General features: G+C 57.6%; 54 protein-coding genes, 1 pseudogene and 1 riboswitch (2 of these 56 running past the window's edge). Of the genes and pseudogenes, 14 read left to right on the forward strand and 41 right to left on the reverse strand.

The genetic code is table 11. The features are described 5' to 3' along the window. The 11 genes and pseudogenes from FIV08_RS19335 to FIV08_RS19375 form a co-directional block, all read right to left on the reverse strand. A protein-coding gene (locus FIV08_RS19335; protein ID WP_152439510.1) for a hypothetical protein crosses the window boundary here: on the reverse strand, positions 1–236 show its 5' portion. 70 nt of this gene lie to the left of the window's left edge; only the first 236 of its 306 coding nucleotides appear in the window; its start codon is at positions 234–236; its stop codon lies off the left edge, out of view. 85 nt (positions 237–321) lie between these two features. Beyond that, positions 322–840, reverse strand: coding sequence for an ankyrin repeat domain-containing protein (locus FIV08_RS19340; protein ID WP_152439511.1), 519 nt, complete (start codon positions 838–840; stop codon positions 322–324). Positions 841–950: 110 nt separating this feature from the next. Then, positions 951–1439, reverse strand: coding sequence for a hypothetical protein (locus FIV08_RS19345; protein WP_152439512.1), 489 nt, complete (start codon positions 1437–1439; stop codon positions 951–953). A 330-nt stretch (positions 1440–1769) separates the two neighbouring features. After that, positions 1770–2129, reverse strand: a pseudogene (locus tag FIV08_RS20020) (DUF6988 family protein); the annotation flags it as partial. Then, positions 2128–2322: a DUF6988 family protein gene (locus FIV08_RS20025; protein ID WP_416376926.1), complete on the reverse strand. Its 195-nt coding sequence runs from the start codon at positions 2320–2322 to the stop codon at positions 2128–2130. The pseudogene FIV08_RS20020 and the gene FIV08_RS20025, both read right to left, overlap by 2 nt. A 479-nt stretch (positions 2323–2801) precedes the next feature. Continuing rightward, on the reverse strand, positions 2802–3101 hold the full coding sequence (locus FIV08_RS19355) for a helix-turn-helix domain-containing protein (protein WP_062373489.1): 300 nt from the start codon (positions 3099–3101) through the stop codon (positions 2802–2804). Beyond that, positions 3094–3408, reverse strand: a complete 315-nt coding sequence (locus FIV08_RS19360; protein ID WP_054641851.1) for a hypothetical protein — start codon at positions 3406–3408, stop codon at positions 3094–3096. Before FIV08_RS19360 ends, FIV08_RS19355 begins: the two co-directional genes overlap by 8 nt. Before the next feature lie 549 nt (positions 3409–3957). Next, entirely contained in the window at positions 3958–4314 is a 357-nt protein-coding gene (locus FIV08_RS20030; protein WP_152480533.1) for a Rap1a/Tai family immunity protein, read from the reverse strand. 91 nt (positions 4315–4405) lie between these two features. Continuing rightward, positions 4406–4747 (reverse strand): hypothetical protein, encoded by a 342-nt coding sequence (locus FIV08_RS19365; protein WP_152438177.1) that lies wholly within the window; start codon positions 4745–4747, stop codon positions 4406–4408. A 293-nt stretch (positions 4748–5040) separates the two neighbouring features. Further along, complete coding sequence (locus FIV08_RS19370) at positions 5041–5844, reverse strand: CLCA_X family protein (protein ID WP_152439513.1); 804 nt, start codon at positions 5842–5844, stop codon at positions 5041–5043. Between the two features lie 44 nt (positions 5845–5888). Next, positions 5889–6893, reverse strand: coding sequence for a 2-hydroxyacid dehydrogenase (locus FIV08_RS19375; protein WP_152439514.1), 1005 nt, complete (start codon positions 6891–6893; stop codon positions 5889–5891). A 149-nt stretch (positions 6894–7042) separates the two neighbouring features. Between FIV08_RS19375 and FIV08_RS19380 the strand changes: the two genes are divergently transcribed. Beyond that, positions 7043–7636, forward strand: a complete 594-nt coding sequence (locus tag FIV08_RS19380; RefSeq protein WP_152439515.1) for a LysE family translocator — start codon at positions 7043–7045, stop codon at positions 7634–7636. Here the strand turns inward: FIV08_RS19380 and FIV08_RS19385 are convergent. From FIV08_RS19385 to FIV08_RS19395, 3 genes are all read right to left on the reverse strand, one after another. Further along, a complete protein-coding gene (locus tag FIV08_RS19385) occupies positions 7598–8455 on the reverse strand; it encodes a helix-turn-helix transcriptional regulator (protein WP_152439516.1) in 858 nt (285 codons plus the stop codon). The genes FIV08_RS19380 and FIV08_RS19385 overlap by 39 nt on opposite strands. Before the next feature lie 60 nt (positions 8456–8515). Next, positions 8516–9574 (reverse strand): ribonucleotide-diphosphate reductase subunit beta, encoded by a 1059-nt coding sequence (locus tag FIV08_RS19390; protein WP_152439517.1) that lies wholly within the window; start codon positions 9572–9574, stop codon positions 8516–8518. A 206-nt stretch (positions 9575–9780) separates the two neighbouring features. Beyond that, positions 9781–12537: a ribonucleoside-diphosphate reductase subunit alpha gene (locus FIV08_RS19395; RefSeq protein WP_152439518.1), complete on the reverse strand. Its 2757-nt coding sequence runs from the start codon at positions 12535–12537 to the stop codon at positions 9781–9783. Positions 12538–12726: 189 nt separating this feature from the next. Further along, positions 12727–12925: riboswitch (cobalamin riboswitch) on the reverse strand. Between the two features lie 179 nt (positions 12926–13104). Here FIV08_RS19395 and FIV08_RS19400 point away from each other — a divergent pair. Beyond that, positions 13105–13767, forward strand: coding sequence for a DUF3047 domain-containing protein (locus FIV08_RS19400; protein ID WP_416376927.1), 663 nt, complete (start codon positions 13105–13107; stop codon positions 13765–13767). A 60-nt stretch (positions 13768–13827) separates the two neighbouring features. On the opposite strand, the gene FIV08_RS19405 is transcribed toward FIV08_RS19400, so the two are convergent. The 9 genes from FIV08_RS19405 to urtA form a co-directional block, all read right to left on the reverse strand. Then, positions 13828–14181: an FmdB family zinc ribbon protein gene (locus FIV08_RS19405; RefSeq protein WP_061333208.1), complete on the reverse strand. Its 354-nt coding sequence runs from the start codon at positions 14179–14181 to the stop codon at positions 13828–13830. 5 nt (positions 14182–14186) lie between these two features. Beyond that, on the reverse strand, positions 14187–15419 hold the full coding sequence (fmdA, locus tag FIV08_RS19410) for a formamidase (protein WP_152439520.1): 1233 nt from the start codon (positions 15417–15419) through the stop codon (positions 14187–14189). Positions 15420–15520: 101 nt separating this feature from the next. Then, the gene (locus tag FIV08_RS19415; RefSeq protein WP_152439521.1) at positions 15521–16564 is read right to left on the reverse strand and encodes an AAA family ATPase; all 1044 of its coding nucleotides are present in this window, start codon (positions 16562–16564) and stop codon (positions 15521–15523) included. Positions 16565–16579: 15 nt separating this feature from the next. Continuing rightward, on the reverse strand, positions 16580–17626 hold the full coding sequence (locus FIV08_RS19420) for an aliphatic amidase (RefSeq protein ID WP_152439522.1): 1047 nt from the start codon (positions 17624–17626) through the stop codon (positions 16580–16582). 173 nt (positions 17627–17799) lie between these two features. Further along, complete coding sequence (gene urtE, locus FIV08_RS19425; protein WP_152439523.1) at positions 17800–18489, reverse strand: urea ABC transporter ATP-binding subunit UrtE; 690 nt, start codon at positions 18487–18489, stop codon at positions 17800–17802. Between the two features lie 2 nt (positions 18490–18491). Beyond that, on the reverse strand, positions 18492–19250 hold the full coding sequence (urtD, locus tag FIV08_RS19430; protein WP_068351485.1) for an urea ABC transporter ATP-binding protein UrtD: 759 nt from the start codon (positions 19248–19250) through the stop codon (positions 18492–18494). Then, complete coding sequence (urtC, locus tag FIV08_RS19435; protein WP_152439524.1) at positions 19250–20461, reverse strand: urea ABC transporter permease subunit UrtC; 1212 nt, start codon at positions 20459–20461, stop codon at positions 19250–19252. The genes urtD and urtC overlap by 1 nt, the downstream gene beginning before the upstream one ends. Positions 20462–20470: 9 nt before the next feature. Beyond that, positions 20471–21397 carry an urea ABC transporter permease subunit UrtB gene (urtB, locus tag FIV08_RS19440; RefSeq protein WP_058090885.1) on the reverse strand — a complete coding sequence of 309 codons (927 nt, stop codon included), beginning with the start codon at positions 21395–21397 and terminating at the stop codon, positions 20471–20473. A gap of 80 nt (positions 21398–21477) precedes the next feature. Next, positions 21478–22746 carry an urea ABC transporter substrate-binding protein gene (urtA, locus tag FIV08_RS19445; RefSeq protein ID WP_152439525.1) on the reverse strand — a complete coding sequence of 423 codons (1269 nt, stop codon included), beginning with the start codon at positions 22744–22746 and terminating at the stop codon, positions 21478–21480. A gap of 310 nt (positions 22747–23056) precedes the next feature. Here urtA and FIV08_RS19450 point away from each other — a divergent pair, with 310 nt between their 5' ends. Together FIV08_RS19450 and FIV08_RS19455 are read left to right on the forward strand one after the other, a co-directional pair. Beyond that, a complete protein-coding gene (locus FIV08_RS19450; RefSeq protein WP_152439526.1) occupies positions 23057–26440 on the forward strand; it encodes an ATP-binding protein in 3384 nt (1127 codons plus the stop codon). Continuing rightward, on the forward strand, positions 26427–27332 hold the full coding sequence (locus FIV08_RS19455) for a response regulator (protein WP_106694614.1): 906 nt from the start codon (positions 26427–26429) through the stop codon (positions 27330–27332). The genes FIV08_RS19450 and FIV08_RS19455 overlap by 14 nt, the downstream gene beginning before the upstream one ends. A gap of 17 nt (positions 27333–27349) precedes the next feature. On the opposite strand, the gene FIV08_RS19460 is transcribed toward FIV08_RS19455, so the two are convergent. Both FIV08_RS19460 and nhaB read right to left on the reverse strand, forming a co-directional pair. Next, entirely contained in the window at positions 27350–28186 is an 837-nt protein-coding gene (locus FIV08_RS19460; RefSeq protein ID WP_058090889.1) for a substrate-binding periplasmic protein, read from the reverse strand. Between the two features lie 83 nt (positions 28187–28269). After that, positions 28270–29775 carry a sodium/proton antiporter NhaB gene (gene nhaB / locus FIV08_RS19465; RefSeq protein WP_138437423.1) on the reverse strand — a complete coding sequence of 502 codons (1506 nt, stop codon included), beginning with the start codon at positions 29773–29775 and terminating at the stop codon, positions 28270–28272. Positions 29776–30230: 455 nt separating this feature from the next. On the opposite strand from nhaB, the gene FIV08_RS19470 reads away from it, so the two are divergent. The 8 genes from FIV08_RS19470 (at position 30231) to FIV08_RS19505 (ending at position 39542) form a co-directional block, all read left to right on the forward strand. After that, entirely contained in the window at positions 30231–31043 is an 813-nt protein-coding gene (locus FIV08_RS19470; protein ID WP_152439527.1) for an ABC transporter ATP-binding protein, read from the forward strand. A gap of 29 nt (positions 31044–31072) precedes the next feature. Further along, positions 31073–32335: an ABC transporter substrate-binding protein gene (locus tag FIV08_RS19475; RefSeq protein ID WP_216646161.1), complete on the forward strand. Its 1263-nt coding sequence runs from the start codon at positions 31073–31075 to the stop codon at positions 32333–32335. Further along, positions 32332–33162: an ABC transporter permease gene (locus tag FIV08_RS19480; RefSeq protein WP_152439528.1), complete on the forward strand. Its 831-nt coding sequence runs from the start codon at positions 32332–32334 to the stop codon at positions 33160–33162. Before FIV08_RS19475 ends, FIV08_RS19480 begins: the two co-directional genes overlap by 4 nt. Before the next feature lie 140 nt (positions 33163–33302). Further along, positions 33303–34976 carry a sigma-54 interaction domain-containing protein gene (locus tag FIV08_RS19485; protein WP_152439529.1) on the forward strand — a complete coding sequence of 558 codons (1674 nt, stop codon included), beginning with the start codon at positions 33303–33305 and terminating at the stop codon, positions 34974–34976. Positions 34977–35173: 197 nt separating this feature from the next. Beyond that, positions 35174–35728, forward strand: coding sequence for an OsmC family protein (locus tag FIV08_RS19490; protein WP_058090894.1), 555 nt, complete (start codon positions 35174–35176; stop codon positions 35726–35728). Between the two features lie 28 nt (positions 35729–35756). Next, positions 35757–36896 carry an acyl-CoA dehydrogenase family protein gene (locus tag FIV08_RS19495; protein ID WP_058090895.1) on the forward strand — a complete coding sequence of 380 codons (1140 nt, stop codon included), beginning with the start codon at positions 35757–35759 and terminating at the stop codon, positions 36894–36896. Then, complete coding sequence (locus FIV08_RS19500; protein ID WP_152439530.1) at positions 36893–38248, forward strand: FAD-dependent oxidoreductase; 1356 nt, start codon at positions 36893–36895, stop codon at positions 38246–38248. Before FIV08_RS19495 ends, FIV08_RS19500 begins: the two co-directional genes overlap by 4 nt. Before the next feature lie 82 nt (positions 38249–38330). Beyond that, positions 38331–39542, forward strand: coding sequence for an alginate export family protein (locus tag FIV08_RS19505; protein ID WP_058090897.1), 1212 nt, complete (start codon positions 38331–38333; stop codon positions 39540–39542). Positions 39543–39639: 97 nt separating this feature from the next. Here FIV08_RS19505 and glmS read toward each other — a convergent pair whose 3' ends face one another. From glmS to FIV08_RS19585, 16 genes are all read right to left on the reverse strand, one after another. Further along, on the reverse strand, positions 39640–41472 hold the full coding sequence (gene glmS, locus FIV08_RS19510) for a glutamine--fructose-6-phosphate transaminase (isomerizing) (RefSeq protein ID WP_152439531.1): 1833 nt from the start codon (positions 41470–41472) through the stop codon (positions 39640–39642). A 29-nt stretch (positions 41473–41501) separates the two neighbouring features. Beyond that, entirely contained in the window at positions 41502–42866 is a 1365-nt protein-coding gene (gene glmU / locus FIV08_RS19515; RefSeq protein ID WP_152439532.1) for a bifunctional UDP-N-acetylglucosamine diphosphorylase/glucosamine-1-phosphate N-acetyltransferase GlmU, read from the reverse strand. A gap of 150 nt (positions 42867–43016) precedes the next feature. Continuing rightward, entirely contained in the window at positions 43017–43439 is a 423-nt protein-coding gene (locus FIV08_RS19520; protein WP_152439533.1) for a F0F1 ATP synthase subunit epsilon, read from the reverse strand. Positions 43440–43477: 38 nt separating this feature from the next. Then, complete coding sequence (atpD, locus tag FIV08_RS19525; RefSeq protein ID WP_058090901.1) at positions 43478–44872, reverse strand: F0F1 ATP synthase subunit beta; 1395 nt, start codon at positions 44870–44872, stop codon at positions 43478–43480. Between the two features lie 54 nt (positions 44873–44926). After that, positions 44927–45787: a F0F1 ATP synthase subunit gamma gene (atpG, locus tag FIV08_RS19530; protein WP_152439534.1), complete on the reverse strand. Its 861-nt coding sequence runs from the start codon at positions 45785–45787 to the stop codon at positions 44927–44929. A 70-nt stretch (positions 45788–45857) separates the two neighbouring features. Continuing rightward, positions 45858–47402, reverse strand: a complete 1545-nt coding sequence (atpA, locus tag FIV08_RS19535; protein ID WP_058090903.1) for a F0F1 ATP synthase subunit alpha — start codon at positions 47400–47402, stop codon at positions 45858–45860. A gap of 28 nt (positions 47403–47430) precedes the next feature. Next, positions 47431–47967 (reverse strand): F0F1 ATP synthase subunit delta, encoded by a 537-nt coding sequence (locus FIV08_RS19540; protein WP_152439535.1) that lies wholly within the window; start codon positions 47965–47967, stop codon positions 47431–47433. Between the two features lie 12 nt (positions 47968–47979). After that, positions 47980–48450 (reverse strand): F0F1 ATP synthase subunit B, encoded by a 471-nt coding sequence (locus tag FIV08_RS19545; protein ID WP_152439536.1) that lies wholly within the window; start codon positions 48448–48450, stop codon positions 47980–47982. A gap of 96 nt (positions 48451–48546) precedes the next feature. Beyond that, positions 48547–48774 (reverse strand): F0F1 ATP synthase subunit C, encoded by a 228-nt coding sequence (atpE, locus tag FIV08_RS19550; RefSeq protein ID WP_058090906.1) that lies wholly within the window; start codon positions 48772–48774, stop codon positions 48547–48549. An 85-nt stretch (positions 48775–48859) separates the two neighbouring features. Then, the gene (gene atpB, locus FIV08_RS19555; protein ID WP_061333190.1) at positions 48860–49729 is read right to left on the reverse strand and encodes a F0F1 ATP synthase subunit A; all 870 of its coding nucleotides are present in this window, start codon (positions 49727–49729) and stop codon (positions 48860–48862) included. Between the two features lie 18 nt (positions 49730–49747). Then, entirely contained in the window at positions 49748–50155 is a 408-nt protein-coding gene (locus tag FIV08_RS19560; protein WP_082780615.1) for an ATP synthase subunit I, read from the reverse strand. 203 nt (positions 50156–50358) lie between these two features. Beyond that, complete coding sequence (locus FIV08_RS19565) at positions 50359–51234, reverse strand: ParB/RepB/Spo0J family partition protein (RefSeq protein ID WP_058090954.1); 876 nt, start codon at positions 51232–51234, stop codon at positions 50359–50361. A gap of 60 nt (positions 51235–51294) precedes the next feature. Beyond that, a complete protein-coding gene (locus tag FIV08_RS19570; RefSeq protein ID WP_058090909.1) occupies positions 51295–52089 on the reverse strand; it encodes a ParA family protein in 795 nt (264 codons plus the stop codon). Between the two features lie 31 nt (positions 52090–52120). Next, a complete protein-coding gene (rsmG, locus tag FIV08_RS19575) occupies positions 52121–52756 on the reverse strand; it encodes a 16S rRNA (guanine(527)-N(7))-methyltransferase RsmG (protein ID WP_152439537.1) in 636 nt (211 codons plus the stop codon). 1 nt (position 52757) lies between these two features. Next, positions 52758–54644 (reverse strand): tRNA uridine-5-carboxymethylaminomethyl(34) synthesis enzyme MnmG, encoded by a 1887-nt coding sequence (mnmG, locus tag FIV08_RS19580; RefSeq protein ID WP_152439538.1) that lies wholly within the window; start codon positions 54642–54644, stop codon positions 52758–52760. Positions 54645–54995: 351 nt separating this feature from the next. Then, entirely contained in the window at positions 54996–56291 is a 1296-nt protein-coding gene (locus FIV08_RS19585; protein ID WP_152439539.1) for an MFS transporter, read from the reverse strand. Positions 56292–56513: 222 nt separating this feature from the next. Here FIV08_RS19585 and FIV08_RS19870 point away from each other — a divergent pair, with 222 nt between their 5' ends. Together FIV08_RS19870 and FIV08_RS19875 are read left to right on the forward strand one after the other, a co-directional pair. After that, a complete protein-coding gene (locus FIV08_RS19870; RefSeq protein WP_228715457.1) occupies positions 56514–57230 on the forward strand; it encodes an EAL domain-containing protein in 717 nt (238 codons plus the stop codon). Positions 57231–57305: 75 nt separating this feature from the next. Beyond that, positions 57306–57671, forward strand: the 5' portion of a protein-coding gene (locus tag FIV08_RS19875; RefSeq protein ID WP_228715458.1) for a hypothetical protein. 108 nt of this gene lie beyond the right edge of the window; 366 of the gene's 474 nt are visible here — the first part of the coding sequence; it begins with the start codon at positions 57306–57308; its stop codon lies beyond the right edge, outside the window.

Genomic DNA, 57671 nt, shown 5'->3' on the forward strand with positions numbered 1-57671 from the left:
CCCGCGTTTATCAGGAGCGCTGGAACCATTGATGCCACGTGATTGGCCTGCTTCTGATAGCGTGCATGCTCTTTGAAAATTGCCTGAATTTCTAGAGGGTCAAATTCCTCTGTGCTGGTAAGGTACTCGCAAATTTCCGCTGCACACTTCCTGTTGAGAGGATCACTGTTTCGGGAGCCATTGATCACGCCATAAAGGACTACCAAAAGAACTATCCCACCGATTACGAACCACATGGCTCCCTCCTTTTTGTATTTTTAACGCTTTGCTCACCGGAAAATTAGGAGCGCAGCGAGTAATTTTTCCGCGTGCAGCAACTTGTTAGGCCTGATCATTATTTCTCTGATCTGCCATCAATTTTAGGTTTTTTCTTATTAGAGCCATCGCATCTTTTGGGCTCTTGCCTGCATTATTCATATGATCTGGATCCGCACCATGATGGATCAAAAGTGAAGGAACCGAGTCATCACCTCTAGATTTTATTGTTGCTGTCCATAGCGGCCCATTACCATGTGCGTCCGTAAGGTTCGGGTTCGCGCCTGATCTTAGCAACACCTCCAAGACCTTAACATGGCCATTTTGAGATGCCGCATGGAGCGCACAAAATCCATTTCTGTCTTGTACATCAAGTTGCGCACCTTGATGGATCAACCACTGAAGGATTTCCAGGTTTCCTGAAAACGATGCGTAAATTAGAGGGGTTCTTCCTTCTCCATCGAGAATATCTACAGACACATCGGTGAGAAGCGAAATAGCCTCTTTATTTTTCATAGCTTCTATGGCGAATGATATGTCATCTGCTAGCGGATCATGTTTTCTGGGTCTTCCACCTTTAGCCATACCTCGATCCTCATTCTGCCTAACGCCAACGTTTAGCGGCGCCCATGTAGCGCAGCGAAATGGGCGTCCGGTGTAGGGCCGGCAGGCCCGGAACGTACTACAACGACTTGTTAACCATACTTGATGGCTAGCAAAATTGCCGACACTGCTGCCGCAGCTAAAAACGGGGCCATGAGTATGAGCAAAGAGACTCGATACTCCTTTAGTGACTGATAAGTCCAATAGGCAGCAACAAAAAAGGAAGCCACCCCTACCCCGTGGGCCCACTTACCCGAAAACTCAGCGAGTCCCGTGCGCCCAGGTAGCGTCACATTGTCGAAATAGAATGCCACCGTACCGGCAACCAGGAACACGAAACTGAACAAACCATTAATGAATGACCAGCGCCGACGATAATAGCTAGCATCCCTGATGACTGGATCAAACTTCCACAATGCACGGCTCTCCAGATTGCCAGTGTGGTTAACGCAAAGCGCAGAGGCGCCCTTGTAATGGAGGCGCAGCCGCAATGAAAAGGGCGTCCTGCGGCCTTCGGCCGCGTACTGACGCGACTGGTTAGCTGGGGGTAATTGCGATGCCTGTTCCCTGGCTAACAACATGACGGCCTACTGCGCTGCCCTGGCACCGGCAACCGCCGATGCACCTTGATGAAATCACCGCTGTTGATGCGGTGAACAAACCTGAACTTCAGACTAGCAGATCACAACCGAGTTAGCGGCGGATTGCCCCACACGGCGAACACCGGTGTTGCTGAAAATGACGGTGATCGATTTGGCTGCGATTATGACGCCGGTTTGAAACCAATGGGCACACAGCCAACAAAAAACTACGCCAAACCAAACAGATAACGCTGCCAGCATGCGCGCCTTTGTAGTGGAGGCAAAGCCGCAACGGAAAAGGCGTCGACGTGCCTGGCCTGGTTATAAGTTCTAGAGTGCACCCGCGAATTCTCGATCTGCAGCGATGGCCAAGAATTTCCTTTGCGCACCAGTGCAACCAGATATTTTGGCTAGTTCACCGCAGGCAAGGAACGCGTAATTATCGGAGAACATCAAAGTTTCTTTTAGGAATTCATCATCGTAGTTTTGCCGAATCTCATCCTGATTAACTCTCCGCTTGAGCTGTGCAGCGCCAGTGTGAGTAAGGCTATTCAGTGAGCGCCAATACAGTTTCTTCGGTTGGGACAAGTCGCTGCCTTTTGCTTCGTCAATCTCCGATACCAACTGCCAGAATGGCTTCTCAAATTTATCCTTACGTAGGCGAGTGAAATCTACTTCCTCAGCACACTCAGAAAACCAAACACCCTTTACGTACGTACGCCTCGAAGAGCGACCGCACTATGCTGCATGCCGAGCTGTATAACTGATGGTCGATTAGAACTGCCACACTCCTTTGATGTTCAATCGCTACATTGTGAAAAAGGGTTGGAAAAAAAGAGCTATCGTCGCCCGGAATAACTATCCCGCGAAGACATTCGTTCATTTTTTCTGATAGTTCATACGATCTGCGTAAAGTGGTTTTCACAGACTCCCTCACGACTTATAACGCTGAGCGCAGAGGCGCCCTGTCAAGGGCGTCCTGCGGCCTTTGGCCGCGTACTGACGCGACTGGTTAGCTGGGGGTAATTGCGATGCCTGTTCCCTGGCTAACAACATGACGGCCTACTGCGCTGCCCTGGCACCGGCAGCCGCCGATGCACTTTGATGAATCCACCACAGTCGATGCGGTGAGCGAACCTGAACTTCAGACTAGCAGATCACAACCGAGTTATTGGCGGATTGCCCCACGCGGCGAACACCGGAGTTGCCAAAAATGCCGATGATCGAGTTGCTGCGATTATGACGCCGCTTTGAAACCAATGGGCACACAGCCAACAAAAAACTACGCCAAACCAAACAGATAACGCCCGGCTTTGCGGCGTGCCGGAGCGCAGCGTAGGCGCGTCCGACAACAGCCGCTTGTTAACCCCGTAGCTCGAGGCCTTCTCGAATGACCTCGGGATGACGGGAAGCAATCTCAATGAGCGCTTTTGCTGGACCAGAGGGTTCACGTCGACCTTGCTCCCACTCCTGCAGGGTTCGCGCGGAAATATGCAGTACCTCAGCAAACTCGACCTGAGTCAGTCCGGTTTTGCCTCGAGCCTCTGCCACCTCGTTAGGCTCAACACGACTGACTCGTGCAGTTTTGCCCGCTTTCATTTCTTTAACAGACTGAAGCAACTTGTTGCCAAGCTCCTCAGCACTTAGTGTCTCGTCACTCATTTTCCAATACCTCACGAATCGACTTCAGGATATGAGCGGGTATATTGCCCCTGACGGCTTTCTTGTAGATCACCAATAACCAGATCTCACCATTTGCCAACTTGGTGAAGTAAATGACTCGCACCCCACCGCGCTTCCCTGAACCCGCTACCGACCAACGAACCTTTCTACATCCGCCGCTACCCGGAATGGGGTCACCAATTTCCGGACTTGCCGCAAGCCAGGCAAAGAAAGCGCTTCGTTCTTCCTCAGTCCAGATTTTTCTGGCATCTGCTTCAAATGTAGGGGTTTCGATGATGGTAAACATGACAGTCAATATACGTCATTGACGGAGTTTTGCAAGATGCTGGTCACAAGGGTTAACGCTGAGGTAACCGGCGCCGGAGCGCAGCGGAGGGAACCAAAAGCGGTACGCTTTTGGCGTCCGGTTGACCGCCTGGTTAATGGCCGTTCACCACCGTAGTTGAGCCTGGCGCCCAAGGCCGCATGCCCCCTCCCGGACAGCTTGCACCAACTCGACGGATGGCGAAAAGAACCAGAACGCAAAAGCCGCCGGCCCGATTACCGTTTGAGACGGACGGCCCCACAACTGGGGCACGCCATGAATACCAAATCCGCTGACCATTGTGGCAACCAAACCAGACAGCGAATTTTCCGGCCTTGGCAATCACCAGAGTGAACGAGCGTTGCAGCCAAACCCGGTGCCAAGGCCTTTGCACCGCACCCGCCAAAAACTTACAAATGCCGGGCCATTAACGCTTTTGTTTAGCGGCGACTACGAAGCGCAGCGTAGTAGGCGTCCGGTGTAGGGCCGCTCAGGCCCGGAACGAACTACAACTATTTGTTAAAACGCTGCTCAGCATGGGAAACGACGAGACAATACTGCGCCAACCACAGAAATTGCATAAAGCTCTCGGGCATCCTCAGCTTCAAGGAGGAAGTCATGCACCAGCCCGACCAAATCGGCGCGGGTTATGCCTGCAGGGATACACAGAGAGTCAGAAAATGCATCGTGAGCTGCTTGTATGAACCCATGACAGAAACCTATTGAATCGTTGTCGGGCTTTGAGCACATATCAACGAAGCCCTGTCCCGTCATGACTGCTGGATTACGACCTTCCTTGCCCGAGTCGGCTTGAGCGGGCGAAACGGAAAGGAGTGCACAAAATGCTAGTACTGTAATGCTTCTCCAAAAGGCAAATCTCGTCAACATGGCACCTATCCGATTCTAGTTTTAACGCCCGCCATAAACGGCGCGAGGAACGAGCGTCCGGCGACCGAAGGGAGCGAATTTAATGGCCTGGTTATATGTTGGCATGTTGCAGCTCCAGAATACCGAAAGCCGCTAGCGCCGAGATACCCACGCTGCAACCCAGGCCAAGGATGATAATTTGAATCTGCCATCTCTTGAACGTTGACACCTGATAAACAGATGGCACCAGACATGCAGCTGACAGAGAAACTACCAATGTCAAAAAAATAAAAGGATACTGAATTTTCGTGCCATCGCCATAAACCTGCATTACAAGGGAGACCGCAATGGCCGATAGCGCGATCAATGACAATTCCACACAATGCCAGACGCGCTTCCATTTCCTGCCTTCAGGTTCTCTGTACCACTGGATCTTTTCAGGCAACGTCTTCATGGCTCACTCTGCACATATAACAGTTAATTCAACGACAAATGCCATCTATGCAAAACGCATATATTCCGCATTGCCAACCACGTCATTCAGGAAAATTTCTTTTCTTATTAACAAGCTAGCAGATTCTGGAATTATTGCGCCGGGAAATAAACGTCAAATGTCGGTTTTTATGCAACACCCCAGTTCGCTTATCCACACTCCACCAGACTCAACTGTTCCATATTTCTCAACGAGTTAGAAGCTTTTCAGACCGCAGGTTCCAGAGTTATGCGACAGGTGTTGTCTATCTCCAATTATTCACATGTATCTTTGCTCCTCAAATCCTTCCCCTCAACCCTTCGCAAGGCCCGGCCCAGAGATTGAAAGTACGCAAGAAACGCCCGATTGATGCTCTCCCGCTGTGGCCCCTGTGGATAAAGCCCCATCTGGGCCTCTTCGCTTTCTTTCGTGCCTTTCACCAGGAAGGCATTTTTTACGGCGGCGTCCTGAACAAAGGCTTCGAAGGCTCGGGCGCAAAGTTCTTCGGGCCGGCTGTAGTAATGCACACCGGCGGCTTTGTCGGCCTTGGCGGATTGCCGGAACAGGTCGCTGGGCTGCTCACCGGTGTTGTCCAGCAGGATGGTGCGGTAGCAGGCTTGCAGGCGTTCATTGAGGGGGTGTGCGATGGCATCTTCTCGGGTTAGCCAGAGTGTGGAGCCAAATTCACCTTTGGCGGTGCTGGGGAACAGCTTGTCGGCAATATAGTGGTCAAACGCGTGGAACCACTCATGGGCAATGCTGCCGGGGCCGGCATTTTTGGCCAGGGCGAAGCTGCGGGTGGCGGGGGTGTAATGGGCGGATACGCCGGGCCGGCCGCCGATGCCGTATTGCAGGGCCAGGCTGCCGCGCAGGGAGATCAGGCTTTCGGTGCCGCCGAGGATGGTCATCAAATCGCACAGGGCGTCGTAGAACAAGGCGGCGCTGCGCTGCTTTTCCGGTTCGGTTACCCAGCGGCCAATCTCCACGGTTCGGAACTGGAAGCGGCGGCGTACATCAAGGAAGGTAACAGGTGCCCCGGCACGATGGTCGGGGCCCGTTCGATAAAACTGTCTGGGCATGGTCGGATTGTACGAGTACGCGGCCGGCTTGTCTCAGTGCGCCATTAACCGGCGGGGGCGGTTACCCGGTTTGCGCACTGCCCCGTGCTTGCCAGTTCGGTGAGGTTACCCAACGTTGTGTGGGCGATGCTCTCCAGGGCGTTGCGAGTGAAGAAGGCCTGGTGGCCGGTGATCACTACGTTGGGGAAGGTCAGCAAGCGCGCAAACACGTCGTCTTTCAGCACGATGTTGGACAGGTCTTCGAAAAACAGGTCACCTTCTTCCTCGTACACATCGAGGCCCAGGTAGCCAATCTGTCCGGATTTAAGGCCCTCGATGATAGCGGCGGTATCGACCATGGCGCCCCGGCTGGTGTTGATCAGCATCACGCCCGGCTTCATCTTGGCCACCGTATCCGCGTTGATCAGGTGGTGGGTGTCGGGTGTTAACGGGCAATGCAGGCTGACAATATCGGCCTGGCTGAACAGGTCGTCCAGCGCCACATACTCACCACCCAGTTGTTGGGCTTCCGGGTTGGCATGAAGGTCGTAACAGAGCACCCGGCAGCCAAAGCCACGCATGATGCGCACTACCTCCAGGCCTATCTGGCCGGTACCCACCACGCCCACGGTGCGCCCTCGCAGGTCGAAGCCCAGCAAACCATCCAGCGCAAAATTGCCATCGCGAATACGGTGGTAAGCCCGGTGAATCTGCCGGTTGAGCGTCAAGATCAGGGCAACGGTGTGTTCGGCCACGGCATAGGGTGAGTAAGCCGGCACTCGCACCACGTTGATCCCCAGGCGCTCGGCGGCTTTCAGGTCTACGTTGTTGAAACCGGCACAGCGCAGTGCAACCGCACGGGTGCCGCCTTCGGCCAGCAGCTCCAGTACGGCGCCGTCCACCTGGTCGTTCACGAACACACACACCGCATCAAAGCCTTTGGCGAGCGCCGCGGTGGTTGCATTCAACCGGGGCTCAAGAAACACCAGTTCATGCTCGTGGCTGTCCCGGCTGGCTTGCCCAAGGAATTGCTCGTCGTAGGGTTTGGTGCTGAAAACAGCCACTTTCATGGGCTTGGCCTCTTCCGGTCTGGGTGGGTGTGGGGTACTTCAAACATAGATCAAACCCCGGACTGCAAGCCACCGCAATTTTGTTCAATACCCGTTGTAAAGCACCGTGCACAGTGGGTGCCTCCCGTCTTTCTCAGAGTACTCACGTTATGAGTCTGTCCATTATTTTGCCCATGTCGGCCTTCGCCCTGGTGGCGTCTGTTTCGCCGGGGCCGGTCAATCTTGTCTGTCTGAGCAGTGGCACGCGCTATCCGGTGTCTCAGGGCCTGGTGTTTGTGACCGGGGCCACCCTGGGCTTTATTGCGCTGTTTATCGCGATTGGCCTTGGCCTGCATTCGTTGTTGGAGCATGCCCCCCGGTTTGAACGCTGGTTGAGCTGGGCCGGCGTGGCCTTTCTGCTGTATCTGAGCTACCAACTGGCTACCGCAGATGGCCGCCTCAGCGAGGACGAGGCTCGCCCTGCCCCCGGCTTTGTGACCGGCGCCCTGATGCAGTGGTTAAATCCAAAGGCCTGGCTTGCATCGGTGGCGGGCATCAGTGCCTTCACCGACGGAGGAGAAACCACCCTGCTCTGGCTGTTTGCGGGGCTGTATCTGCCCATTTGCTGGCTGTCGCTGGCCAGTTGGGTGTATGTCGGGGTCGGGCTTCGCCGGCTGGTGCAGCAGCCGCGAATCCTGCGCGCGTTCAACCGGGCTCTGGCGTTGTTACTTGTCGGAAGCTGCGTGTTCCTGCTGCTGGACTGACGGCTGGCGATACTGGTTGGGGGTGGCCGCTACCACTCGCTTGAAGGTTCTCTGGAAATGCGCCTGGTCGGCAAAGCCGGCATTGAGGGCCGCCTCGGCAATGCTGACGCCGCGTTTCAGTTCCGTCTGGCCGTGTTGAATGCGCCGATTGATCAGGTAGGCGTGGGGCGTCAATCCATAGGTCTGCCGAAACACCCGTACCAGATGCCCCGGGCTGTAGCCACTGAGCCGGCAGAGATCATCCAGCGACACCTCTTCTGTGCAGTGGTTGTCCAGATGGTCGGCAACCGTGGCCAGCGTGCCCGAGGGGCGCTGAATGCCCCGAGCCGGTTGTTTCGCCAGGCTCTGCATCAGGTCCAGCAGGTACTCGGCTACCCGGCTTTGCTTTTCTAGAAGGTCTCGCTTGGGGTCCAGCACGCACTCTGCCATGGCGCAGTAGTCTTGGTACTGTCCGGAGTCGGTGATCACTGCCGTCTCCAGGTCCCGCCAGTCATGGGTTGGCAGCAGGCCAGCTTCAAATCTCAGCCGGGTCAGCCAGTCGGTATCCACGTACAGCATCAGGTACGCCCAGGGCTGGTTATCAATGGGGTTGCAGGCGTGGGGCCATTCCGGGTTCATCAACACCAGTGTGCCGGCGGTTACATGGTATTGGTCGCTGCGGTACAGAAACGTACTTTCACCGCCGGTAATGGCCCCGATCGACCAGTGCCGGTGGGTGTGCAAGGCATAACAAACCTCGCGCCCATCCGCGACTTTGCGCAATTCCACATGGGGCATGCGGGCATCGCGCCAGAAGATGGGCGTGCGGGGATTGGTCATGGTGGTTGCCTCAAAGCAAATCGGCCAGGCTAGTGCGTATGGCACTAGCCTAGCAGAAACTCACCACTCCAACTGCGCCCCGGTCTGGTATTCAATCACCCGGGTTTCAAAGAAGTTCTTCTCCTTGCGCATGGTGGCTTGCTCGTCCAACCAGGGCGAGACGTTCTTGGCCCCCGGGAAAGGTTCTTCCAGGCCGACGGTTCTGGCGCGGCGGTTGGCCACGAAGCGGAATTGTTCGGTGTGGTATTCCGCCGAGTAGCCGAGGATGGGGTCACGCAGGATGTAGTTGGCGTAGGCCATTTCAGCGGCTTCGGATTCGTCCCACATGTCGCGCACGGCTTTGGGGTCGAAGGTGATGTTTTCTTCTTCCAGGATCTGGTTGACCACTTTCAGGCCGAAGGAGAAGTGCATGGCTTCGTCCCGCAGGATGTACTGCAGTTGCTCGCCAGTGCCACGCATCAGGCCCCGGCGTTGCAGGGCGAAAATGGGGCTGAAGCCGTTGTAGAACCAGCAGCCTTCAAACACGGCCGCGAAGAACAGGTAAGACATGATGAATTCCTGCAGGTCGTCCGGGTTGCGCAGGTTCATGTCGGAGCGCATGGCGGCGTCCAGCCGTCGGTTGGCTACCTGGATCTTGCCGTTGATTTCCGGCACCACGCGGTAGCGGTTGTAGATTTCGCTCTGGTCCAGGTTGAGGGTTTCGATGCAGTGCTGGTAGGTCCAGGTGTGCAGGGCTTCTTCGTACACCTGGCGGGCCTGGTAGATTTGCAGTTCCGGCGCGCTCATTTTCTCCATCACGGCCAGGCCGATGTTGCGCATGGCGAGGATGTCGGAGGTGGTGAGGTAGGCCAGTACGTTTTCGTACACGTGCTTTTCCGCCGGGCTCAGGCGGTGGTGGTAGTCGTGGACGTCCTGGGCCATGTTGACGTCCAGCGGGGTCCAGTGGTTTTTGTTGGCGTTCATGAAGTATTCCCAGGCCCAGGGGTACTTGAACGGTGCCAACTGGTTGATGTCGGTTTCGCCGTTGATGACGCGCTTGTCGTCTACATTCACCGGCGCCGGGCCGGCGCTGGCAGCCGGCTTGTTTTCGGATTTTGGTTCGTCGTCCCAATCTAGCATGTCTTTTACCTCGGAGTTCTTGGTCGCTTAGCCTGCTTTGCTTGGTGGTGGAACCGGTCTGGTCTGGCTTCCCAAAAACCGCCCGTGAACCCATCCCTGGGGGGCTTGGCTGTAGCCATCCATGGCTACAGACATTTTTGGGAAGCCAGACCAGCCCGGTTCTTCAGGCTGTGGAGTAATCGCTGCTTATTCGGCAAAGCCTATAGTTACTGACAGGCTTCGCAGTCTGGCTCGTCGATGCTGCACACTTGCGGCTGGGGTGCAGCCACCGGGGCACTCTTTTCGGCGCCGGTGGCACCCAACGAGCGCAGGTAGTAGGTGGTTTTCAAACCGCGTTCCCAGGCCAACTGGTACAGAGCATCCAGTTTCTTGCCGCTGGGTTCAGCCATGTACAGGTTCAGGCTCTGGGCCTGGTCCAACCATTTCTGGCGTCTTGCCGCGGCCTCTACCAGCCATCTTGGGTCGATTTCGAAGGCGGTGGCGTAGCGGGCTTTCAGTACCGGTGGGATGCGGTCGATCTGCTGGACGCTGCCGTCGAAGTATTTGAGGTCGTTGACCATCACGTTGTCCCACAGGCCTTCGGCTTTAAGGTCGCGCACCAGGGAGGGATTGACCACGGTGAATTCGCCAGAGAGGTTCGATTTCACGAACAGGTTCTGGTACGCCGGTTCGATGGACTGAGACACACCGACGATGTTGGAGATGGTGGCGGTGGGGGCGATGGCCATGACGTTGCTGTTGCGCATGCCGTGTTTGGCAATCAGCTCGCGCACCGGTGTCCAGTCCAGGCGGCTGTTGGTGTTGAGCGACAGGTCCCCTTCCCGACGGTTCTCCTTTAACAGGTTGATGGAATCGATGGGTAGGATGCCTTGCTGCCAGAGGGAGCCTTCGTAGGTTTCATAGGCACCCCGTTCGCCGGCCAGGGTGGCGGAGGCGCGGATGGCGAAGTAGCTGAGTTGTTCCATGGCCACATCAGCAAACTCGACGGCTTCCGGGCTGGTGTAGGGCAGGCCCAGTTGGTAGAGGGCGTCCTGAAAGCCCATCAGGCCCAGGCCCACGGGGCGGTGTTTGAGGTTGGAGTTCTTCGCCTGGGGTACGGCGTAGAAGTTGATATCGATGACGTTATCGAGCATGCGAACGGCGGTGGTCACGGTGCGTTCCAGGCGCTGTACGTCCAGCTCGCCGTTGGCGATGTGGGCGGCCAGGTTGACCGAGCCCAGGTTGCATACGGCGATTTCGTCGGCGCTGGTGTTCAGGGTGATTTCGGTGCACAGGTTGGAGCTGTGCACCACGCCCTGGTGCTGCTGCGGGGAACGCAGGTTGCAGGGGTCTTTGAAGGTAACCCAGGGGTGGCCGGTTTCAAACAGCACGGTGAGCATTTTGCGCCACAGTTGTTTGGCAGGGATTTTCTTGAACAGTTTGATCTTACCCTGCTCCGCCAGCGCTTCGTAATGCTCGTAGCGTTCCCGGAAGGCGTTGCCGTAAAGGTCGTGCAGGTCTGGCGCATCGCTGGGGGAAAACAGGGTCCAGTCCCGGTCTTCGCGCATGCGTTCGATCAGCAAATCCGGCACCCAGTTGGCGGTGTTCATGTCGTGGGTGCGGCGGCGTTCGTCGCCGGTGTTTTTGCGCAACTCCAGGAATTCTTCGATGTCCAGATGCCAGCTTTCCAGGTAGGCACACACGGCGCCTTTGCGCTTGCCACCCTGGTTCACCGCCACCGCGGTGTCGTTGACCACTTTCAGGAAGGGCACCACGCCCTGGCTCTGGCCGTTGGTGCCTTTGATGTGGGAGCCCAGCGCCCGCACCGGGGTCCAGTCGTTGCCCAGGCCGCCAGCCCATTTACTCAACAGGGCGTTGTCTCTGATGGCACCGTAAATGCCTTCCAGGTCATCGCCGACGGTGGTCAGGTAGCAGGAGGACAACTGGGAATGGCGGGTGCCACTGTTGAACAGCGTGGGTGTGCTGGCCATGTAATCGAAAGATGACAACAGGTTGTAGAATTCGATGGCGCGGGCATTGGGGTCGTCTTCCCGCAGGGCCAGGCCCATGGCGACTCGCATGAAGAATACCTGGGGCAGTTCCAGGCGGGCCTTGTTCCAGTGCAGGAAGTAGCGGTCGTACAGGGTTTGCAGGCCGAGGAAACCGAACTGGTGGTCGCGCTCGGGGATGATGGCTGCGCCCAGGCGTTCCAGGTCAAAGGCGGCCAGGGCTTCGTCCAGCAATTCGTAGCGGATACCGGCGTGGATGAACGCGTTCAGGGCCTGTGGATAAACCTCTGCCAGCGGCTGGTTGCGGGGCAGGTCCAGGGCCTCAGCCGCTTCCAGGCGAAGCTGTTCCAGCAACAGCCGGGCGGTGACGGCGCTGTAGTCCGGCTCCTGCTCGATACGGCCACGGGCGGTCATGATCAGGGCGGAGAGCACTTCGGTTTCTGCAATGCCGTCGTACAGGTTGCGCAGGGCTTCGTCGACCAGGGATTCGCCGTCAATGCCGTCCAGGCCGGTGGCGGCCTGTTCTACCTGCAGCTTCATCAGGCCCAGGTCCAGCGGCGCCACGCTGCCGTCGGCTTTTTTCACGGTCAGGTGCGGGTGCGCTTCCATGGGCTCTTCGATGGCGCGCTTGCGGGCGTGCTCTTCCCGGTAGAGCACGTAAGCCCGGGCCACCTTTTGCTCTTCGGCCCGCATCAGGGCCAGTTCCACCTGGTCCTGAATGTCTTCAATATGCACTTTACCGCCGGCTTTCAGGCGCCGGCTGATGGCCTGCACCACCTGTTCGGTGACCCGATGCACGGCGTCGTTGATGCGGGCCGAACCGGCGGCTTTGTCGCCTTCCACGGCCAGGAACGCTTTGGTCACCGCCACACTGATTTTGGCGGGATTGAATCCAACCAGGGTGCCGTTGCGTTTAATAACTTGAAGGGACTGGGTATCGGCGGCCGGGGCTTCGGCCAGAGCGGTGGCAGACATGGGGCTTCTCCTTGTGCACGCGTTGTTAGTGCAACCTTCGCGTTCACAGGAGAAAAGACTTTCTGGCCACGGACGACACGGACTTTCACGGACAAAAAATGGGGCTGCCATCTTTTGAATATTTGTAGTCCGTGGGTGTCCGTGTCGTCCGTGGCCAATAATCCTTACCTGCTCACCTTGAAACGCGAAGGTGCAGTGTCTATCCCTGGCAGGTCTTCGGACTCAGGGGCGTGAACCTGTTGGTTCGGCCTTGCGTGGCGACTTCCCGGCGCTTGCCAGTGTCTTGATGCCACGCTCGTTCCCCAATACCGCTGCGCGTCAGTTCCGGATTCTCACCGGATTCCCGACTACCTTTATGTCTGAAGTGATCAGAGAATGATCACAACATATGGTAGTCAACCAAGGATTTGGTCACTATATACGGACTAATAGCCACTGACAAGGCACTTTATTGCAGGCCCGCTGTCTGCCACTGCAGTGGCCCGAAAACAAAAGGACAAGTCTATGAAGCGTTCATCACTGGCAGTCACTGCATGGGTGTTGGCTCTGCTATTGGCCAGCCCGGCGATGATGGCGCAGGCGCCTTTACTGCAACCCTTCTCCACCATGAGTTCATTATCTGATGGTTGGGAACCTCTGGAATTTCCCAGAATCGACCGGCACACGCGCTACGAGCTGGTCACGGACGACGGTGTTCAGGTGGTCAAGGCGACTGCTGATAACAGCGCCTCCGGCCTAATTGCCCGATTGTCGTTAGAACCCGGCGAATCGCTGATTCTGCGCTGGCAATGGAAGGTGTCCAATGTGTTCGACCAGGGTGATGCCCGGAAAAAGTCCGGCGACGACTACCCGGCGCGAATCTACGTGGCCTTTGAATTTCAGCCCGACAAAGCAGGCTTCTTTGAACGGGCCAAGCGCAAAACCGTGGAGGTGATGTTTGGCGAGTCCCTGCCGGGTAATGCCCTGAACTACATCTGGGCCAACCGGCTACCAGAGCAATCCATTGTCGCCAATGCCTTCACCGACCAGACCATGATGGTGGCGGTCAATTCCGGCCCGGAGCAAACCGGGGAGTGGGTCACCGTGGAACGGGATATTGTGGCGGATTACCGGGAAGCGTTCGGGGAGAACCCCCCGCGCATTGTTGGCGTGGCCATCATGTCGGATGCGGATAATACCGGTGAACGGGCAACAGCGTGGTATCGGGATCTGGTGCTTGAGCAGCCCTGAATGGCGTATCGAAAAAAGGCCCCGTATCGGGGCCAAACACGTGAAACGTCGAATCGGTTGTCAGTGGCTGATCATCCACGGCCGCATCGAGGGAAACATTTTCTTACCGTCTGCGGTGTAGAACAGCATGGATTTGCCCGGCTTCGGTGAGCCGCAACCACAACTTCGGCTGTGTTCCTTGTCGTGTGCCCTGCGATCGGCAGTCGAAAACACTGGTTCGTGTTTCGAGCGCTCGTTCCGGTCCTGAGCCGATCGTTTGGCCGGGTCCATGGCGGCAATCTCCGGGGGCAGCACTATGACTCGGGGTGACAGCGCCTGACAGGTCGGGCACTCCGCCGGCTTGGCACAGTCTTCCATGGTGGCCAGCTGGTGGAACAACCCGTGTTCCCGACATTTGTAGTCATACACAGGCATGTCGGTTACTCCTTGTCTTTCGACAGGGGCACGTCCATGCCGCCACTGACTTTCTTCTGTGGGCCATCCGCTGACGGGTTGATGTCGAAATCAAAGATGCCGGTTGGCAGCCAGAGCGTTGCACAGGCGTTGGGAATATCAACCACACCGCTGATATGCCCCTCCACCGGCGCACACCCAAGGATCGCGTAAGCCTGTGCCCTGCTGTAGCCGAACTTGGTCATGTATTCGATGGCATTCAGGCAGGCCTGGCGATAGGCCACATGCACGTCCAGATAGTGCTGGCCGCCCTCTTCATCCACCGAGATGCCCTCAAAGATCACATAATCGTCGTAGCGGGGCTTGATGGGGCTGGGCTTGAACACCGGGTTCTTGATGCCGTATTTTCGCACGCCGTCTTTGATCAGGTTCACCCGCAAGTGAATCCAGCCGGCCATTTCGATGGCCCCACAGAACGTAATCTCACCATCACCCTGGCTGAAGTGCAGGTCGCCCACAGACAGTCCCGCGCCGTCTACGTAAACCGGAAAATACACTTTGGAGCCACGGGAAAGATCCTTGATGTCGCAGTTGCCACCATGCTCCCTCGGTGGCACGGTTCGCGCGGCCTCAGCGCCAGCCGCCTTGGCCGCGTCCCCTCTCATCTGGCCCATGTGGGCCGTTTCGCCGTTAGGCAGAGTAGCCAACTCCGGCACACGGTCAGGGTCCGTTGCTACCAGGCCCGCTTCCCGCTTGTTCCATGTATCCAGAAGTTCCTTGGAAGGCAGGCAACCAATCAGCCCTGGATGTATCAACCCGGCAAACTCCACGTTAGGAATGTGCCGGGACTTGGTGAACATGCCGTTGAAGTCCCAGATTGATTTCTGGGCTTCGGGGAAATGTTCCGTCAGAAAGCCACCGCCGTTCTGCTTGGAGAAGAAACCGTTGAAGCCCCACTGGCTCTCCTCAAACGTACCTATGTCCAGAATGTCGACTTCCAGCAGGTCACCCGGCTCTGCGCCTTCCACACCAATCGGACCCGACAGGAAGTGCACCTGGCTGAGATCCACATCGCGCACGTCGTCGGCGCTGTCGTTGTTCTTGATCTGGCCGCCGGTCCAGTCGTAGCACTCCACGATGAAGTCATCGCCGGGTTTGACGGTGGCCACCAGGGGAATGTCCGGGTGCCAGCGGTTGTGAATCTTGTCGTTCTCGTAGGCAGACTTGTTCAGATCGATCTTGATGATGGTTTCAGCCATAACGGGCGCTCCTTGGGTTTGGCTTGCACGGTTAAGTCACAGCTTTACTATCGGAGATCCCGCGCCGGGCAGGTATTCGCGAAATGGCCCCGGTGCCTACGTCATTCGACGTATTGGCGAACGCTGACCGTGTGTTTATCCACATCGGCCTCAAACCGCTGGCACTCCGGATGGGCCAGCAACGCCCGCGCAACCGCCGGCTCCAGGCGCTGGCGAAACGCCCGTAACATCTCCCGTGCGCCATAACGGCTGTCGTAGCCTCGGCAGAGCTCCCGGCGCAGGTTCTGGGACAGGGTCAGTTCTGCATTTTTTCGGGCCAGGCGTTTGTTCAGCCCCGCCAGCTCGATATCCAACAGCGCGTCCAGCCAGTTGTCGGTGAGGCTGTTGTAACTCAGTATCTGGTCAATCCGGTTGAGAAACTCCGGGTCGAAATGGCGCCGAAGCGCGGCATCCCGAATGGTTTCGCCAGAGCCGGGTGACAGCCCCAGCCATCGCCGCCAGCCTCGCTGATAACGGTGATGGTGAGCCTCCGCCTCCAGCGCGCCGGCGTTACTGGTCATAAAGATCAGGGTATTGCGGAAGTCGATTTCCCGATTGCCGGAGGGGAACACCAGCCGGCCAGTATCCAACACATTCAGCAGGGTGCGGACCACTTCTTTGCTGGCCTTTTCAATCTCGTCGAACAGCACGATGCCGGGTTTGCTGAACGAGCCCTGAACCTTGTCCAGATCGAACAGGCTATGGCCTTCCTTGCTGCCCACGTAACCCGGCGGTGCGCCGGTGAGCGCCGCCGAATAATGTTCCTGTGCCAGGGTATTCATGTCGATGCGGCACAGGCCATCGCGGTGGCCATGAATGGCCTCGGCAATCAGCCTTACGGTCTCGGTTTTGCCCACACCGGTCGGGCCAAGAAACAGGTGCACCGCCAGCGGCCGATTGTCCTCACCGATGTCGGCTTTTACCCGCACCAGCATCGACTCCATCGCCGTGAGCGCCTCGTCCTGGCCCACAATGTTTGCTCGCAAACGGGCCATCACAGCCTCAGGCTCGAAGCGAAACCGGGAAGCACGAACCGGGCCTGAGGCGGCCCGGTTCTTGTCATTGGTCTCCCGGTTGGCTTCCAGCCGTTCATTGATAAACGGCATCTGTGCCTCCCGGGCTTAAGCCTCTGCGGATTTTTCCTTACCGTCAAACGGCAGCTCGCCCACCGGGCACTCAGCCGTGCCCACGGTTTTGCGGGTCATGGCTTCGACATTCTCCTGCGCCTTCTGCGCATCCATCACCCAGGTGCGGTAGAACTCAAACGGGCAATCGGCAATGCCCTTGTCGCCGTCACCGGAGGCATGCACACCGGTGTAGCCCCGGTGCAGAAGCTTGAACAAGTGGTTCTGGGACTGGTCGTTGGCCCGGGCATCACGAATCTGGCTGACCGAGAGCTGGGCGTACTGCACCCCCATATCCTCCTCACCGCACTCACCCAGGGTGCGGCCATCAAAGCCGATGATAGCGGAGTGCCCGAAGTAGGAGTAAACGCCATCAAAACCACTGGCGTTGGCCACTGCCACATAGCAGTTATTGGCCCAGGCCATGCTCTTGGCCATCATGATCTGCTGCTCCTTGGCCGGGTACATATAGCCCTGGCAGCGCACAATCAGCTCCGCACCCTTCATGGCACAATCCCGCCAGATCTCCGGATAGTTGCCATCGTCACAGATGATCAGACTGATCTTCATCCCCTTGGGGCCCTCAGTCACATAGGTGGTGTCGCCGGGGTACCAGCCCTCAATCGGACACCAGGGAATGCACTTGCGGTACTTCTGAACAATCTCGCCTTCATTGTTGATCAACACCAGCGTGTTGTAAGGCGCCTTGTTGGGGTGATCCTCATGCCGCTCCCCGGTCAGGGAAAACACCCCCCAGGTATTGGCCTCACGACACGCCGCCGAGAAAATCGCCGTCTCGTCGCCTGGGATGGCTGCAGCGGTGTCCATCATCTCGTCGTTGTCGTACATGATCCCCATGGTGCTGTATTCCGGAAACACCACCAGATCCATACCCGGCAGCCCCACCTTCATACCTTTGATCATGTCCGCAATCTTACGCGCGTTGTCCAGCACCTCGGCCTTGCTGTGCAGCCGAGGCATCTTGTAGTTCACCACCGCCACACCGACGGTATCGTTACTGCTGGAAATATCACCATGTCTCATTCTGCTTGCTCCTCACCGCATAGCGGTTGTCACCCATGTCCGGGCCGATGGGGCGGGGGCAGCCTTCCGAAACCGTATGCGCCAGGGATGGCGCATCCGAGCCTACATGGACGTATTCACGGCGTGTTTCGGAAGGCTGCCCCCGCCTCAGCGGCTTGCACCAAACCCCAGAATTAAACAGCCAGATAACTGGCAATCTTGTCCTGATCCGCCTCCTCCCGAAGCTCCTCGTGAACAATCTCCCCCTTCTCGATCACCAGAATCCGGTCCGCCGCATCCATCACAAAACTCAACACCTGCTCCGACACCACAATCGACAACCCTCGCTCATCGCGAATCCGCCGAAGAGTCTTGGCAATGTCCTTGATGATGTTGGGCTGAATACCCTCGGTTGGTTCATCCAGCAGCAACACCTTGGGCCGGGTGGCCAGCGCTCGGGCAATCGCCAGCTGTTGCTGCTGTCCACCAGACAGGTTGCCGCCCCGGCGATGCAGCATTTCCTTCAGCACCGGAAACAGCTCATAAAGATCCTCCGGTATCTTCTTCTCGCCCACCGCCGCCAGGCCGGTCTCAATGTTCTCCTTCACGGTAAGAGTCGGAAAAATCATCCGGCCCTGGGGTACGAAGCCGATCCCTGCCCTCACCCGCTGGAAACTCTTAAGGTTGGAAAGATCCGCACCATCCAGCAGGAGCTGCCCACCTCCGGTCGGCGTCATACCCACCAGGGACTTCATCAACGTGGTCTTGCCCATACCATTGCGGCCAACCACGGCAACGATCTCATTCCTGCCAATCTCAAGGTCCAGGTTCTCAATGATGTTGCTCTGGCCGTAGGCCACCGAATGTTGTTTGACGCTCAGCATGATCAATGCCCCAGGTAGACTTCGATGACTTTCGGGTCCGACTTCACGTGCTCGATGGACCCCTCCGACAACACCTTGCCCTGGTGCATCACCGTTACCCGGTCAGCAATGTCACCCACAAACTGCATATCGTGTTCGATCACCAGAACCGTGTGTTCATGGGTAATCACTTTCAGTAATTCGGCAGTTTTCTTGCGCTCCACCACCGACATGCCCGCTACGGGTTCATCCAACATGATCAGCTTCGGCTTCTGAATCAGCAGCATGCCGATCTCAAGCCACTGCTTCTGACCATGACTGAGCAGAGACGCCGGCTGCTCAAGCATGTCTTCAAGAAAAATGGTCCGGGCAACCGCTTCAATTTCCTCCACCACCGCAAGATCCCGCTTGAACGCCAGGGCGCCCATCACCGAGTGGCCCTGCGGATAAGACACTTCGAGATTCTCGAACACGGTGAGGTCCTCGAACACCGAGGGGGTCTGGAATTTACGCCCAACCCCAGAATGCACAATCTGGTGCTCTTTCATCTTTGTCAGCTCCCGCCCCTGGAAGCGAATGGAGCCTGACGTGGCCCGGGTTTTCCCGCAGATCAGGTCCAGCACCGTGGTTTTTCCGGCGCCATTGGGGCCGATGATCACCCGGATTTCGTTTGGGTCCAGGTAGAAGGACAGGTCGTCTACCGCTTTAAAGCCGTCGAACGATACGGTCAGTCCCTCTACCGCCAACAAAAAGTCCTTACTTTTGCTTTTGGCTGCTTTCATCAGGATTTCTCCGGGCTGTACTGGTCAATCATCGAGTCGTAATTACTGGCCTTATCCTCCAGATCCTTGGTGTTGGCGGGCGCGGTTGCAGCGACGTTTCGGCCCTCAACAGAGCCTCGCTTTCGCCGAAACAACCGGTCTTCCAGGGGCATGACATAGGTCTGATACAGACCGGCGAGGCCGTTCGGGAAGGCCAGAACAACACCGATGAACAGCGCACCCATGGCGAAGGGCCAGAGCTCCGGGAAGGATTCGGAAAAACCGCTCTTGGCGGCATTCACCAGCAGTGCGCCGTAGACCGCACCAAGGATGGATAGACGGCCACCCAGTGCGCAGAAGATCACCATCTCGATGGATGCCACGATGCCGATGAACGAGGGCGACATGAAGCCGACGCTCAAGGTAAACAGCGCGCCGCCGATGCCGGCAAAAGCCGCCGCCAGGCAAAACACGAAGATTTTGAAGGCGGCCACGTCATAGCCCGAGAACCGCACCCGTGTTTCCTGGGTATTCATCGCCACCAGGATTCGCCCGAGTTTGCGCTTCTGGATCAGGCGGGCAGCGAACAGACAGACGAACAACAGCGCAACCGTTACGAAGTAGAGGGCCGTTTTCGCTTCATCGGTGCGGATGTCCCAACCCATCAGGGTTCTCAGGTCGGTGATGCCGTTGATGCCGCCGGTGTAACCCTGCTGACCAATGATCAGGATGGTCAGGATGGCCGCGATGGCCTGGGTGATGATGGCAAAGTAGACGCCGCCCACGCGCCGGGTGAACATGGCAACGCCGATAATGAAGGCCAGCAGAACCGGCACCCCGATCACGGCAATCAGGGTGAAGGCAAAACTGTTGAACGGCTCCCAGAACCAGGGCAAAGCGGTGATCTGATTCCAGTCCATGAAGTCCGGGATGCCGGGCGTTGACTGTATGGCCGTGGCTTCCGGCGTTGAGGCCTCAAGCTTGAGGTACATCGCCATGCAGTAGCCGCCAAGCCCGAAAAAAACGCCCTGTCCCAGGCTGAGAATGCCTGCTTTACCCCAACACATCACCAGGCCAATGGCCACAAAGGCGTAGGTCAGGTACTTGCCGACCATATTCAATCGGAAGGCATCGAGCATGACCGGCAAAACAACCACCAGTAACAGCGCCAACGCCAGGTAGTACAGCCCCTCTCGGGAGGTAAACCATTTAACAACGGGTGAGTCTTTCATGACGGTCTCCTAGCGACGAATCTTCAGGGCCATGAGTCCTTCCGGGCGCAGCATGAGAATGCCGACAACCACCAGAAGCGTGAGTACCTTGGCCATCGAACCACTCAGGAAGAACTCGAGGGTGGACTGGGCCTGGGATATGCCAAACGCAGACACAATGGTGCCAATCAGGCTCTGTGCACCGCCAAAGACCACCACCAGGAAGGTGTCCACGATGTAGGCCTGGCCGGAAGACGGACCGGTGGAACCGATCATGGTGAAAGCCGCGCCGGCGATACCCGCAATCCCGCAGCCCAGGGCAAACGTGGCCCTGTCGACACCGGCACTGTTGATGCCCACGGCTTCGGCCATGGGCCGGTTCTGGACCACGGCCCTTACCTTTTTGCCCCAACCGGACCGGTACATCAGGAAGTAAACGGCTATGGCGATGGACAGCGCGATGATCATCACAAACAGCCCGTTGATGGGCAGATCAACCATGTCGGTGACCTGGATTGATCCCATCATCCAGTCTGGCAGCGTGACCCCCACTTCCCGGGCGCCGAAAATCGTGCGGTAGGCTTGCTGGAGAATCAGGCTCAGGCCCCAGGTCGCCAACAGCGTATCCAGCGGCCGCCGGTACAGATGCCTGACCATGGCCCATTCGATAAAGGCCCCCAGCGCCGCGCACACCAGAAAGGCGAAGAGCATGGCGACGAAAAAATAGCCCCCGAACAGACCCGGCAGATAACTCTGAAACGCACTGGAGGTCAGGTAGGTGGTATAGGCACCGAGGATCATGAATTCCCCGTGGGCCATATTGATCACCCCCATCTGACCAAAAATGATCGCCAGGCCGAGTGCCATCAGCACGAACACTGAGAACAGGGACAGCCCGGCGAACCCCTGCATGGCAAATATCGACATCAATTCACTGGTGGTGTAGCCATCAAACATGACCCTTACTCCCTAGAGATAACGCACCCAACCGTTTGGAAAACCGGCGGCCGGCGCCCCTTGGCACCGGCCAGCCGTGCTTACTGGTAACCTTCCGGGAAAGGATCTGGCTCCATCAGGTCTTCTGTTTCGTAGACCACTTTGTACTGGCCATTGCGCTGGGCGTTGCCGATACGGGTCTTGGACCAGAGGTGATGGTTTTCGTGGATGCGGACATAACCTTCCGGGGCTTTGGTGAACTCAATGCCCGGAGAAGCTTCACGCACTTTGTCGACATCGAAAGAGCCGGCCTTCTCGACCGCCATCTTCCACAGCCAGGGGCCAAGGTAGGCAGCCTGGGTAACATCACCGATGACCATGTCATCACCCCAGGCTTCTTTGAACGCGGCCACAAATTCCTGATTGTTCGCGTTGTCCAGGCTCTGGAAGTACTTCATGGAGGCATAGATGCCCTCCACGTTTTCACCACCGATGCCTCGGATTTCGTCTTCGGTCACAGAGATGGTCAGCAACAGCGGGCTTTCCTTGGTGAAATCAATACCAGCGGCTTTCATCTGCTTGTAGAAGGCTACGTTGGAGCCGCCCACGACCGATGCGAAAATAACGTCCGGCTTACGGAGCTTGATCTTATTGATCACCGAGTTGAACTGGGTATGACCCAGCGGGTAATACTCCTCGCCGACTACCTTTAATCCCAGCTTGTCGATGTGTTTGCGAGCGATTTTGTTGGAGGTGCGGGGCCAGATGTAGTCCGAACCCAGCAGGTAGAAGGTTTTGGCGCCCTTCTCTTCAACCGCCCAATCGATACTGGCCAGGATTTGCTGAGTGGCTTCCTGCCCGGTGTAGATCACGTTCGGTGATTGCTCCAGGCCCTCGTAGAACGTGGGGTAGTACAGCATGCCATTGAACTGTTCGATTACCGGCAGGATGGCTTTCCGGGAAGCGGAGGTCCAGGCACCAAAAATGGCCGCGACATTGTCCTGGCGCAGCAGCTTGCGGGATTTCTCCGCGAAGGTGGGCCAGTCACTGGCGCCGTCTTCCTGCACGAACTCGATCTGCCGGCCCAGCACACCGCCGGAGGCGTTGATCTGTTCAATGGCCAGTTTCTCGGCCTGTACTGAACCGATTTCACTGATCGCCATGGTGCCGGTGATGGAGTGCAGTATGCCAACCTTGACGGTGTCGTCTGTCACCGCAAGCCCGGTGGTATTCACCTCGGAGGTGGGGGGTGTGGCCGCCTGTGCCGATGTAGCCAGCATCATGGATGCTGCCAGCGTCATGAGCTTCTTGCGAAGCCCGGTTCCCTTGCCGAATGACCGCCCGTTGGCGGTTGAATCTGTCGTGCCCATGGTTATTCCTCGCAGTGTTGGTATGCCGGTACCGCACTTCAACAAACGAAGCACAGCGCCCACGACACACATTCTGCTCAGGCACTGACACAGAGCCCATTCGGCAATCACCCCAGCGGCCTACGTCATTTGACGCATTCCTGTCACGGGCTCAGCAGGCTAAAACGCGAACACGAAAGCAATAATGTCAGGCGCGATTCCTTATCCGCACCATCACATGGCATGGATCTTGTTCCAGCTGTCAAAGACGGTGCTGCCAACCCGGTAGTTGCACCAAAAAGTCGCGCTCTGTACCAGAAGGCAAGGCACTATGGCCGCAAGACAGAATATTTTTCGGGTCCGGCGTCGTTACAACCAGTGGGTTGCCAACCAGACCCTGGAGGACTACGCGCTTCGCTTCACCGCCAAGAGCGCCCGCCGTTGGTCGGCTGCCAGGGTCAGTCATACCGCCCTGGGTGCCATATCCTTTCTGGCCATGGAAGCGATCGGCGGTGCCATTACACTGCACTACGGCTTCGACAATGCCGTTGCGGCCATCCTGGCGGTCAGCCTGGTGATCTTTCTGACCGCCATACCCATCAGCTACTACGCAGCCCGATATGGCGTCGACATAGACCTGCTCACCCGTGGCGCCGGCTTCGGCTACATTGGCTCCACCATTACCTCGTTGATCTACGCCAGCTTCACCTTCATCTTTTTTGCCATCGAAGCGGCCATTATGGCCATGGCCCTGGAAATGCTATTCGGCATTCCTCTGGTGCTGGGCTACCTGATCTGTTCGGTGGTGATCATTCCTTTGGTTACCCATGGCATAACTACCATCAGCCGGTTCCAGGTCTGGACTCAGCCAGCCTTTATCGTGCTGCAACTGTTGCCCTTTGTTTTCATCATTTATGCCGATGCGTCATCGGTCAGTGACTGGACCCAGTTTGGCGGTGTCGGTGTATCGGAAGGTCAGGGTTTCAATGTGCTCATGTTTGGCGCTGCCGCCGCCGTGGTTTTCTCGCTGATTGCCCAGATTGGCGAGCAGGTTGATTACCTGCGTTTTATTCCCGAACCCCAGACGCCAAAGGATAAACGCCGCTGGTGGATAGCGGTGATGGCCGGTGGCCCTGGCTGGATTGTGATCGGGATGATAAAAATCCTGGCAGGCTCTTTTTTGGCCGTATTGGCACTGAATCAGGGCATTCCCGCCAGCGAAGCCGCCGATCCTACCCACATGTACCTGGTCGCGTTCAGTTACGTGACCCATTCCCCGGAAATCTCCCTGGCGTTCGCGGGTATTTTCGTCATTCTGTGTCAGATCAAGATCAACGTAACCAACGCCTACGCCGGCTCCATTGCCTGGTCGAATTTCTTCTCCCGGCTCACCCACAGCCACCCCGGCCGCGTGGTCTGGCTGGTGTTCAATGTGGCTATCGCGCTGCTGGTGATGGAACTGGGGGTGTACCGGGCACTGGAAGAGACGCTGGGGTTCTACGGCATCGTCGCCATTGCCTGGGTAGGTGCTCTGGTGGCCGATCTGGTGATCAACAAACCGCTTGGGCTAAGCCCCGCCCACATCGAGTTCAAACGGGCACACCTTTACGATATCAATCCGGTGGGTGTCGGGGCGATGATCACCGCCTCCCTGGTAGGTGTTGTCTGCCACTCCGGCGCGATTGGCCTCTATGCCCAGGCACTCTCGCATTTCATCGCCCTGGCGGTCGCCCTGGTCATGGCCCCGGTTATTGCCTGGCGAACCGGCGGCCGTTTCTATACCGCGCGCCCATTCACACCGATCGCTACCGATCACCAGCTGGTGCAGTGCAGCATCTGCGAGCACGGCTTTGAGCCGGAAGACGTAACCCACTGCCCGGCTTACGCGGGCACCATCTGTTCCCTGTGTTGCTCACTCGACGCACGATGCGACGATGTCTGCAAACCCGGCGGGGGCTATAAGGAACAGCTTCAGCTGTTCCTGGGCAAATTCGTTCCCGATTACCTGCTGGTCCGCCTGCGATCACGCCTCGGTCATTTTCTGAGTTTGTTGCTATTGATCAACGGCTTGTCGGGCCTGCTGCTATCTCTGATCTATTTCAAGACCCCAGTCGCGACGAGCGCGGAAGGCATCCTGCTGTCGGTAACGCTCTGGAAGGTCTTTTTCATTCTGGTCATCGTGACCGGTGTGATTTGTTGGCTGTTCGTTCTGGCCCACGAAAGCCGGGTGGTCGCAGAAGAGGAATCCCGGCGCCAAACCCGATTGCTGACCGAAGAAATTGTCGCGCACGAGAGAACCGATCAGGCACTGCAGCAGGCCAAGGAACAGGCCGATGCGGCCAACCTGGCGAAAAGCCGTTACCTCACGGGCATCAGCCATGAGTTGCGCTCTCCGCTCAATGCCATTCTGGGTTATGCCCAACTGATGGCGAACGACGACGACATCCCCGCCCACCGCAAGGAGGCACTGGGTGTGATTCATCGTAACGGCGAACACCTTGCCGATCTGATCGAGGGTCTGCTGGATATCTCCAAAATCGAGGCGGGCCGCCTGGACTTGCACCGGGACCAGGTGCGGATTGAAGTTCTGATGGAGCAGTTGGTCACGATGTTCCGTTTGCAGGCCGAGGAAAAAGGACTGGCCTTTGAATACCATTGCCCGTTGCCACTTCCCGAGCGGGTAACCGCCGATGAGAAACGTCTCCGACAGATCCTGATCAATCTGCTGTCGAATGCCATCAAATACACGGATCACGGCCGGGTGTGCCTGACACTCCGCTATCGGAGCCAGGTGGCAGAATTCACCGTGCAGGATACCGGTGAAGGCATTGCCGAAGCCGACATCGAACGGATCTTCCGTCCGTTCGAACGGGTTCGTTCCGCGGGGCAGAGCCGGATAGGAACAGGGCTGGGGCTGACCATTACCCGATTGCTGACCGAAATCATGGGGGGAGACATATCGGTTACCAGCACCCCCGGAAAAGGCAGCACCTTCAAGGTCAGCCTGATGCTATCCAGCCTGCATGAGGTTACCCCCCGCTCCATAACCGCACCTGCCCGGCGGATCTACGGCTACCACGGCACCCGTCGTAAAGTGCTCATCGTGGATGATGATCTGTCGCACCGCCAGGTCATTCGAGCCATGCTGTCGCCCCTTGGATTTGAAGTTGGCGACATGGGGAATTCCCTGTTGGTCTCACAACAGGTCAGCAGCGACCGGCCGGATCTGATCCTGCTTGATGTATCCATGCCTGGGCTTAACGGTTGGGAGATCCTTCAACAACTCAGAGATGCCCAACACCACATGCCAGTCATCATGATCTCCGCCGACGCCAACGAAGGCCAGCACTCACCGGGTTCGCCCCACCTGCATGATGGCTACATCATCAAGCCGGTTCGCCTGAATCTGCTGCTGGATACCATCGGCAAAGTGCTAAACATAGCATGGCGCTTCAAACCCAGCCCGGACCCGCTCGCTGCACTTGAGCCTCCGGCGCAAGCTGAACTGACGTTACCAGGATTCGAGGAATGCCAGGCTCTGATGTCGCTGGCCCGAATCGGTCACCGCAAGGGGCTGCTTGAGGCTTTGAACGAGCTTAAACACAGCGGCAAAGCTGACAGCCACTTCACAACCGAAATGACAAAACTCACCAACGAATTTCAGTTTGAGAAAATTCTTGCGTTACTTGAGGTACCCGAACATGAGTCTGCCTGAACAGAAAAAAACCGTGGTCATGGTCGTGGATGATGCTGTCGATTCGATCCGGATGATCAGTGACGCCCTGGAGGAAGCAGGCATGACGGTTCTTGTAGCGTTGGAAGGTGGGCAGGCACTTACTATCAGTCAGAACATCGTGCCAGACATCGTTCTTATGGACGCCCTGATGCCCCACATGGACGGCTTTGAGACCTGTCGCAGGCTGAAGGAAAATCCGGCGTTCGCCGACATTCCGATCGTGTTCATGACCGGTCTCAGCGATACCGAACACGTAGTGATGGGGCTTGGTTCCGGCGGAGTCGACTACATTACCAAACCCATCAATACCACCGAATTGCTGGCCCGGATGCAAGTGCATCTGGCAAATGCACGAATGACACGAAGTGCCCGCTCAGCACTGGACCGGGCCGGCCAGAATCTGTTCTCCGTCAATGCAAGCGGTGAATTGCTCTGGGGAACGCCCCAGGTTTACCGAATACTGCCGGGTAACGAAGACCCGGAACAGGAGTCCCTGCGAAAACAGATTGAAGTCTGGCTTACTCGCCAACCGGAACCGGGGCATGCCCTCCCCATCCGGCTTGCAGATACCCCGCGTTCCATCGAGTTCCTGGCGCCGATTGATGAGAGAGAATACCTGTTGAGGATTAAAACACCTCAGAACCCGCACAGTTCGGCGACTGCACTACGAGAGGCCTTTGAACTCACACTCAGAGAATCCGATGTGCTGTTGTGGATTGCCAACGGCAAAACCAATCGGGAAATCGGTCAGATTCTGGACATGAGCCCACGCACGGTGAACAAACACCTGGAACAGGTTTTTCGGAAAATGGGCGTGGAAAACCGGACGGCCGCAGCTGCAAACGCGATACGGGTGCTGGCCATCAGCTAGTGTCCCGTCTTAATCACTCAACGATACTCGTCAGGAAACCCCGGCAATACAAAGGTTTTCTCGAACCGGCGCACCGGCGGTACTTCACCACGCTCAGCCAACCGCAGATAGGCATCATCAAACGCCTCTCGAAGAATGGCGGCCCGGGAGCTGGCCAGCGAGAACATCCAGGCGCTGTTGCGGCTTCGTACTTCCGATTCCCGGATAATGGCATCTGAGGGGTGGGTCAGGATTTCTCGCACCGGTTGGCGGTAATCGAGCAGGTAATCACCTCGCTTTCGTTTCAGCATGTCCACCGCCGAACGATGGTTAGGCGCCTCGGTGATGCGAATGTCTGGCTGGTCTTCTAACCAGTACCTAAGGCCTCCATAGGTGTAGCCACCGATCAATATCACCATGCTGCCATGCAACTGGTCCATGTGTTCAAGCGGTTCTGTGTCTTGGCGATACCAGGCACTCAACTCCACGGGAATCGGGCTGATCCAGCTTTCCAGAACCGCCTCTTTCAGTACAGGCGTGGCAGATAATCCCAACCAGAGGTCAACGGTGCCGTCTTTCAGGTAGAGGTAGGTACGTGCCACAGGCAGATAGATGAATTCCAGCTCGTAGCCGGCCTCAGCGGCAACCTTCCTGGTAATCTCCACAAACTCACCCGCTGGTTCACCCTCAGCTGTGCGGTAGGTGATGGGCGGAAACTCCACATAGGCAACTCGCACGGCCTTCATGCTATATGGATTCTGGTCGTCAGCATGAACCAGAGCGGTATAGAAAAGTCCGACCAGAACAACAAAAAGCCCCGTCAGCGCCCAGGCGCCACGAGGCAGATCAGTGGAGTAACGTTGGCAACTGCGCATGTATACCGCTTATCGTTATCTGTTTCCCTAGAGAGTAACAGATAGGCGAAACACTGTGGGGCCAAACGTTAAAAAACGTGTACTCAGAATGAATGGGTCACCATGTACAGACCCACTCCCCCCATCACGATGGTGTACGGAAACGCCATGATCACCATTTTGCCGTACGACAGCCGCACCAATGGCGCGATGGCGGAAGTCAGCAGAAACAGAAACGCCGCCTGGCCATTAGGAGTTGCCACGCTGGGCAGGTTAGTGCCGGTGTTGATGGACACCGCCAGGGTCTGGAAGTGCTCATAGCTGATGGCGCCGGCATCCAGCGCCTGCTTGACCTCGCTGATGTACACCGTCGCCACGAACACGTTATCACTGATCATCGACAACAGGCCGTTGGCAATAAAGAACATGCCCGGCTGCTGGTGCTCCGGCAGGCTGAGTACGTAATCGATGATCGGTTTGAACAGATGCTGCTCATGAATCACCGCCACCACGGCGAAGAACACTACCAGCAGAGAAGTGAACGGCAGGGATTCCTGGAAGGCTTTGCCAATCTGGTGCTCGTCTGTGACGCCGGTAAACGAGGTAATCAGGATGATCACCAACAGACCAATCAGGCCCACTTCCGCAATGTGAAACGCCAGACCGATCACCAGAATGGCGGCAGCGATGGCCTGAATCCACAGGGATGCCTGGTCGGCTTTGGTGCGGCGGGCCCGCTCGTTCTTTGCGAACTCTTCCAGCACCTGGCGAACCGGCTTGGGCAGTCGGCCGCCGTAGCCGAACCAGCGCAGCTTCTCCAACGCCCAACAAGTTGCCAAACCGGCAAAAAACACCGGTACGCTGACTGGCGCCATGTGTAGAAAGAAGCCAACGAAATCCCACCCGACTACCTTGGCAATCAGCAAATTCTGGGGCTCACCTACCATGGTGGCAACACCACCCAGTGCGGTACCTATGGCCCCATGCATCAACAGGCTACGCAGAAACGCCCGGAAGTTTTCCAGGTCTTCCCGGTGCAGCTCGATCACTTCTTCATCGCTGCCAGCGTTGTGATCTCTTTGCTGGTAGCCTTTGCCAGAAGCCACTTTGTGGTAAACCGAGAAAAAGCCCACCGCCACGCTGATGATGACGGCGGTCACCGTCAAAGCATCCAGAAACGCAGAGAGCAAGGCGGCGGCACTGCAGAACAATAACGACAACGCCGACTTGGAGCGAACCCCCACCAAAATCTGGGTAAAAGTCACCAGCAGCAGGTCTTTCATGAAGTAGATGCCCGCCACCATGAACATCAGCAGCAGAATCACCGGGAAGTTCACCAGAACCTCGTGATACACGGCGTCTGCCGTGGTCAGCCCGATCAGCAACGCCTCCACCGCCAGCAAACCACCCGGCAACAGTGGATAACACTTCAGCGCCATGGCCAGGGTGAAGATGAACTCACCAATCAGCAACCAGCCTGTCACACCCGGCCCAAACACGTACATCACGATGGGATTGGCAATCAGAAACAGCAGAATTACCTGTTTGTACCAGACAGGCGCTTTGCCAAGAAAATTATGGGTAAAGCCAGACAAGACGGTGTTGGGCATTGCTCAATTCTTCTGAGGGGTGGACGCCACGAAAGTATGCGGCAGGGGGCCCGCAATCTTCCTTGATATTTGTGCACCGGGTAATGGCCAGAAGGTAGCAATCAGGTCAGTCATTAGGCGTATATGGGGGTACGCGCACCCCGGGACAGGGGCGAGAGTATAGAGTAAACCACCGGTTTTTTACACAAGACCCGATCAGAAAAAGACCTAAATGCCAGGCGATCCGAGACTCATCACTGATGCCATAACGGCCCAAGCCACGTTCTCCACCATCCGTCTAGCTGAGCAAAGCTCAGCAATGGCGAATAATCCTTGCCATTGTCCGACATTGGCAACAACAAGCAACTGGTGACAATCTCCGTAAAAATAACAAACCATTGATTTTATTAACTTAATTTTGGTGGCACACATACTGCTTAGGTTCAGGTCATATTCCTTTGAATCGGAGCAAAGACATGGGCGCATCACTGTCGATCGACTACGTCACCCACAGGTTTTCATCCTCAGCCGAACCTACCTTGAAAGACATCGACGCCCGGATTGAGCCGGGTCAGATGACGGCCCTTATCGGCCGCAGCGGTTGCGGCAAGTCCACGCTGCTGCACATGCTGGCCGGGCTGCTGATTCCGTCGGAAGGCTGCGTGCGGGTCAACGGTCACCAGATATCCTCGCCCAGTGCCAAGTGGAACATGATGTTCCAGAAAGCCTCTTTGTACCCCTGGATGACCGTTCAGGAAAACGCCGCTCTGGGCCTGTTGTTCGCAGGCCACTCCAAGCGCGAAGCGACCAGGCAGGTTGATGAATTGCTCGACATGGTGGGCCTGCACGACAAGAAAAAGGAAAACGTTCAGAGCCTTTCTGGCGGTCAGCAACAACGGGTTGCACTGGCAAGATCTTTGGCCACCAACCCCGAGGTGCTGCTTCTGGATGAGCCGTTCTCTGCACTGGACGCGTTCACCCGCTCTGCCCTTCAGGAGGAGGTGCCCGCCATTTGCCGCGAGCGCGGCATCACTATGGTGATCGTTACCCACGATATTGATGAAGCCATCACCATGGCGAACCGGGTGCTCGTGATGTCTCAAAACCCGGGGCGAATCGTCAGTGAACTTCCGGTCAAGCTGCCCTGGCCTCGCCGGCACATGGATGTCGGGTTTCAGACCTTGCGCGACGAACTGATGCAGCAATTCAAAGGCACCGACACCGGCTTGTCCGGACGGGATGCCCAGTCCAGCCAGCCCGCCGACTCGAAAGCCGAAAGCGCCGCCTGAACACGCCCAATCCTAATGAGGAAGATACGATGAAAAAGCCGACAAGCAAAACGCCCACCACCATGCAATCCGACCAGGAATACCTCCAGGAACACGAAATGAGCCGGCGGGATTTCATGCTCGACAGCCTGGCCCTTGGCGGCCTGGCCGCTGCGTTCGGGATGTCCGCCAGCACTGCGGCCTGGGGCAGTATCCAACACCCGGCCGATGAAGTCGTCCGTATCGGTTACCTGCCCATCACCGATGCCACTGTTCTGCTGGTGGCCCACGCCAAAGGCTTTTTCGAGGAGGAAGGTCTGAAGACCGAGCCACCCACACTGATCCGTGGCTGGTCACCGCTTGTGGAGGGGTTTGCCGCAGGCCGATTCAATCTGGTGCACTTCCTTAAGCCGATTCCGATCTGGATGCGCTACAACAACAACTTCCCGGTGAAGATCATGTCGTGGGCGCACCTGAACGGCTCAGGCCTGGTGGTTGGTCGCCATACCGATGCCAAAAGCTTTGCGGATCTTGGCGGCAAACAGGTTGCGGTGCCCTACTGGTACTCCATGCACAACATTGTGCTGCAGATGGGCTTGCGCCACGCCGGGCTGACACCGGTCATCAAGTCGCAAAGCGAGACCCTGGCGCCCAACGAGGTGAACCTGCAGATCATGCCGCCGCCGGATATGCCCCCGGCGTTGGCGGCCCGGAAGATCGACGCCTTTATTGTCGCGGAACCCTTTAATGCGGTGGGCGAAATGCTGGCCGGCGGCAAGATGCTACGTTTCACCGGGGATATCTGGCGCAATCACCCATGCTGCGTGGTCTGTATGAACGAGAACCAGGTCAACGCCAACCCGGTGTGGACCCAGAAGGTGATGAACGCGATTGTTAAAGCCCAGATCTATTCCCAGCAGAACAAGAAAGAAGTCGCTCACCTGTTGTCGCGCGATGGTAAGGGCTATCTGCCCATGGCGGCCAATGTGGTTGAACAGGCGATGACACTCTATGACCAGGAAAGCTACGCCGATCCCAACGCGATTCAGAACGCCGCTTGGGGCAGCGGACGCATCGACTTCCAGCCGTGGCCGTTCCCTTCCGCCACCCGGCTTATCGTTAACGAGCTGAAGCAAACCCTGGTCGGTGGCGATACCACCTTCCTGCAGGACCTGGACCCGGACTTCGTGGTGGATGATCTGGTGGACTACCGCTTTGTCAAAGCCGCCATGGATAAACACCCCGGCTGGAAAGACGCCCCGGGCTTTGATGCAGACAACCCGTTTGATCGGGAAGAGGTGGTCAAACTATGAGTACCAAAACCTCCGCTGCCCTGAACGCCCCGTCATCCGGCTTCAATCGGCTCAGTCCGCTGCTGAGCATGCTCGGCGGCCTGCGCTACCCGGCCATCGGTATCACCAGTCTGCTGGCGGCCTGGTGGTTCGGCGGCTACCTGGTGGCCAATGACCCAGACATGTGGGCCTTCGCCAATTTTGCCCCGGCGCCCACCTTCCAGGCGTTGTATGGTCTGGTGGCCAGTGGCTCCATCTGGCCCACTATCCTGTCCAGCCTGTACCGGATTCTCTATGGCTTGTTCTGGGGGATTGTTATCGGGGTGCCGGTCGGCGTGCTGATCGGCTACGTGGGCAACGCCATGAAGATTGCCAATGTGCCGTTTCAGTTCCTGCGAATGATCAGCCCCCTGGCCTGGATGCCGATCGCGGTTCTGGCCTTCCCTACCTGGGATTCGGCCATTATCTTCCTGATCGTGATGGCGGCGGTCTGGCCGATCATCTTCTCGACCGCCCATGGCGTGCGCCGGATCGATCCCAACTGGTTTAAAGTCGCCCGCAACCTCGGCGCCTCGGAACTGCACATGCTGCGACGCATCATCATGCCTGCGATCATGAGTGATGTGCTCGCCGGCATCCGGCTGGCCGTTGGCGTGGCCTGGGTGGTACTGGTACCGGCGGAGTATCTGGGCGTCACCAGTGGCCTGGGTTACGCCATCAACGATGCCCGGGATACCCTCTCCTACGATACGCTGGCCGCTATCGTGGTAGTCATTGGCCTGATCGGCTACGGGTTGGACTCCATCTGTAGCCTGCTGATAAAACGCTTTAACTGGCACGTAGAATAACGGTTGAGTCGCCCGGAACAAGGCCGTCCTCAGGGGCGGCCTTGTTCTGTTATGAAAGCGACAATGTCAGTCCAACGGACAATCAGGCACAGAGATTGCTGTATCAATCTCTGACAATGTCCTGGAATGGCATACTGCTCATGGAAAATCTCTCGTCACCACTCGAAAGTGATGTCATCAAGGCCGAGACCGACCTTACGGTTGTGCAAGAGGCCGCCAAACTGATCGGCCACTCCGGCTCTCCCGAATCTGCGATCACCGGCATACTGCGCCTGATGTCGCAAATGCTGGGCCTCAACCGGGGCCGGGTACTGCTGTCGACACCGGACGACAGCGCTCTGCACATTCAATACAGCTACGGCCTGACCCCCGAAGAGCGGAAGCGCGGCGTGTACAGCTTTGAAGAGGGCATCACCGGCCGGGTAATGCGCCAGGGCCAGCTGGCGGTGGTTCAGAACATCGATGAGGAGCCCGGCTACCTGTTCCGGGCGGTCGACCGGATGACCCTGCCAGACGGGGTGGTGGCCTACATCGCCATTCCCATCCTGGAGGGCAATACCCCCGTGGGTGTGCTGGCGGTCAACCGGCTGCGCATGCGGCCCAGATCGTTCAGTGCCGATCTGGTTATCCTGAGGATTCTGGCGACCTTTATTGCCCAGATCATCAAGATTAATTCCCTCATTGAAGAGCGTACCAACCACCTCCAGGCTGAAAACCAGGAGCTGAAAGACGCCCTGCAAAACCAGCAAACCAATCACGGCATACTCGGCGACAGCCGGGCGGTGCAGGATGCATTGCTTCAGGTAACCCGGGTGGCCAAAACCCAGGTGACGGTATTGCTCACGGGCGAATCCGGCACCGGAAAGGAGCGCTTTTCCCAGATCTTGCACCTGAATAGCGCCCGTAAGGAGCAACCCTTCCTCGCCATCAACTGCGCGGCCATTCCCGATCAATTGCTGGAATCCGAGCTGTTTGGCCACGAGCGGGGCGCATTCACCGGCGCGTCTGCCACCAAACCCGGCAAGATCGAGCTGGCCAGTGGTGGCACCCTGTTTCTGGACGAAATCGGCGACCTGAACCTGGAATTGCAGTCCAAACTGCTGCGGGTTCTGGAAGGCCAGGTGATCCAGCGCGTCGGGGGTAACAAAGACATACCGGTCGATGTCCGAATCGTCACCGCTACCCATAAAAATCTGCAGGATGCGGTCAACCGGGGTGAGTTTCGCCTCGATCTGTTCTATCGGCTCAACGTGTTCCCAATCCACCTGCCCCCGTTACGAAGCCGGGAGGGCGATGTGCGCATTCTGGCCCGGCATTTCCTGTTAAGTGCCAACCGGGAGTACGGCCGCTATACCCTGCTGGGCAATGGCGTGATGGAGCGCCTGGAAAGTTACAGTTGGCCCGGCAATATCCGCCAGCTGGAAAACGTCATCAAACGGGCCGTGCTGATGGCCGAAGACGGCACCATCAGCATCATGGACATTGAAGCGATCCTGCGCCAGGAATCCACCATCAGCCGGCACCTTGAGGCCGGCCAGCAGAGCTCTGCGGATCCCGCCGGCCCGACGTCGTTCAACAGCGCGATAGCACCGGGCAGCGGCGGGGCCCAAAACACAAGCAGTCCCGGGCCCGGGCGCCCTTACAGCTGGGTGCGGGCGGACGAGGCCAGTGAACTGACCGACGCCCTGCAGCAAACCGGCGGCAATAAAACCCGGGCAGCGGCTCTGCTGGGCATGACACCCCGACAATTCCGGTACCGACTGGAGAAGCTGAACATGAACAATGGAGCGGAGCCAGGCCCCGACAATGTCTGACATTGTCGGATTTTGATACCTGACAAAGGCAAGAGCCAAGCGACCATCGACCTCGACAAACTAATTTTATCTTTTTGTTTTTAAACAGATTAATAGCATATTTCAGAAGGTGGCACACAAGCTGCTCTGGTACAGATACAAGCCCGAACGTCTCAGGACACAACGGGCAGATCTGACAAACCCAACCGGAGCACATCATGACTACAGCCACTGCCAGCCAACCAGAAACCGTAACCGCTTACCTTCGCCCGATTGATCGTGACGGCTTGCTCGCCTTTGCAGAAAAAGGCCGTAACAACCCGGCCACTCGCGGCACCAACAAGGTTCACACGGTTACCGATGGCCAGTACCGCACCGTCAGCCACATCAATCAACACGAAGTGGTGGTAGACGAGCCCCTGCACCTGTTCGGTGAAGATACCGCCCCGGCCCCGGGCGAAATTGTTCTGTCTGGCCTGGGCGGCTGCCTGGCCGTCGGCATTACCGCCGTTGCCACCTGGAAGCAGATCAAACTCAGCAAACTGGAAATCTTCCTGGAAGGCGACATCGGCAATCCGGCCGCCTGGGGTGCCGGCGGCGCCGAAAAGAAACCCGAAGACATGGGCTTTCAGGATATCCGCGTGAAGGTACTGGTTGAAGGCGACGCCACGCGTGAAGAGCTGGATGAAATCGTCCGCCACGCCAACTACTTCTCGCCGGTGGCCAACACCATGCGCAATCCGATCCCGTTCAGCATCAGCCTGATGGAATAAGCCCACCCCCGGACTCCAGAGGTAAGCCATGAACAGCGCTGCTGTATCACCCTCAATTGCTCTTCCCTGGGCAGACGATGTCCAGGTGCTGGCGGATGTCAGCCAGATAGCCCGGGAGCAGCTTGCTCCCGCCGCCTACCGTATCGATCACGAGGGCTATTATCCGATCGATATCATGGCAAAACTCGGTCAGGCCGGCGCGTTTGCCGGCCATCTCGACCAGTACGGCTCTCGCTATGGCCTGGCCATCGACTCCATGCATGAGATCAGCCGGCACTGCGGCTCCACCGGTTTCATGACCTGGTGCCACGACGTTTGCGGGCTCTACATGGAGCAATCCGGCAATCCGGCTTTGTTGGCCCGCTTGCCAGACCACGCCGCCGGTAGAACCTTCGGCGGAACCGCCCTGTCCAATCCGATGAAAGCCTTCACCGGTATCGAAAAGATGGCGCTGAAAGCCAAAAAAGTACCGGGTGGTTATCGGGTTAACGGTACCTTGCCCTGGGTCAGCCACATTGCTCCGGGGCAGTACTGTGGCGTTATCGCCGCGGTCGACCGGGAGGATGGCAGTCGCTCCCACGAGATCATGTTTCTGCTGGACCTGGATGAGCGGGTAACGCTCAGAAAATGCCCGGAGTTTTCCGGGATGGAAGGCACCAGCACCTGGGCGGTTCCTCTGGTCGACTATTTCGTCAGTGAGGATCAGATGATTGCCGATCCGGTGCGGCCCTTTATTCAGCGCGTTCGCACAGCGTTCATCCTGTTACAGGTGGGCATGGCCACTGGCGTTATTCAGGGTTCGATTGACTCTGCCCGCGAGGTGGAGCCCTCCCTTGGCCATGTGAACCAGTATCTGCATGACCGCCCGGACGAGCTGCAGGCGGAATTTGACGACATCAAAGCTCAGGCCGCCAAACTCGCCGAAACCCCGTTTGATGGCAGCAAAGACTTCCTGCTGGACGTACTGGATCTGCGCGCCCGGGGTTCCGAAATGGCGCTTAAGGCGTCCCAATCGGCGCTACTGCATCAAGGCGCGCGCGGTTACCTGATGACATCGGCACCCCAACGCCGCATACGCGAGGCCCATTTCGTCGCCATCGTTACACCGGCCCTCAAACACCTGCGCTGGGAGATGGCCAAACAGATGCGTGCAGAGGTGCCGGCATGAGTGAGCAAAGTGTCGATCAAACCACGCCCTGGCGACAATACATTTGCCTCGCCTGCGGGCTGATCTATGACGAGGAGCAAGGCGACCCGGACAGCGGTCTGGCGCCGGGCACCCGCTTTGAAGACATTCCGGACGATTGGGAATGCCCGCTGTGCGGCGTCACCAAGACCGATTTCGAGCTATTGGAACGGCAGGAAATCACGGTTTGCGATCAGCCGATGCACTTCAACCGCAAACCCGGCGTGGTGGTGATTGGCGCCGGCATTGCCGGCTGGTCCACTGTGGAAGCGCTGCGCGCACTGGACGCCACGGTTCCCATCACCCTGGTCACGGCTTGCAGTGGCGATACCTATCACAAGCCCGAGCTTTCGGTGGCTATCAGTCGCGGCGCGGATAAAACCACGCTGGTGCGGGAAACCGGTTACCAGGCCGCACAACGGCTTGGTGTCCAGCTGATGGCGCAAACCTTTGCGGTTGGCTTGAGCCCGACGTTAAAGCAATTACGCACAACCCGCGGATCGCTCAACTACACCCAGCTGGTGCTGGCCCAGGGCGCGCAACCGATACTGCCGGCGCAACTGCCGGCGCCCCTGTGTTGGCGGGTCAATGATCTGGCCGGGTGGTCTGGACTGCAACAGGCGCTGGCGCAGGGTAAACAGTCCATCGCTATTGTCGGCGCCGGCATGATCGGCTGTGAACTGGCCGAGGACTTTGCCCGCGCCGGGCACACGGTCACCCTGCTCGACCGCAATAACGCACCGTTGGCCGGGCTGCTGCCCGACAAGGCCGCGTCCCGCCTGGTCAGCAGCTTTACCCAACTCGGCATCAGCTACCTTGGCGGCGTGGATGTGACCGGCGTGGCCGCACTCGACAATGGCAAGCGCTCAATCACCCGCCAGGTGGGCCAGCCCCTTGAAGTCGATCACGTTGTGGCAGCGACAGGCCTGGCCACCGATAACCGGCTGGCCCGTCACGCCGGCCTGCAGTTTCAACGGGGCCTTGCGGTCGATCCACACACACTGCGTACCAGTGACCCGGACATTTATGCGCTCGGCGATTGCATCAGTATCGACGGCATGCCTTGCCGCTTTATCGAACCGATCAAACATCAGGCACAAGCGATTGCCCATGCGGTCATGGGCCTGGATGCCGTGACCTATGAACATAACCCGCCGGTGATCAGGCTGAAAACCCGAGCCATGCCGGTGGTTCTTCGCGGTCAACCTTCGGCTGAGGGAACCTGGAAGACCGTTCACGACACGCCCGACCAACTGGTGATGGAGCAATGCCTGGACGATCAATCGATCTGTCATCTGACGGTCGGCTCGTCTAATCAAAGCCAGGCGGCCTGACCCCTGCGATCCGTCGCCGATACCAACTCCGGCATCAACCGGCCAACAGAACGTTTTGTCATTAACGGAAAAGGAAGCAACTATGAAAGCACGATTGATCCGACATTCGGCCTGTATGCTGGGCTCCCTGGCGCTGGCCACTCCCGCGCTGGCAGCGGAACACTCCCTGCACGATGCCCTGAGCAACGGGCAAGTCTCCGGCGATGTCCGTTTGCGGTATGAGGCGGTGGATCAGGACAACGCCCTCAAAGACGCCGATGCCCTGACCATCCGCACCCGGCTGGGCTACACCACCGGCAGCTACCATGGCGTGACCGGAGTTCTGGAGTTTGAGGATTCCCGCACGGTGATGGGCCTGGACGATTACAACAACACTCAGGGTAAAAATACCGATTATTCGGTCATTGCCGATCCGGAGACCACCGAAGTCGATCAGGCTTACCTGCAATACAGCGGCGGCGACGTCACTGCGCGCGCCGGTCGCCAGGTCATTGTCTATGACAATCAGCGCCATGTGGGTCATGTCGGCTGGCGACAGGACCGGCAGACCTTTGATGGCGTGCGCCTGACCTATGCACCCACGAGCCTGCTGACGCTGGACTATGCCTATCTCAACCAGCGCAATCGGATCTTTGCGGAGGCTCAGGACCTGGCCACCAAAGATCACCTGCTGAACCTGGGCTATCAGACCGGCTTCGGCAAGCTCAGCGCCTATGCCTATCTGCTGGAAGTGGACGACGGCACAAACAACGGCCTGGATACCGTGGGTCTGCGGTTTGCGGGTGATTACGACCTGGAATCAGTAAAACTGATCTACGCCGCCGAATACGCCAGGCAGGAAGCCAAATCCGGCGCCACCGAGTTTGACGCTGACTATTACTCGCTGAAGGCGGGGGCGGGCGTTAAAGGCATCACCATTGCCCTGACCTATGAGGTCCTGGGCTCCGACGATGGTAATTATGGATTCGCCACACCGCTGGCCACGCTACACGCATTCAACGGCTGGACGGACCAGTTCCTGGCAACACCGGCTGGTGGCCTGGAAGATATTTCGCTGACGGTATCTGGCGCTCTCGCGGGTGGTCGATGGGCGTTTGTCTATCATGACTTCAGTGCCAACGAATCAACCCCGGCCGTGGATGACCTGGGCGACGAATGGGGCGTGGCTTACAACCGAGGCTTTGCTGAACACTACACTGCGGGCATCAAGTACGCCCGGTACTCCGCCGGTGACAGTGCCGCCGGCAAAGTGGACACCAACAAACTCTGGCTGACCCTGGGCGTGACCTTCTGAGGATGACATGGACAGGGTTGAAATGCGGCTGTTACCGCCAGCGTTTCAACCCTGTTTTCGTTAACCCACTTGGCTTTCAGTTTTCCAAGCCAGGCGATTATTCCACCGTCACACTCTTGGCCAGGTTGCGCGGCTGGTCCACATCGGTGCCCTTGAGCACCGCCACGTGGTAAGACAGCAACTGCAGGGGCACGGTGTAGACGATCGGCGCAGTGATTTCGTGAACCGACGGCAACTGCATCACGTGGATGCCCTCTTCCGGCTTTACCTCTGCGGCTTTGTCGGCGAAGACGAACAGTTCACCACCGCGGGCACGGACTTCTTCGAGATTGGATTTAAGCTTTTCCACCAGGTCGTTGTTGGGCGCGACGGTAACCACCGGCATCTCACTGTCGACCAACGCCAGCGGGCCGTGTTTCAGCTCGCCGGCCGGGTAGGCTTCGGCGTGAATGTAGGAGATCTCCTTGAGCTTGAGAGCGCCTTCCATGGCCACCGGATACTGGGAACCCCGGCCCAGGAACAGGCTGTGGTTCTTGTCCATGAAGGCTTTGGACATCTCCTCGATTTCGCCATCCAGGGCCAGTACATCGCTGACCTGGCCCGGCAACAGGTGAATGGCCTTCACGATGTCGGCTTCCCGCTCGGCATTCAGGCCGTTGTGGCGGGCCAGGGCCAGGGTGAAGATCAGCAGGGCGGTCAGCTGGGTGGTGAACGCTTTGGTGGAGGCTACACCGATTTCAGGGCCGGCCTGGGTCATGATCACCAGGTCAGATTCCCGCACCAGGGAGCTGCCCGGGACGTTACAGATTGCCAGCGCGGCACGGAAGCCCGCTTTTTTCGCCTGGCGCAACGCCGCCAGGGTATCGGCGGTCTCACCAGACTGAGAGATACACAGGAACAGGGTGTCTGGTTGAATCACGTGTTTGCGGTAGCGAAACTCGGAGGCCACTTCCACGGAACAGGGTACGCCGGCCAGGTCTTCAATCCAGTAACGGGCCACCATGCCGGCATGATAAGAGGTTCCACAGGCGATGATCTGGACGTGGCGCACGTTCTCCAGCAGGTTTTCGGCATCGGTACCCAGGGCTTGCTCCAGCACCCGGGTAGCGGTAATCCGGCCTTCCATGGTGGCCTTGATCACTTTCGGCTGCTCGTAGATTTCCTTGAGCATGTAATGGCGGTACTCGCCCTTGTCGGCGGAATCGGCACCGTGTTCGAAACGGTTGATGGCGCGCTCAACCGCCTGGCCTTCGCGATCGTGAATCTCGATCTTGTCCTTGCGGATATCGGCGATGTCGCCTTCTTCCAGGAACATGAACCGGTCGGTAACCGGCAGCAGCGCCAGCTGGTCAGAGGCGATGAAGTTCTCGCCGATACCCACGCCCACCACCAGCGGGCTGCCTTCACGGCACACCACCAGGTGGTCCGGCTCGTCGGCATGGACAACCGCCAGGGCAAAGGCACCGCGCAGGCGGCTGATAGCGGCTTTCACGGCATCGTAAAGCCTGCCGCCGGCCTTGTAGTTCTTGCCAATCAGATGGGCGACCACTTCGGTGTCGGTCTGGGAGGTGAACTCAAAGCCTTCGGCTTTCAACTCTTCGCGGAGTTCCTGATAATTCTCAATGATGCCATTGTGGACAATGGCCAGGCGGTCACCAGACATGTGCGGGTGGGCGTTCACCTGGGATGGCTCACCGTGGGTGGCCCAGCGGGTATGGGCGATACCGAGATGCCCGGCCAGGGGGTTGGCGCTGATGGCATCGGCCAGGGCAGCAACCTTACCGACTTCCCGGGCACGCTGCACTTCCGGCTTGCCGTTGATCACGGCCATGCCGGCGGAGTCGTAACCCCGGTATTCAAGGCGGCGGAGCCCCTCCAGCAGAATACCCTGGACATCCCGTTCGGAAACCGCTCCTACAATCCCACACATGCTGTTATCACCTGTCAGTTATTCGGTTGTTACGCTTTTTTCGGCCGTTCCCAGCCCGCGATATTCCGTTGCTTGCCCCGGGCCACGGCCAGTTCGCTTTCCGCGACGTTGCGGGTGATGGTAGACCCCGCACCAATGGTGGCCTCGGCCGCCACCGTCACCGGTGCAACCAGAGAGGTGTTGGAGCCCACAAACACACCGTCGCCTATCTCGGTTTTGAACTTGTTGACCCCATCATAATTGCAGGTGATGGTGCCTGCACCCACATTCACATTACGACCCAATGAGGCATCGCCCACGTAACTCAGGTGGTTGATCTTACTGCCCTCACCCACTACCGCTTTCTTGGTCTCGACAAAGTTGCCCACCTTGGTGTTGGCGGCCAGTTCGGTACCCGGGCGCAGGCGGGCGAACGGGCCAATCTGGGCATTGGCGCCTACAATCGCGCCTTCAAGCACGCTGTTGGCTTTGATTTCAGCGCCATCAGCAATGGTGGAATCCTTGATCACACAGTTCGCACCGATCACCACGTTGCTGCCAAGGCTGACTTTACCCTCAAACACCGCGTTCACATCAATCCATAGGTCGTTACCAATGGTCAGCTCACCGCGTACATCCACCCGGGCCGGGTCTGCCAGGGTAGCTCCCTCGGTCATCAGCCTTTCTGCCTGCTGGCGCTGGTACCAACGCTCCAGCTCCGCCAGTTGCAGGCGGTTGTTCACGCCCTGCACTTCAAACGGGTTCAGGGGCTGAGACACCGTGACGGACAAGCCATGGTCAACAGCCATAGCGATGATGTCGGTCAGGTAGTATTCACCCTGGGCGTTGCTGTTGGATAGCGTGGGCAGCCAGCTTTTCAGGTGCCGGGCAGAAACGGCCAGGATACCGGTGTTTACCTCCTGGATATCTTGCTGCTCGGCGGTGGCGTCTTTCTGCTCCACAATCGCCTGCACCTGGCCCTCGGCGTTACGAACGATCCGGCCATAGCCGTGAGGGTTGTCCATATCCACAGTCAGCAGGGCCAGATTACCATCGTCCAGGTCACTGACCATGGCGTCGAGGGTGTCTTTGCGGGTCAACGGCACATCGCCGTAGAGCACCAGTACCCGGGCGTCGTCCGGCAGATCCGGCAAGGCCTGGGCCACGGCATGGCCGGTACCCAGTTGTTCGGTCTGCATCACCCAGTTCACCGAGGGTTCGTGCAGTGATGCCCGCACCTGATCTGCACCGTGGCCGATTACCGTGTGAATTTTCTCCGCCCCCAGCTGCTTTGCGGTATCAATCACGTGATGCAGCATGGCCTTGCCGGCCACCGGGTGTAATACCTTCGGTAGCGCCGATTTCATTCGGGAGCCCTGGCCGGCCGCCAGGATCACAACGTGTAATGGGCTCATGGGGCGGTACGCTCCAATCTGGTGGTGAAACTCAAAATAAAAAACCGCGTCCCGGTGAATAACCGGCCTTGCCCTTGCGGGTGTGGCTGGTTATCCACCTGCGGATGCGGTTCACGGTCAGGCCAGTCCGGGCCCTGACACAAACCCTGCTTAGCGCAGGTGCTTGCGCAGTTTCTGGATGGTGCGCAGCTGAGCGGCGGCTTCTGCCAGCTCGGCGGCAGCACGGGAGTACTCGAACTCGCCTGTCTTGTTCGCCAGTGCCTTCTCGGCTTGCTTCTGGGCTTCCAGGGCTGCCGCTTCGTCCACATCCTTGGCACGAACTGCGGTATCAGCCATCAGGGTCACCAGGTTCGGCTGCACTTCCAGATAACCACCGGAAACGTACAGAATCTCCTCGGTGCCACCCTGCTTGATGATCCGCACTGAGCCGGGCTTGAGCTCGGTCAGCAGCGGAGCATGGCCAAGCTGGATGCCTAGCTCACCCTCGGTTCCGGTGGCGATCAGCATCTCCACCAGGCCCGAGTAGATTTTTTCTTCGGCACTTACGACGTCACAATGTACGGTCATAGCCATTTCTTACGCCTCTTGGGTCAGAAAGGGAAGAAGGTAATTTACTTGCCTTCTTTCGCTTTCATTGCCTTAGCCTTCTCGATTGCCTCTTCGATGCCACCGCACATGTAGAAGGCCTGCTCCGGCATGTCGTCGTAGTCACCGTTCAGGATGCCTTCGAAGCTGGCGATGGTTTCCTTCAGAGACACGTACTTACCCGGGGAACCGGTAAATACTTCCGCTACGTGGAACGGCTGAGACAGGAAGCGCTCGATCTTACGGGCACGGGCTACGGTCAGCTTGTCTTCTTCAGACAGCTCGTCCATACCCAGGATCGCGATGATGTCTTTCAGTTCCTTGTAACGCTGCAGAACGTTCTGAACACCACGGGCAACGTTGTAGTGCTGCTCGCCGATCACCAGCGGGTCCAGCTGACGGGAGGTGGAGTCGAGCGGATCGATCGCCGGGTAGATACCCTTGGAGGCGATGTCACGGCTCAGTACCACGGTCGCGTCAAGGTGCGAGAAGGTGGTGGCCGGAGACGGGTCAGTCAAGTCATCCGCCGGTACGTAGACCGCCTGGATAGAGGTGATAGAACCGTTCTTGGTAGAGGTGATCCGCTCCTGCAGCTGACCCATCTCTTCCGCCAGAGTCGGCTGGTAACCTACCGCTGAAGGCATACGGCCCAGCAGTGCAGATACTTCGGTACCGGCCAGGGTGTAACGGTAGATGTTGTCAACGAACAACAGAACGTCACGGCCTTCGTCACGGAACTTCTCGGCCATGGTGAGACCGGTCAGGGCCACACGCAGACGGTTTCCTGGGGGCTCGTTCATCTGGCCGTAAACCATGGCAACCTTATCGAGAACGTTAGACTCCTTCATTTCGTAGTAGAAGTCGTTACCCTCACGGGTACGCTCACCAACACCGGCGAATACGGAGAGACCGGAGTGCTCTTTCGCGATGTTGTTGATCAGTTCCATCATGTTTACGGTTTTGCCTACACCGGCACCACCGAACAGGCCAACCTTACCACCCTTGGCGAACGGGCAGATCAGGTCGATAACCTTGATCCCGGTTTCCAGCAGGTCAGCAGACGCTGCCTGGTCGGCGTAGCCCGGTGCTTTGCGGTGGATAGCCCAACGCTCTTCTTCACCGATGTCGCCCTGCTCGTCGATCGGACGGCCCAGTACGTCCATGATGCGGCCCAGAGTCTGGGTGCCCACGGGTACTGAAATCGGCTTGCCGGTATTCTCAGCTTTCAGGCCACGCTTGAGGCCTTCGGTGCTGCCCATTGCGATGGTACGAACAATGCCGTCACCCAGCTGCTGCTGGACTTCCAGAGTTGTTTCGCCACCTTCAAGCAGCAGTGCGTCATAAACGCTTGGCACGGAGTCACGTGGGAATTCCACGTCGATAACCGCGCCAATGATCTGAACGATGTGTCCGCTACTCATGCTCGGTTCCTCGTTATCTAGTAGTCAATAAAACCAGTAGGTTTGTGAGCGTTATCAAACAGATGCCGCGCCGCTCACAATCTCCGAAATCTCTTGGGTGATAGCTGCCTGGCGGGCCTTGTTATAGGCCAGCTGAAGCTCATCGATGATGCCACCGGCGTTGTCTGTCGCGCTCTTCATGGCAATCATCCGGGCAGCCTGTTCACAGGCCAGATTCTCTACCACACCCTGATACACCTGGGATTCGATATAACGTGGCAGTAGCCCGTCAAGAATCGGACGTGAATCCGGCTCATAGAGATAATCCCACTGGTGACCTACATCTTCGTCATCACCTTCCGGCAATGGCAGCAGCTGCAGCGAATGCGGGCTCTGAGTCATGGTGTTCACAAACTCATTGCTCACAAGGTACAGGCGATCAATCTTGCCCTGCTCGAAACCATCAAGCATTACCTTGACGCTACCAATCAGCTCACTTGCAGACGGGTTGTCACCCATGTGGGTAACCGCCGCTACAACGTTGCCACCGTAGTTACGGAAGAAAGACGCGCCTTTTTGCCCAATGGCGCAGATGTCGGTCTCAACACCCTTTTGTTTCCATTCACGCATTTCGCGAACGAGCAGTTTGAAAACATTGGTGTTCAAACCACCACACAGGCCACGGTCGGAGGACACTACAATGTAGCCTACCCGCTTGACCTCACGCTCCTGCATGAACGGATGACGGTAATCCTTGTTGGACTTGGCAATGTGTCCGATTACCTGCAGCATCTTTTCGGCGTATGGGCGAGTGGCCTGCATACGGTCCTGAGCTTTACGCATTTTACTCGCCGCCACCATTTCCATGGCGGAAGTGATCTTCTGCGTGCTCTTGATGCTTCCAATCTGGTTACGTATTTCTTTTCCGACGGCCATAAGTCACTGCCTTTTCAAGTTAGACACTCAAAGGGACCAGCAGGCCCGCACAATGGCGGGCCCAGTGGATTTACCAGCTCTGAGTGGTCTTGAATTTCTCCAGAGCAGCTTTCAGGCCAGCGGTGATGTCGTCGTTGAAGTTGCCCTCGGGGCCGATCTTGTCGAGAAGCTCTTTCTGCTCGGAACGCATCCAGTCCAGCAGCTGTGCTTCAAACTTCACAACTTTGTTTACATCAACATCGTCCAGGAAGCCTTCGTTTGCTGCGAACAGTACAGTGCCCATTTCCGCAACGGTCATCGGGCTGTACTGGTTCTGCTTCATCAGCTCGGTAACGCGCTGACCGTGCTCCAGCTGACGACGGGTTGCTTCGTCAAGATCAGAAGCGAACTGGGCGAATGCCGCCAGTTCCCGATACTGGGCCAGGGCCAGACGGATGTTACCGCCGAGCTTCTTCATGATCTTGGTCTGGGCTGCACCACCTACCCGGGATACGGAGATACCGGCGTTCATGGCCGGACGGATACCGGAGTTGAACAGGTTGGTTTCCAGGAAGATCTGACCATCGGTGATGGAGATCACGTTGGTCGGTACGAACGCAGAAACGTCACCGGCCTGGGTTTCGATGATCGGCAGCGCGGTCAGGGAGCCGGTCTTGCCTTTCACTTCACCGTTGGTGAACTGCTCAACGTAGTCAGCGTTAACGCGGGAAGCGCGCTCCAGCAGACGGGAGTGCAGGTAGAAAACGTCACCCGGGAATGCTTCACGTCCTGGCGGACGACGCAGCAGCAGGGAGATCTGACGGTAAGCCACAGCCTGCTTGGACAGGTCGTCGTATACGATCAGAGCGTCTTCACCGCGGTCACGGAAGAATTCACCCATGGAGGTACCGGAGTACGGAGCCAGGAACTGCATGGCGGCAGGATCAGCGGCACCGGCGGCAACCACGATGGTGTGGTCCATGGCGCCGTGCTCTTCCAGCTTGCGCACAACCGCGGCAATGGAAGACTGCTTCTGGCCGACGGCAACGTAGATACACTTGATGCCGGTGTTCTTCTGGTTGATGATCGCGTCAATCGCCACAGCGGTCTTACCGATCTGACGGTCACCGATGATCAGCTCACGCTGGCCACGACCGATGGGAACCATGGTGTCGATAGCTTTGAGACCGGTCTGAACCGGCTCGTCAACGGACTGACGGGCGATAACGCCAGGTGCAACCTTCTCAACCGGAGAGGTCAGGCTGTTGCCCAGCTCGCCTTTACCGTCGATCGGGTTACCCAGGGAGTCAACCACACGGCCCAGCAGTTCGTTACCAACCGGCACTTCCAGGATACGGCCGGTACAACGAACTTTCTGACCTTCGGCCAGACCTTCGAAGTCGCCCAGTACCACTGCACCAACAGAGTCACGCTCCAGGTTCAGAGCCATGCCGTAGGTGCCGTTGGCAAATTCAATCATCTCGCCGTACATAACGTCGGCCAGACCGTGGATCAATACGATGCCGTCAGATACTGACAGGATCGTACCTTCGTTCTTTGCTTCCGAAGAGATGTCGAGTTTCTCGATTCTCTTCTTGATGATGTCACTGATCTCGGATGGATTCAGTTGCTGCATGCCTTTGTCCTCAAACCTTGTGCTGAAATCAGGAGCCCAGAGCCTTGGCCATTCTGGCCAGCTTGCCACGGACTGAAGCGTCGATAACCAGGTCGCCTGTACGTACTACAACGCCGCCGATCAGGGACTGATCCACCGCGGTTTCAAGCTCAACCTTGCGCTCCAGCTTTTCGGACAGTGCTTTGATCAACGTCTGCTGTTCGTCGGCAGACAGTTCGAACGCTGTGTTCACCGCCAGTTTGACGGTGCGCTCGAGATCCGCGCGATACAGACTGAACAGCGTAGCAACTTCCGGCAACAGCGCCAGACGCTTGTTTTCAGCAAGAATCAACAGGAAATTTCTGAGTGCTTCAGGCAGGGGCTCTTCGAAACAATCGGCGAAGAGTTCCGCCTTGCGTTGCTCAGACAGGCCGGGATTGGCCAGGATGTTCGCTACCTCTTGGTCAGCCGCGACCAGACCTGCAAAAGCCAGTGCCTGATCCCACTGATCAACGGCATTCTGTTCTTTAGCGGCATCGAATACGGCTTTCGCGTAGGGTCGGGCTAACGTAGTCAGTTGTGCCATGATGACCCTCGTTTAGAGTTCTGCGGCCAGCTTGTCCAGCATCTCGCTGTGAGCTTTGGCATCTACAGAGGTTTCCAGGATCTTCTCAGCACCGGCAATGGCAAGTATCGCCACTTCTTTGCGCAGTGCGTCGCGAGCCTGAACACGCTCCTGTTGAATTTCGGCCCTGGCCTGCTCAATAAGCTTTTCGCCTTCTTTGCGGGCATCGTCTTTGGACGCTTCCACAATCTGGGCGGCACGCTTGTTGGCCTGGTCAATCAGGGCTGCAGCTTCCTGTTTTGCTTTTTGCAATTCTTTGGAGGCTTTTTCCTGCGCGAGTTCCAGATCGAGGGAAGCCCGATCTGCGGCAGAAAGGCCGTCGGCGATTTTCTTCTGGCGCGCTTCCATGGCAGCCGTAATGGGCGGCCACACATATTTGACGCAGAACCAGACGAAAATAGCGAAGGCAATCGCTTGCCCTATCAACGTAAGGTTTATATTCACGGCAATATACCTCTTGCTATTCGTTGCGTCCTGGTTTCCGGAAAACCGGGCGCGTCCTCAACTCAAGTGAGCAGCGCCCTGGCTTCTCGGGTGTAATTAACCAGCTACAACGAAGATCAGGTACATCGCGATACCAACACCGATCATCGGAACAGCGTCAAGCAGACCAGCCATGATGAAGGTCTTGGTTTGCAGCTGCGGAGCCATTTCAGGCTGACGAGCAGAAGACTCGAGCAGTTTGCCGCCCAGCAGAGCGAAGCCAATACCGGTGGCCAGAGCGCCAGAACCCAGGATGATAGCAGCTGCGATGAATACGATTTCCATTTAAAACTCCTTAGCTTTCAGTTTATTAAAGGTTAATTAGGGATTTCACAATCCAGGTTTTACGAAACTTCTTCTGTACTGTCCGTTAATGATCTTCGTGTGCCTGGCTCAGATAAACCACCGCCAGCGTTGTGAAGATAAAGGCCTGCAGCGTGACCACCAGAATGTGGAAGATCGCCCAGGGCACGTTCAGCGTCCACTGCACCCAGAACGGCAGAATCGCGATAAGAATGAACACTACCTCACCGGCGTACATGTTACCAAACAGACGCAGTGCAAGGCTCAGCGGCTTGGTCAGCAGGCCCAGGATTTCCAGTACCAGGTTAAAGGGTACCAGCGCCCAATGGTTGAACGGTGTGAAGGACAATTCCTTGGCGAAGCCGCCAGCACCTTTTACCTTGATGCTGTAGAAGATGATCAGCAGGAACACACCGATGGAGATACCGAAGGTACCATTGGGATCGGTGGTCGGTACAATCTTGAAGTATTCAAGACCCAGCGCGTGGGCGATCTGGGGAATAAAGTCCACCGGGATCAGCTTCAGGCTGTTCATCAGGAAGATCCAGACAAACATGGTCAGGGCCAGCGGCGCGATGACCGGGTTCCTGCCGTGGAAGCCATCACGAACGATGGTCTGAACAAATTCGACGGTCATTTCGACCACATTCTGCAGCCCGGAGGGCACGCCGCTGGTGGCCCGCTTGGCAACCATACGGAAGATGGTCAGGAACAGGATGCCCATAAAAATGGACCAGCCCAGGGTGTCCACGTGGAACGCCATGAAGCCCATGTCGGTTGCTTCGGCCGAGGTACGCGCGAACGTCCAGGAAGCCTCCTGCAACACGGTGACATCGTTGGTGTAGGGGTCGACCCTCTCATAACCGGCGGGGAGCTTGCCGTAAGTGAGGTTCTGAAGGTGGTGTTGTATATATTCTACTGGGGTATCAGCTGCCATACTGCTCTCACGTCCAGTCTATAGCTGTCTTTGCGGTTGAATCAGGAAGCGCAGCACGCCACTGAGAACAACCATTACAGCAAAAGTGAATAACAGAGCCGGTACATGTACTGGCTCCATCAAGATGAAAACTGCCGCAAAACCCACTGCGGTAAGGGCGAGCTTGATGCCTTCTGCCCTGAACATATTGCCCACCATCAGGCGCGCGTGTCGGGCGCCTTGGTACCGGTACATCCGGTGAGCAAAATACGCGTTTGGTATGACAAAAATAAGACCGCCGATAAACGCGGAATACCCGGCCAAACGACTTTCAAACAACCACAACAGACTGATAGTGACCAGAGCCGCCATCTCGATAACCAGCCACTTCAGGAGCGGCAAACGCATGATGGCTTTCTTCGAACGTGTCATGTCACCAGCTGTCATTCCAAGCGCGCGGAATTATATGTGTTAACCGATAGCTGTTCAACACAACTCGGCGGAAAAATTGGCCAAGTTTTAACCAGATCGATTCAAGATTTGATAGCAGATAACACAAGTTGTGTTCTGCAACCTCCGGAGCAACCACATGTGGTGTTTAATGCGAAAAGCGGGACTTTAGGATGATTTTTCCCGATTATTCGGCTGACTTAGCGGATATGGCCCAGAATACCATCCAGCTCATCCAGTGAACTGTATTCGATCACCACTTTGCCCTTACCCCGTTTGCCATGGTTGATCGCTACCCGGGCACCAAGGCGATCGGAAAGATCATCCTGCAGGGCGCGAATATTCGGGTCCAGGCCTTTGCTTGGGGTGTTTTCGGCCTGCGGTTTTTCCTGTTGAATCCGGCGCACCAGGGCTTCGGTCTGGCGTACTGACAGTGACTTGGCCACCACCTGTCGGGCCACCTGCATCTGCTGTTCTGGCGGCAGGGTGAGCATGGCGCGACCATGGCCCATTTCCAGGTCACCGTGTTCCAGCATGGTGCGGACATCTTCGGTAAGGCCAATCAGGCGCAGCAGGTTGGTGATGGTGGTGCGGGATTTACCCACCGCTTCTGCCACCTGGGCCTGGGTCAGGCCAAATTCTTCCTGCAGGCGTTGCAGGGCGAAGGCTTCTTCGATCGGATTGAGATTTTCCCGTTGGATATTCTCGATCAGCGCCATGGCAATGGCGGCTTCGTCGGGGACATCGCGGATAATGGCGGGAATGCGGTCCAGTTCGGCGATCTGGGTGGCGCGCCAACGGCGTTCACCGGCAATCAGTTCATAGCGGCCTTCAGCGATGGGGCGAACCACCACCGGCTGCATCACACCCTGTTGGCGAATGGAATCAGCCAGTTCCTGCAGGGCGGCCGGGTCCATGTCACGGCGGGGCTGATAACGCCCGCGCTGGATCAGATCCACGGGAATGTCCCGCAGCTCGCCATCGTGATTGCTGGTTTCCTGGTTCAGGTTAACCTTGGAACCCTGAAGCAGTGCCCCCAAACCCCGTTCGCCCAAACCTCGTTTCTTCGCCGCCATGGTGGTTGTCATTCTTCCTGTTGAAATGGTGGATGCATGGTCGCCTGACGGCGAACTATGTTACACCGCAACCGCGGCGGATGTCTTTTTCGATCCGTGCCGGCGCACCATCTCTCCGGCCAGGGCCAGATAGGCAATGGCGCCTTTGGAGGCCCGGTCGTAGGCCAGCGCCGGCATACCGTAACTCGGCGCTTCGGCCAGGCGCACGTTGCGGGGAATCACCGCCCGGTAGACCTTGTCACCAAAATACTCGTTAAGCTGACCGGAGACATCCAGGGTCAGGCTGTTGCGCGGGTCGTACATGGTGCGCAGGATGCCTTCCACCTCAAGATTCGGGTTCACCGTTTCCTTGATCTGCTCCACGGTGTTCATCAACGCAGCCAGGCCTTCCAGTGCGTAGTATTCGCATTGCATGGGGATGAGCACCGAATCCGACGCCGACAGGGCATTGACGGTCAGCAGGTTCAGGGACGGCGGGCAATCAATGAGGATGTAATCGTAATTCTCGCGAACGGTGTTAAGAGTCAGGCGCAGCCGGTGCTCCCGACCGATTTCGTTCATCAGTTCCACTTCCGCCGCGGTCAGGTCGCCGTTGGCGGGCAGTATGTCAAAACCGGAGGCCTCAGCCCTGACAATCACTTCGGCAGCGCTGGCACGTTTGGTGAGCACGTCGTAACCGGACAACTGCAGGCTATTCTTGTCGACACCGCTGCCCATGGTGGCGTTACCCTGGGGGTCCATATCCACCAGCAGCACCCGGCGTTTGGTGGCGGCAAGAGACGCGGCAAGATTGACGCAGGTGGTGGTTTTGCCCACACCGCCTTTCTGATTGGTCACAGCAATCACGCGCGCCATGCTTTGCCTCCTGCTCTTGGGGTTAGCGGGTTTACTCAGCCCGGGTGACGATCAGCAAGTGCCTCTCGCCATCTGCACCGGGCACCTTCAGGGAATGGCTGGATTCTACCTGCCAGCCGGCCGGAAGGGCAGCTACTTCATCATCCGGATACTGGCCTTTCATGGCAAGGAACTCACCCTCACTCGCAAGCAACGGGCCACACCAGGTCACCAGGTTCTCCAGGGCGGTAAAGGCCCGGCTGCTGATCTGGGTGAATGGCTGATCCGGCTGGCAGTCTTCCGCCCGGCCATGAATTACCTCAACGTTGCCTAGCCCCAGTTCAAGCACACACTGGTTCAGGAACCGGGTTTTCTTGCCATTGCTGTCAAGCAGGGTAAAGCGTTTTTCCGGGAACACAATGGCCAGGGGGATACCCGGCAGACCGCCACCAGCGCCAACATCCAGCAAATGGTCGGTGGTCACCCAGGGCAGGATACTCAGGCTGTCGAGCAACTGCCGCGACACCATCACCCGCTCATCCCGCACGGCGGTGAGGTTGTAGGCCTTGTTCCATTTGTTCAGCAGAGCCAGAAAAGCCAGCAACTGTTGCTGCTGGCCTTCGCTGAGAGACAGATTCATCGCCGCCAGCCCATCGCTCAGCTGGCGTGGCCATTGTGGATAAGTCATCTCAGGCGCTCTGCTTTCTGAGCAGGTCCCGCTTTTTCAGGTGCACCAGAATCTGGCTCACCGCGGCCGGCGTGACACCCTGGATGCGTGAGGCCTGAGCCACGGTTTCCGGCCGTACGGTTTGCAGCTTCTGTTTGATCTCGTTCGACAAGCCCCCAATCACCTCATAGTCCAGGTCTACCGGCAGTGCGGTGTTCTCATTCCGGCGCAGGCGCTCGATTTCATCAGCCTGGCGGGAGATGTAGCCTTCGTACTTGATCTCGATTTCCACCTGCTCGGCCACAGTCGGGTCGTCGGCCTGTTCGGCACCGATCTCGGCAATGTGCTGGTAGGCGATTTCGGGGCGGCGCAGCAGCTCGGCCAGGGACTGGTCCCGGGTCATCGGCTGTTTCAGGTAACCGTTGGCCCGCTCACCGGCGTCGGTGTTCGGGTGAATGCGGGTGCTTTCCAGCCGGCTGCGCTCTTTGGCGATGCCTTCGCACTTGTCGCTGAACTTCTGCCAGCGTTCGTCATCCACCAGGCCCAGCTTGCGGCCGGTTTCGGTCAGGCGCAGGTCAGCGTTGTCTTCCCGCAGGATCAGCCGATATTCGGCACGGCTGGTGAACATGCGGTAGGGCTCGCTGGTCCCCATGGTGATCAGGTCGTCCACCAGTACGCCCAGGTAGGCTTCATCCCGACGCGGATACCATTCGGCTTTTTCCTGAGCCCGCAAGGCGGCGTTGATGCCCGCCAGCAAGCCCTGGGCGCCAGCTTCTTCATAGCCGGTGGTGCCGTTGATCTGGCCGGCAAAGTACAGGCCCTGGATGAACTTGGTTTCCAGGGTGTGGCGCAGGTCCTGGGGGTTCAGGTAATCGTATTCGATGGCGTAACCCGGGCGCAGGATGTGGGCGTTTTCAAAACCGGGAATGGAGCGCACAGCCTTGAGCTGGATATCGAACGGCAGGCTGGTGGAAATGCCGTTCGGGTACAGTTCGTTGGTGGTCAGGCCCTCGGGCTCGACGAAAATCTGGTGCGAATCCTTGTCGGAAAAGCGGTTGACCTTGTCCTCGATGGACGGGCAATAGCGCGGGCCCACGCCCTCGATGTTCCCGGCGAACATGGGCGAGCGGTCAAAACCACTGCGGATGATGTCGTGGGTTTCTTCGGTGGTGCGGGTGACGTAGCAACAGATCTGCTCGGGATGCTCGTCACGGCTGCCGATAAAGGACATCACCGGTGTCGGGTCGTCGCCCCACTGCTGCTGCATCGCCGAAAAATCCACGGTTCGGGCATCAATGCGCGGCGGCGTACCGGTTTTCAGCCGGCCAACGTTGAACGGCAGTTCCCGCAGGCGCTTGGCCAGGGCATTGGCCGGCGCATCACCGGCGCGACCGCCGGCATGGTGCTGCATACCGATGTGGATAACGCCGCCCAGGAAGGTACCGGTGGTCAGCACCACGGTTTTGGCGTTGAAGCGGATGCCGGTCTGGGTAACCACACCCACCACCTGATCGTTTTCCACAATCAGGTCGTCTGCTGCCTGCTGGAACAGGGTCAGGTTGGGCTGGTTTTCCAGAGTATGGCGAATGGCTGCCTTGTACAGAATCCGGTCAGCCTGGGCGCGGGTGGCACGCACTGCAGGGCCCTTACGGCTGTTCAGTACCCGGAACTGGATACCCGCCTGATCGGTAGCCCGGGCCATGGCGCCGCCCAAGGCGTCGATTTCCTTCACCAGGTGGCTCTTGCCGATACCCCCGATGGCGGGGTTACAGGACATCTGCCCCAGAGTCTCAATGTTGTGGGTCAGCAGCAGGGTTTGCGAACCCATGCGCGCGGCTGCCAGGGCGGCTTCAGTACCGGCATGGCCACCACCAATGACAATGACATCGAAACGGGTCGGAAACTCCACACTACACCTCGGAAATCGGGCTATAAAAATGGGTATAAAAACAGGGCGGCGAGTATAACGCCTCGCCGGCGAAATTGCAGTCTGAATGTGCAAATTTTAACCAGATATCGCCCCTGCGAAAAGCATCCCGGCGGCGGGTGCCCGGAAATCCGGTGGATAAACCCGGGGCTCAGGCTAGGTAAAAACCGAAATTTTTTGCTTTTCAGTCAGTTGTCAGCAGCTTCTCAGAAAAGTTTTCAAGAAAGTTATCCACATCCTTGATCACTTTTTCAACGCCTGAAATTCATCATAACTACTTGTTTTTAAATGCAATGAAAAGTTTTATTCGGAGCTTATCCGTAGGTTTTCCCATTAATTATCCACAGATTTTTCGGCCCGGCGCCGCAACCCCAGCACACTCATCCACACCAGGGCGTTAAGCAGTGACAACATCAGGAAAAACCCGGGGATTCCCAGCTCCAGCACACCCAGAACCACAATGCCTGCCAGGGCACTGCACACCATGAACAGCGAGTTGATCACGTTCAGGGCGGCAATGATGCGCGCCCGCTTGTGATCCGGGGTTTCATGCTGGATAAAGGCATACAGCGGCACTATGAACAGCCCGCCACAGATGCCGATCCCCACCAGATCCAGCAATACCCGGATATACACAGGCTCGGTGATCAGGCTGAGCCAGGTAGAGGGGCTGGGGTCTGCGGGTACCGCGAAGAAGAGGTCGATGCCCAGCAGCGTCAGGCCCAGCGCCCCCCAGGGTACCGGCGACAGGGTTATCCGGTGTTTGGTCAGCCGCTCACACAGCATTGAGCCGATGGAAATACCCACGATAAACATCGCCAGCAACAGGGTGACCACGGTTTCATCCCCGGCCAGCCAGGTTTTGGCGAAGTTGGGGAACTGGGTCAGGTAGGCGGCACCCAGAAACCAGAACCAGGAGATGGCCAGAATCGCCCACAGTACCTGGCGCCGTTCCGCCGCCACCGACATCAGCCGCCAGGTTTCCAGCAACGGCCGGAACCGCACCCGTACCCCCGGAGATTCATCCCGGGTATTGGGTACTTGCCGGGCGGCCAGATAGCCCAGCACCGCCATCACCACCACACCAACCGCGGTCACCCTGGCGGCCTGTTCCGCCCCCATGATCAGGCCCGCAGCAATGGTACCCAGCAAGATCGCGACAAAGGTGCCCATGCTGACCAGGCCATTGCCGCCGACCAGCTCGTCGTCGGTCAGCACCCTGGGCAGAATCGAATACTTGACCGGACCGAAGAAGGTGGACTGCACCCCCATCAGGAACAACAACACCAGTAGCAGCTCGTACCAGCCAAACCAGAGCCCCGTGGCCGCCACCAGCATGATGCCGATTTCCGCCGCTTTGACATTACGGATGATCACGGCCTTTTCATAGCGGTCAGCCATCTGGCCGGCGATACCGGAAAACAGGAAGAACGGCAGGATGAACAGGAACGCGGCGATGTTGACCACCACATTCACCGACAATCCCATCAGACCACCGGCCTGAAAGGTAATCAGAAGCAACAGGGCGTTTTTGTAGAGGTTGTCGTTGAAGGCGCCGGAGAACTGGGTCAGGTAGAACGGCAAAAACCGCCGTTGGCCCAATAACCGGAACTGACTGTGTTGACTCATAGACTGTTGTTTCCTGGTGCGAATAACTGCCGTTGTCTGATATTTCAGCACCCTTATGGTGCGAACCGTGACAAACCCCGGAGCACTTGTGCCTCTTAAAGCCAGGCCAAGCCTCGTTTTTCTCAAACCAGATACCAATGGCACGGAAATGGCTTTAGCTTTTCCCAGTGACCTCATCAACGGCCAGGACGGCTACGCCATAGCAGTATAGGGCTCCTGACCATGAAAAGCGTGTTAAGCCTTGCAGACCATCGCGGCAAGGTAGCTGGCAAATGTGCCAGATTTATAAAGCATCATGATTTCCAGTCTGTGTATCAACCCATTCTCAGCCCGACCCACCAGAAACTGGTGGGTTACGAGGCGCTGGTGCGGGTTCATCGGGATAACCGGCCGATTGCCCCGCCTGAATTGTTTGAGCAGGCGTCTATTCAGGGCGTCACCACCGGTGTCGACCAGCACCTGCTCAAACTGCACCTGACCAACTTCGGCCTGAAACACGAACCGGTCTGGCTGTTTATCAACATCAACCCGGACACCTTGCTGCACCATGCGGGTTATCTTGGCCAGCTAGCGGACCATTGCCACAGCGCCGGGGTTTCCCCGGAGAGGATCGTGCTGGAGCTGGTGGAAACCGCCACACGCGACACCAATGCCCTGCTGGAGTTCATTCAGGAAGCCAAAGATTTCGGTTTTCAGATTGCCATCGACGACTTCGGCATGGGCGATTCCAACTTTGAGCGGCTGTGGCGTATCAATCCACTGATCGTAAAAATTGATCGCAGTCTGTTAGCCAATGCGGAAACACACCAGCGTGCCCGGGTATTGCTGCACAGCCTGGTCAGAATGATCCGAGAAAGCGGCAGCCTGGTATTGTTGGAGGGTATCGAGAGCGAGAACCAGGCACGGATTGCGCTGGATACTGAAGCGGATCTTTTGTAGGGGTTTCTGTTTGCCCGGCCCAAACACAGTACCCGGGAATGCACGGTCAATGCCGAAAACGCCCTGCAGCAGGTGATGTCCCGGTCCCAGCAGTGGAGCCTGAGGGATTATCACAGCCAGGAAACCTACCTGAAACTGCTCCGCTTTGAAATCATGGATGTCTGCCATCAAATCGCCCGGGGCGAGCCCTTTGAACGCGTGTGCAGAAACCTGCTGCTCATGGAAGGCGTCAAACGCTGTTTCATTCTGGACAGCCATGGCGTCCAGCAGGGCCGGCTGGCGCAGGTGGATATGGTCAGTGGCGACCGCTTCAACCCGCTTTACTACTCGGCGGGCGCCCGCTGGAGCCACCGGGAATACTTCCGGAATGCCCTGGAAAGGCCGCAACAAATCAACAGTTGCCGCCCTTACGTTGCGCTTCCGGATGCACGGCGAACCGTC

This window comes from Marinobacter sp. THAF197a (assembly GCF_009363275.1).
Taxonomy (GTDB): domain Bacteria; phylum Pseudomonadota; class Gammaproteobacteria; order Pseudomonadales; family Oleiphilaceae; genus Marinobacter.

What these genes read in the sequence shown, in the direction of transcription:
- FIV08_RS19340 (WP_152439511.1), bottom strand. Translation starts at nt 840, where the DNA reads ATGGCTAAAGGTGGAAGACCCAGAAAACATGATCCGCTAGCAGATGAC.
- FIV08_RS19345 (WP_152439512.1), bottom strand. Translation starts at nt 1,439, where the DNA reads ATGTTGTTAGCCAGGGAACAGGCATCGCAATTACCCCCAGCTAACCAG.
- FIV08_RS20025 (WP_416376926.1), bottom strand. Translation starts at nt 2,322, where the DNA reads ATGAACGAATGTCTTCGCGGGATAGTTATTCCGGGCGACGATAGCTCT.
- FIV08_RS19355 (WP_062373489.1), bottom strand. Translation starts at nt 3,101, where the DNA reads ATGAGTGACGAGACACTAAGTGCTGAGGAGCTTGGCAACAAGTTGCTT.
- FIV08_RS19360 (WP_054641851.1), bottom strand. Translation starts at nt 3,408, where the DNA reads ATGTTTACCATCATCGAAACCCCTACATTTGAAGCAGATGCCAGAAAA.
- FIV08_RS20030 (WP_152480533.1), bottom strand. Translation starts at nt 4,314, where the DNA reads ATGTTGACGAGATTTGCCTTTTGGAGAAGCATTACAGTACTAGCATTT.
- FIV08_RS19365 (WP_152438177.1), bottom strand. Translation starts at nt 4,747, where the DNA reads ATGAAGACGTTGCCTGAAAAGATCCAGTGGTACAGAGAACCTGAAGGC.
- FIV08_RS19370 (WP_152439513.1), bottom strand. Translation starts at nt 5,844, where the DNA reads ATGCCCAGACAGTTTTATCGAACGGGCCCCGACCATCGTGCCGGGGCA.
- FIV08_RS19375 (WP_152439514.1), bottom strand. Translation starts at nt 6,893, where the DNA reads ATGAAAGTGGCTGTTTTCAGCACCAAACCCTACGACGAGCAATTCCTT.
- FIV08_RS19380 (WP_152439515.1), top strand. Translation starts at nt 7,043, where the DNA reads ATGAGTCTGTCCATTATTTTGCCCATGTCGGCCTTCGCCCTGGTGGCG.
- FIV08_RS19385 (WP_152439516.1), bottom strand. Translation starts at nt 8,455, where the DNA reads ATGACCAATCCCCGCACGCCCATCTTCTGGCGCGATGCCCGCATGCCC.
- FIV08_RS19390 (WP_152439517.1), bottom strand. Translation starts at nt 9,574, where the DNA reads ATGCTAGATTGGGACGACGAACCAAAATCCGAAAACAAGCCGGCTGCC.
- FIV08_RS19395 (WP_152439518.1), bottom strand. Translation starts at nt 12,537, where the DNA reads ATGTCTGCCACCGCTCTGGCCGAAGCCCCGGCCGCCGATACCCAGTCC.
- FIV08_RS19400 (WP_416376927.1), top strand. Translation starts at nt 13,105, where the DNA reads ATGATGGCGCAGGCGCCTTTACTGCAACCCTTCTCCACCATGAGTTCA.
- FIV08_RS19405 (WP_061333208.1), bottom strand. Translation starts at nt 14,181, where the DNA reads ATGCCTGTGTATGACTACAAATGTCGGGAACACGGGTTGTTCCACCAG.
- fmdA (WP_152439520.1), bottom strand. Translation starts at nt 15,419, where the DNA reads ATGGCTGAAACCATCATCAAGATCGATCTGAACAAGTCTGCCTACGAG.
- FIV08_RS19415 (WP_152439521.1), bottom strand. Translation starts at nt 16,564, where the DNA reads ATGCCGTTTATCAATGAACGGCTGGAAGCCAACCGGGAGACCAATGAC.
- FIV08_RS19420 (WP_152439522.1), bottom strand. Translation starts at nt 17,626, where the DNA reads ATGAGACATGGTGATATTTCCAGCAGTAACGATACCGTCGGTGTGGCG.
- urtE (WP_152439523.1), bottom strand. Translation starts at nt 18,489, where the DNA reads ATGCTGAGCGTCAAACAACATTCGGTGGCCTACGGCCAGAGCAACATC.
- urtD (WP_068351485.1), bottom strand. Translation starts at nt 19,250, where the DNA reads ATGAAAGCAGCCAAAAGCAAAAGTAAGGACTTTTTGTTGGCGGTAGAG.
- urtC (WP_152439524.1), bottom strand. Translation starts at nt 20,461, where the DNA reads ATGAAAGACTCACCCGTTGTTAAATGGTTTACCTCCCGAGAGGGGCTG.
- urtB (WP_058090885.1), bottom strand. Translation starts at nt 21,397, where the DNA reads ATGTTTGATGGCTACACCACCAGTGAATTGATGTCGATATTTGCCATG.
- urtA (WP_152439525.1), bottom strand. Translation starts at nt 22,746, where the DNA reads ATGGGCACGACAGATTCAACCGCCAACGGGCGGTCATTCGGCAAGGGA.
- FIV08_RS19450 (WP_152439526.1), top strand. Translation starts at nt 23,057, where the DNA reads ATGGCCGCAAGACAGAATATTTTTCGGGTCCGGCGTCGTTACAACCAG.
- FIV08_RS19455 (WP_106694614.1), top strand. Translation starts at nt 26,427, where the DNA reads ATGAGTCTGCCTGAACAGAAAAAAACCGTGGTCATGGTCGTGGATGAT.
- FIV08_RS19460 (WP_058090889.1), bottom strand. Translation starts at nt 28,186, where the DNA reads ATGCGCAGTTGCCAACGTTACTCCACTGATCTGCCTCGTGGCGCCTGG.
- nhaB (WP_138437423.1), bottom strand. Translation starts at nt 29,775, where the DNA reads ATGCCCAACACCGTCTTGTCTGGCTTTACCCATAATTTTCTTGGCAAA.
- FIV08_RS19470 (WP_152439527.1), top strand. Translation starts at nt 30,231, where the DNA reads ATGGGCGCATCACTGTCGATCGACTACGTCACCCACAGGTTTTCATCC.
- FIV08_RS19475 (WP_216646161.1), top strand. Translation starts at nt 31,073, where the DNA reads ATGAAAAAGCCGACAAGCAAAACGCCCACCACCATGCAATCCGACCAG.
- FIV08_RS19480 (WP_152439528.1), top strand. Translation starts at nt 32,332, where the DNA reads ATGAGTACCAAAACCTCCGCTGCCCTGAACGCCCCGTCATCCGGCTTC.
- FIV08_RS19485 (WP_152439529.1), top strand. Translation starts at nt 33,303, where the DNA reads ATGGAAAATCTCTCGTCACCACTCGAAAGTGATGTCATCAAGGCCGAG.
- FIV08_RS19490 (WP_058090894.1), top strand. Translation starts at nt 35,174, where the DNA reads ATGACTACAGCCACTGCCAGCCAACCAGAAACCGTAACCGCTTACCTT.
- FIV08_RS19495 (WP_058090895.1), top strand. Translation starts at nt 35,757, where the DNA reads ATGAACAGCGCTGCTGTATCACCCTCAATTGCTCTTCCCTGGGCAGAC.
- FIV08_RS19500 (WP_152439530.1), top strand. Translation starts at nt 36,893, where the DNA reads ATGAGTGAGCAAAGTGTCGATCAAACCACGCCCTGGCGACAATACATT.
- FIV08_RS19505 (WP_058090897.1), top strand. Translation starts at nt 38,331, where the DNA reads ATGAAAGCACGATTGATCCGACATTCGGCCTGTATGCTGGGCTCCCTG.
- glmS (WP_152439531.1), bottom strand. Translation starts at nt 41,472, where the DNA reads ATGTGTGGGATTGTAGGAGCGGTTTCCGAACGGGATGTCCAGGGTATT.
- glmU (WP_152439532.1), bottom strand. Translation starts at nt 42,866, where the DNA reads ATGAGCCCATTACACGTTGTGATCCTGGCGGCCGGCCAGGGCTCCCGA.
- FIV08_RS19520 (WP_152439533.1), bottom strand. Translation starts at nt 43,439, where the DNA reads ATGGCTATGACCGTACATTGTGACGTCGTAAGTGCCGAAGAAAAAATC.
- atpD (WP_058090901.1), bottom strand. Translation starts at nt 44,872, where the DNA reads ATGAGTAGCGGACACATCGTTCAGATCATTGGCGCGGTTATCGACGTG.
- atpG (WP_152439534.1), bottom strand. Translation starts at nt 45,787, where the DNA reads ATGGCCGTCGGAAAAGAAATACGTAACCAGATTGGAAGCATCAAGAGC.
- atpA (WP_058090903.1), bottom strand. Translation starts at nt 47,402, where the DNA reads ATGCAGCAACTGAATCCATCCGAGATCAGTGACATCATCAAGAAGAGA.
- FIV08_RS19540 (WP_152439535.1), bottom strand. Translation starts at nt 47,967, where the DNA reads ATGGCACAACTGACTACGTTAGCCCGACCCTACGCGAAAGCCGTATTC.
- atpE (WP_058090906.1), bottom strand. Translation starts at nt 48,774, where the DNA reads ATGGAAATCGTATTCATCGCAGCTGCTATCATCCTGGGTTCTGGCGCT.
- atpB (WP_061333190.1), bottom strand. Translation starts at nt 49,729, where the DNA reads ATGGCAGCTGATACCCCAGTAGAATATATACAACACCACCTTCAGAAC.
- FIV08_RS19560 (WP_082780615.1), bottom strand. Translation starts at nt 50,155, where the DNA reads ATGACAGCTGGTGACATGACACGTTCGAAGAAAGCCATCATGCGTTTG.
- FIV08_RS19565 (WP_058090954.1), bottom strand. Translation starts at nt 51,234, where the DNA reads ATGGCGGCGAAGAAACGAGGTTTGGGCGAACGGGGTTTGGGGGCACTG.
- FIV08_RS19570 (WP_058090909.1), bottom strand. Translation starts at nt 52,089, where the DNA reads ATGGCGCGCGTGATTGCTGTGACCAATCAGAAAGGCGGTGTGGGCAAA.
- rsmG (WP_152439537.1), bottom strand. Translation starts at nt 52,756, where the DNA reads ATGACTTATCCACAATGGCCACGCCAGCTGAGCGATGGGCTGGCGGCG.
- FIV08_RS19585 (WP_152439539.1), bottom strand. Translation starts at nt 56,291, where the DNA reads ATGAGTCAACACAGTCAGTTCCGGTTATTGGGCCAACGGCGGTTTTTG.
- FIV08_RS19870 (WP_228715457.1), top strand. Translation starts at nt 56,514, where the DNA reads ATGAAAAGCGTGTTAAGCCTTGCAGACCATCGCGGCAAGGTAGCTGGC.